Origin of the sequence: Eubacterium sp. SB2, assembly GCF_001244405.1 — a bacterium.
Classification (GTDB): Bacteria; Bacillota; Clostridia; order Lachnospirales; family Lachnospiraceae; genus Faecalicatena; species Faecalicatena contortus_B.
Map to the genome: position 1 here is coordinate 1,764,066 of NZ_LN865153.1, position 57,671 is coordinate 1,821,736.

Here is a 57,671-nt window from a genome sequence, read left to right on the forward strand (position 1 = left end):
CCCAGGTGGTTCCGATGGAAGATCTGAACCTTCATTTTACAGGTGATTTTCATGCAATCACCTCTGCAAACAATCTGCTGGCGGCAATGCTGGACAATCATATCCAGCAGGGAAACGCGCTGGGAATCGATCCCCGGCAGGTGGTCTGGAAACGCTGCCTGGATATGAACGACAGGGTGCTGCGCAATACGGTCGTGGGGCTGGGCAGTAAAATGGACGGAATGGTGAGGGAAGACCATTTTGTTATAACCGTAGCCTCAGAGATCATGGCCATACTGTGTCTGGCAGATGATCTGGCGGATTTGAGAAGGAGACTCGGCCGAATTATCGTGGCCTACAATTTTGATGGAGATCCGGTTACGGCAGACGATCTGCAGGCCACAGGAGCGATGACCGCTCTTTTAAAGGATGCGGTCAAACCGAATATTATTCAGACGCTGGAACATACACCTGCGCTGATACACGGCGGGCCCTTCGCGAACATTGCCCATGGCTGCAACAGTGTCCGTGCCACCAAGATGGCGCTTAAGATCAGCGATATTACGATTACCGAGGCAGGATTCGGTGCGGATCTGGGCGCAGAAAAGTTCCTGGATATCAAATGCCGCAAGGCAGGACTAAAACCGGATGCCGTAGTTTTAGTTGCAACAGTGCGCGCTTTGAAGTATAATGGGGGAGTTGCAAAAAGCGATTTGGGCGAAGAGAACCTGGAAGCGCTTGCAAAAGGGATTGTCAATCTGGAAAAACATATAGAGAATATCCAGAAATATGACATACCTGTTATTGTAACATTGAATTCTTTTGTGACAGATACAGCGGCGGAAAATGAATACATCCGCACATTCTGTGAGGAGCGCGGCTGTGAATTTGCACTTTCAGAAGTGTGGGAAAAGGGCGGAGCCGGCGGTATCATGCTGGCGGAAAAGGTACTTGAGACCCTGGAGAATAAGGAAAGCCATTACCATCCGCTATATCCGGACGAACTGTCACTGAAGGAAAAAATAGAGACCATAGCAAAAGAAATATACGGAGCGCGCGGTGTAGTCTACGAACCTGCGGCCGAGAAGCAGCTGGCTAAGATCGAGGCGATGGGCTTCGGAACCTTCCCCGTCTGTATGGCCAAGAATCAATATTCGTTGTCTGACGACGCGAAAAAACTCGGACGGCCGGAGAACTTCGATATCCACATCCGGGAGGTATATGTCAGTGCCGGCGCAGGATTTGTAGTCGCGCTGACGGGCGCAGTTATGACGATGCCGGGGCTTCCTAAAGTCCCCGCTGCTAATCATATAGATGTTACTGAAGATGGTAAGATTACCGGGCTCTTCTAAAGGAGGATGGAATGGCACAGATAATTGACGGAAAGCTGATTTCAGCTCAGATAAAGGACGAATTAAAGGAAGAAGTACAGAAAATAAAGGAAATGGGGGGCAATATCTGCCTGGCGGTTGTACAGGTGGGGGATGATCCGGCCTCCTCTGTGTATGTCAATAATAAGAAAAAGGCCTGCGCGTATATCGGGATAGAATCCCGGGCGTTTGAACTGCCTGAGACTACGACGGAGGCGGAACTTGTATCTCTCGTGGAGACATTGAATGCGGACAGCGGTGTCAATGGAATTCTGGTGCAGCTGCCTCTGCCTTCCCACATTAATGAAGATCTGGTTATCCGGACAATCTCACCGGATAAGGATGTAGACGGCTTCCATCCGCAAAGCGTGGGACGCCTCTGGATCGGGGAAAAAGGATTTTTATCCTGTACGCCAGCCGGCATTATCCAGCTTCTGAAGCGCTCCGGTATCGGGATAGAAGGAAAAGAATGCGTTGTGATCGGAAGAAGCAATATTGTAGGCAAGCCCATGGCGGCTCTGCTTCTTCGGGAAAACGGGACGGTAACCGTAGCGCATTCCCGCACGAAAAATCTGAAAGAAGTTGCCCGGCGTGCCGATATACTGATCGTTGCAATCGGGAAAAAGCAGTTTATTAATTCAGAATATATAAAAGAGGGTGCAGTCGTCATTGATGTGGGGATGCACCGGGATGAGAATAACAAACTTTGCGGAGATGTGGATTTTACGGATGTGGCTGATAAAGTGTCTGCTATTACGCCCGTGCCGGGCGGGGTAGGTCCTATGACAATTGCCATGCTGATGAACAACTGTGTGGAAACTGCGCGCAGCTAGGAGGAAATAAGATGAGATGTACACATTGTGGTGCCATGATTCCGGACGACATGCTTTACTGCCCGGAATGCCATATGGAAGTTCAGATTGTACCAGATTATAATCCTCTGGAAGATGTCCTCGCTCAGGAAGTGAAGGGTTCTATCGAAGACGCCACAAGACAGATTAGGACAGACGATATCCGAAGATACCGCCGTGACGGAACAAGGGAGTACAGTAATTCGACAAGAGTACTGAACCAGGGAGAACTGGACGAGATACGCGCCCGGAGAAATGCGGCAGCGAGACAGGGGCGTCAGCCCGGCAGAGCGGCATCGGGTCCTTCGCGTCAGCCTGGAGCCGATTCCAGATATCAGACGGGCCGCACTTCCACAGGTTCCGTGCGCCAGGGCAGCCGGTCCTCTACCGGTCCCATGCGCCAGACAGGCAGAAACACTGGTTCTATGCGGCAGACGGGAAGAATGGCAACCGGATCCATGCGCCAGAGCACAGGCTCCCTGCGGCAGGAAAGAAATGAAGCGGAAGAAAGACGGCGCCAGCAGATAGCCCGCAAAAAAAGACTTGCGAAAAAAAGGCGTCAGAGAGCGCTCATCATCGTGCTTGTCCTGCTGATTCTGGCGGGAGTGCTTGGATTTGTCTTTTATCAGAACTCCTATACCGGCCAGATCCGCAAAGGCAATCAGGCGCTAGTGACCAATGATTATACGCAGGCGGAAAATTATTTTAATAAGGCGATCTCAAAAAACGATAAGAGAGCAGAGGCCTATACCGGCCTTTCTAAGGTATACAGCCAGCAGGACGACCTGGAAGGGGCGGAAGCGGTCTTTATGACTGCCATAAGCTCACAGCCTTCCAACGTGGAACTGTATCAGGCAGCCATAGACTTTTACGTGGAGACTAAGCAGCTGCTGAAAATATCGGAATTGCTGGATGGCTGCGAGGATGATAACGTTCTTCTTGGCGTAAAGTCCTACGTATCCGAAGAGCCGGAATTCAGCCTGGAAGAGGGCACCTATCCGGAGGTACAGGAAGTGTCCTTAAGCTCCGCAGGTGAAGCTATCTATTATACTACAGATGGTTCCGAACCGGATACCTCCAGCACGAAATATCAGGATCCGATTCTCCTGGAAGAGGGGACGACGACGATAAAGGCAATCTCCGTCAATAAGAAAAAGATTCCGAGCCTTACAGCTTCGAGAGTATACAACGTGGACATTCCGGTAGAAGATGCACCCGCCGTGACCCCGTCCACAGGCCAGTATGATACGGCAACACAGATAACAATCAATGTGCCGGAAGGGTATACTGCATATTATACCATGGACGGAACGGATCCCAGCGCCGCTTCCGCCAAATATGAAGGCCCTATTGATATGCCGGAAGGGCAGACGATGTTCTGCGCGGTCCTTGTCAGCAAAAGCGGCAAAACCACACAGATCACAAAGAGAAATTATGTATTGGAACTGCCTGAATAAGCAAAGAATAACACCGCTGCAATTGTGTATATTTTTGACATAATTGCAGCGTTATTTTTGTACATTTTTTAACATGATTTTTCCTACATTTGGGTTGCGTTAAAACTTTAACAGTGTTATAATTAGCATGTTAAAAAAATAACGTACTTATAAAGGAGATGCAATAAAATGAGCAGATTCACATTACCAAGAGACATTTATCACGGAAAAGGCTGTCTGGAAGAACTGAAAAACCTGAAAGGGAAAAAGGCAATCCTCGTCGTGGGAGGCGGTTCCATGAAACGCCAGGGCTTCCTTGACAGAGCAGTCGGATACCTGAAAGATGCAGGCATGGAAGTAGAGCTTTTTGAAGGGGTTGAGCCGGATCCATCCGTTGAGACGGTTATGAAGGGCGCCGAGGCGATGCGCGCGTTTGAGCCGGACTGGATTGTTGCGATGGGCGGTGGTTCCCCGATAGATGCAGCAAAGGCAATGTGGGCTTTCTATGAATACCCTGAGGTGACTTTCGAAGACTTATGCATTCCGTTCAACTTCCCTGAATTAAGACAGAAAGCAAAGTTTGCAGCAATTCCGTCTACATCAGGAACTGCAACGGAAGTAACGGCTTTCTCCGTTATCACAAATTATCAGACAGGCGTTAAATATCCGCTGGCTGACTTCAATATCACACCGGATGTTGCAATCGTGGATTCCGAACTGGTAGAGGGACTTCCTGCAAAACAGGTTGCATATACAGGGATGGATGCACTTACCCATGCAATCGAAGCATATGTTTCTACTCTAAACTGTGCATTTACAGATCCACTGGCAATTCAGGCAATTGAGATGGTATTTGATTACCTGCCGGCTTCCTACAGAGGCAACATGGAAGCAAGGGAGCAGATGCATACGGCACAGTGCCTGGCAGGAATGGCATTTTCAAATGCATTGCTTGGTATCGTACACTCAATGGCTCATAAAACAGGCGCTGCTTTTTCAACAGGGCATATTACACACGGATGCGCAAATGCAATGTACCTTCCATATGTAATTAAGTACAATGCAAAAGATCCTGTTGCCGCAAAACGTTATGCCGAAATCGCACGCAGAACAGGACTTCAGGGAACTTCCGAAAAGGCTCTGATCAACAGTCTTTGTGAAAAGATTGACGACTTCAATGTTCAGCTGAGCATTCCAAAGACCCTGAAAGAATTCGGTATTAATGAAGAGGAATTCAAAGAAAAAATTGCACATATTTCCGAACTGGCCGTAGGTGATGCCTGCACAGGTTCTAATCCGAGAAGCATTACTCCTGCAGAGATGGAAAGATTATTTAACTGCATTTACTATGGAACAGAAGTTGATTTTTAATTGAATGGTTCCCTGGTACATATGGATGGAGGCAGGCACGAGTGTGTGTCTGCCCCATTTTTATGATAAGGAAAACGGTTACTGTGCATAACCGCAGGGTATGAACAGCAGCCAAAAACAGAACATGCTCTGTTTTTTGAAAGAATACTTGCCAATCCTTTATTTATAGCGTATTATAAGGAAAGGGTGATTTTTTACAAGGAGGAATAAGATGTACAAGATATTAAAAGCAGAAAAACTGGCTGATAAGATTTATCTTATGGATGTACATGCACCGCGTGTTGCCAGCCACTGCCAGCCAGGACAGTTTGTGATTGTTAAGATGGATGATAAAGGTGAGAGAATTCCGCTTACAATCTGCGACTATGACAGAGAGGCAGGAACGATTACCATTGTTTTCCAGGAAGTGGGTGCGTCCACAACGAAGATGGCGTACTTAAAAGAGGGAGACAGTTTCCGGGACTTTGTCGGACCGCTCGGATGCCCGTCTGAGTTTATTCATGAAGATATCGAAGCACTGAAGAATAAAAAGATTTTATTTGTAGCCGGAGGTGTCGGCGCGGCGCCGGTTTACCCACAGGTAAAGTGGCTGCATGAGCGCGGCATTGAAGCCGATGTTATTGTAGGTTCCAAGACGAAGGACATGCTGATTCTTGAAAAAGAGCTTGCGTCTGTAGCAGGCAATCTCTATGTTACAACGGACGACGGTTCTTACGGACGTTCCGGCATGGTTACGGCCGTTATCGAAGACCTGGTGCAGAACGAGGGAAAACAGTACGATGTATGCGTGGCAATCGGACCGATGATCATGATGAAGTTCGTATGTCTGCTTACTAAGAAACTGGATTTGCCGACAATTGTCAGCATGAACCCGATTATGGTAGACGGAACCGGAATGTGCGGCGCATGCCGCCTTCAGGTAGGCGATGAGATCAAGTTTGCCTGCGTTGACGGCCCGGAATTCGACGGACATCTTGTAGACTTCGACCAGGCAATGAAGAGAAGCCAGATGTATAAGACAGAAGAAGGCCGTGCGATGCTGAAAGTTCAAGAGGGAGATACTCATCATGGTGGATGCGGAAACTGCGGAGGTGACAACTAATGGCTGATGTATTAAAGAAAGTGCCTGTCAGAGAGCAGGACCCGAAAGTACGTGCAACGAATTTTGAAGAAGTCTGCCTTGGATATAACCGGGAAGAGGCTATGGAGGAGGCAAACAGATGCCTTGGCTGTAAAGTGGCCAAATGTATCGACGGCTGCCCGGTAGCAATCGATATTCCTGGTTTTATTAAAGAAGTAAAAGAAGGCAATATAGAAGAAGCCTATAAAGTAATCGGAAAAGCTTCCGCACTTCCGGCTATCTGCGGACGTGTATGTCCTCAGGAATCACAATGCGAAGGAAAATGTATCCGCGGAATCAAGGGAGAGCCTGTTTCGATCGGTAAACTTGAGAGATTTGTAGCCGATTATGCGCTGGAACATGACATCAAACCGGAGTGTCCTGAGACGAAAAACGGACATAAAGTGGCAGTCATCGGTTCTGGACCTTCCGGGCTTACCTGTGCCGGAGACCTGGCAAAGATGGGATATGACGTAACTGTTTTTGAAGCGCTGCATGAACTCGGCGGCGTACTTGTATACGGAATTCCTGAATTCCGTCTTCCAAAACAAAAGGTTGTTGCGAAAGAGATCGAGAAAGTAAAAGAGTTAGGCGTCAAATTTGAGCCTAATGTTGTAATCGGTAAATCCACAACCATAGACCAGCTTGTGGAAGAAGAAGGCTTTGAGGCCGTATTTATCGGTTCAGGCGCGGGACTTCCAATGTTCATGGGAATTCCGGGAGAGAATGCGAACGGGGTCTTCTCAGCCAATGAATATCTGACAAGAAGCAACCTGATGAAGGCATTTGATGACAATTACGATACTCCGATTGTTGCAGGCAAAAAGGTGGCAGTAGTCGGCGGCGGTAATGTTGCCATGGATGCGGCAAGAACTGCATTAAGGCTTGGCGCCGAGGTACATATCGTTTACAGACGAAGCGAAGCAGAGCTTCCGGCCAGAGTAGAAGAGGTTCATCATGCGAAAGAAGAGGGGGTTATTTTCGACCTTCTTACCAATCCAAAGGAAATCCTTGTGGACGATAACGGATACGTAAAAGGAATGAAGGTTATCAAGATGGAGCTGGGCGAACCGGATGCATCCGGAAGAAGACGCCCTGTAGAGATTCCAGGTTCCGAGTATGAGATCGAACTGGATACGGTCGTTATGTCACTCGGTACCTCTCCGAATCCGTTGATTTCTTCTACAACAAAAGGCCTTGAAGTGAACAGAAGAAAATGTATCGTTGCGGAAGAAGAAAACGGACAGACATCCAAAGAGGGGGTTTATGCAGGCGGAGATGCCGTAACGGGCGCTGCCACAGTAATCCTCGCAATGGGCGCCGGAAAAGCAGGTGCAAAAGGCATCGATGAATATCTGAACAAATAAAGAAGCTGATTTTACACAGGAGGAACTTCTATGACCAGAAAAGAAACCGCACTGGGATATCATAAAAAAGGGTATAATTGCTGTCAGGCCGTAACCTGCACATTCTGCCGGGATTTCGGCATATCGGAAGAGGAGATGTTTCGGATTTCAGAAGGATTCGGATTTGGCATGGGTATGATGGAAGTGTGCGGAGCCGTGTCCGGCATGACCATAGTACTGGGGCTGCAGAACAGTGTAGGAAGCCTTGAAAAAGGGAAATCTACAAAAGCGGACACCTATAAGAAAGTAAAGGAGTGCGCAGCAAAATTCCGTGAGAAGAACCAGTCTATCATTTGCCGTGAATTAAAAGGGATCGGTTCCGACAGACCTATTTGCAGCTGTGATCAATGCATTGAAGATGCGGTGGAATTGACAGAAGCGTATCTGGCTGCTAATCCTGTGAAAGAATAAATAGAAGCCGCACTGGAAGATGCTGAAAAGAGACTGCCTAAAGCAGTCTCTTTTTTTACATAAAAGCAGCCTAACCGGCTATCCGCAGTATTCGTCGTACAGTGACTCATAAATCTGAATATGAAGTTCCTCATCCATGATGATCCTCTCCAGGCATCTTACAATATTCTCATCCTGGATCTTAGCACACTGAGAGCGGTATTTCTGAACGGCCTGGCGTTCATGGTTGACTGCGTTTATAAGCAGAGACTTGATATCCATGGGGTAATTATTAAAGCCGGGTGACCAGTAAAACATCTGATTGCCCCTGTAAGTCCAGAGTCTGGGATTCTCCCCCATCATTCTCGCCAATTGTCCGAATATCTCGAGGTGATGCATCTCCACGATACTGATTTTGTGAAAGACATAGGATAGCCGTTCATCCTCCAGCAACAGCAGGTTGTTGTAGAGATAAAGGCTGACAGCGGTCATCTCTGAATTCTGTCCGCCTACATTATCCAGCATCATTCTTCCATAGAGACGGTTAACACCATCCACACAGACCGGTGGATAGGGGGCGTCGGCTGCAAAAAGTTCTTTTTTCTGACAGGCATCCGGTTTAACGGCATCGTTATTTCTCCCATTATCACAGTTATTCATATCATATTTACTCCTTTACTTGAAGGTACTGACAGAACAATCTATGTATGAAGGTAAGAAAATATGTTTTTTCCAGGAAGCTCGAGCATCATGGGAGTTTCCGATTAAAAAAGATTGCCGGCATATCTTTCCTGATATATAATAAGAACATATTTGTTCATGCTTCTGAACAGATACACAGATTTTTAGTAAGTGGTTATTATATAAACTGAAATTTCCCTGAAAACCACTTATGACGAAAGGGTAAAGAAAATGGAAAACCAGGAACAGCAACACAAAAGGCGTCCCAGATATAAGGGGACGCATCCCAGGAATTATAAAGAAAAATACAAAGAACTCCACCCGGAAAAGTATGCATCTACTGTTGAGAGGGTCATACAGAAAGGAAGTACGCCCGCCGGAATGCATATTTCGATCTGTGTAAATGAAATCCTTGATTTCCTGCAGATTCAGCCCGGCCAGAAGGGACTGGATGCCACATTGGGGTATGGCGGACATACACTGGAAATGCTGAAATGCCTGGAACATGAGGGGCATATTTATGCCCTGGATGTGGATCCTATCGAATCAGTGAAAACAAAAGAACGCCTTGCAGGTATGGGATACGGGCCAGAGATTCTGACTGTGAAGCTTTTAAATTTTGCGGACATAGACCAGATGGCTGCAGAGGCCGGACAGTTTGATTTTGTGCTGGCTGATCTCGGGGTATCTTCTATGCAGATTGACAATCCGGACAGAGGTTTCTCATACAAAACAAACGGGCCTCTGGATTTAAGAATGAATCCCGAAAAGGGAATCACAGCGGCGCAGAGGTTGCGTACCATAGAGCAGGAAGAACTTGAGGGCATGTTGCTTGAGAATTCGGATGAACCCTATGCAGGAGAGATCTCCAGAGCGGTTACAGCTGAGCTTAGATCGGGAAATAAAATCGAAACGACAGGACAGCTGCGCAGCGTAATTGATAAAGCACTGAATTTCCTCCCTGCCGCTGAGAAAAAGGAGGCCGTTAAAAAATCCTGTCAGAGAACCTTCCAGGCACTGCGCATTGATATTAATAACGAGTTTGAAGTGCTCTACCAGTTTTTAGAAAAACTTCCCAATATCCTTGCACCAGGCGGAAGAGCGGCCATATTGACGTTTCATTCAGGCGAAGACAGGCTGGTAAAGAAATCATTTAAGCAGCTGTTTCAAGAAGGAATATACAGCAGCTATTCCAAGGATGTAATCCGGCCTTCGGCAGAAGAATGCGCCAGAAACAGCAGGGCCCGGTCTACAAAAATGAGATGGGCAGTAAAAGCTTGACAGAGTATCAGCAGTCTGAGAGCAGATTAGCTGCATGTCGATACAAAAAACTGAAGGAATAAAAGATATGAAAATCACTGTATTAACAGTAGGTAAAATTAAAGAAAAATATCTGAAAGATGCAATCGCGGAATACAGTAAGCGACTGAGTAAATACTGCAAATTGAATATCATAGAGGTTGCCGATGAAAAAACACCGGACCAGGCAAGCGCGGCGGTCGAAGAAAGCATCCGTGAGAAGGAAGGGGAACGGCTTCTAAAGCATATCAAAGAGGATGCCTTTGTCATGACTCTTGAGATCCAGGGAAAGCAGATCACTTCAGAAGAGCTGGCTGGTAAGATTGAAAAACTGGGCGTTACTGGTACCAGCCATATCATGTTCGTGATTGGAGGTTCCATCGGTTTAAGTTCTTCTGTATTGGCGCGATCTGATTTTGCCCTGAGCTTTTCTAAAATGACCTTTCCGCATCAGCTAATGCGGGTGATACTGCTGGAACAGGTTTATCGCAGCTACCGTATTATTCAGGGGGAGCCATATCATAAATAAAAAGCGGATTTTTATGATATATAAAATTCCTCTGGATTTTTTACAAATACTTTTGGAATGGCACAGAGATGGCGGAGGAAGATTATCTCAGTTCTCTAAATGAAATATATGATAAAACGAAAGCAACAGAGGGATATGAAAGTGATGCCTTTTATAGCGCCGAAGAATTACTTGCGGTGTTAGAAAGTAATTAGTATGCATAGTAGTGTTACAAAAGATTCCTTAACCATATGGAGGGCAAGCCGCGGGATAAGGGGGGGTAGGATTTTAAGAAAAATTTAAGAGTATTATTAGGTTAATATTATCTTCCTCTGATATGATTTCAATAGATACAGATAAGCGTACGAAAGAGAGGTCAAATATGAAATTTATCAGACGGCTGCTGGCATTGATTCTCCTGTGTCTTCTGTGTGTGGGTGGGTATTTTGGATATAAGGGTTATGTAAAATACGAAGATGCTTTAGAGAATATGAGCATAGACCAGAAAGCAGAAGAAATCAAAGCATCACCATCGTACACACCGCTGAAAGAACTGCCGGATATCTATTTGAACGCGGTTGTGGCCGTAGAAGATAAACGTTTTTATAAACATCCGGGGATTGACGCCATTGCGATTGGCCGGGCCATCAAGAATAACATCCATGCCCGTCAACTGATTGAAGGCGGCAGCACGATCACACAGCAGCTTGCCAAAAATATGTATTTCACCCAGGAGAGAAGCCTGATCAGGAAAGTGGCGGAGGGCTTCATGGCAATTGCATTGGAACGAAAATTCAGTAAAGACGAGATATTGGAACTTTATGTAAACAGCATTTATTTTGGAGACGGTTATTACTGCGTTGCGGATGCAAGCATGGGATATTTTGGTAAAGCGCCGCAGGATATGAATGATTATGAGTGCACCTTGCTGGCTGGGATTCCAAATGCCCCTTCCGCCTATGCACCTACGGTAAACCCGGAACTTGCCCGACTGCGCCAGAAAAAGGTGCTGGATTCCATGGTTGAAGAAAAATATCTGACCCGCGAAGAGGCGGACGCAATCGTGTCTGCTGCAGCAGGCAGCTAAGAGCAGCAGACAATATAAAATCCTTTTTGGTGGTAAGGAGACCAGAGTGTATGAAAAAGAAAAAAGCATTAAAAGCAGTTAGTATCATTCTGCTGGCATTCATTATTGTAGCAGCTGCAATCCTGGGGTACTATACGATCCGTGAATACCGGCCTGATGCCGTGGAGACTGTAGAACCGGGAGACGGAACCGCTGAGTTGTCGACTGGAGAGAGGTTTACAGTTCTGACCTATAATACCGGGTATGCCGGGCTGAGTAAAGATGAGGATTTCTTTATGGACGGGGGCAGCAAGGTGCAGCCGGATAGCAAAGAACTTGTGGAAAACAACCTGAGCGGAATCGCATCCATTTTGAAAGAGCAGGATGCGGATATTTATTTTCTCCAGGAAGTGGACCGGGATTCCAAGCGCTCCTATCATATTGATGAACAGGATTACTACGAGCAGGAACTGGGACTGCCCGGAATGTTTGCATGCAATTTTAAGGTTGATTACGTTCCCTACCCGCTGCCTCCAATCGGAAAAGTTACGAGCGGGCTTGTCACTATGACTGGCCTGCATGTAAGCGATTCCTCGCGCATCGCACTTCCGGAGTCGTTTTCATGGCCTGTCAAGACCTGCAATCTGAAACGCTGTATGCTGGAATCCAGGATTCCGCTCAAAAATACGGATAAAGAGCTCGTGCTGATTAACTTCCACTTAGAAGCCTATGACAGCGGGGAAGGAAAGAGAGCACAGAGCAAAATTCTCGCTGAAAAGTTAAAGTCGGAATATGAAAAAGGAAATTATGTCATTGCCGGAGGTGATTTTAACCAGACCTTCGAGGGCATGGATACATATCCTATCCATAATAAAGATAGCTGGGTACCCGGGATTGTGGGGAAGGAAGAGATACCTGATGGATTTTCCTACGCAGTGTCCGATAATGCGCCGACCTGCAGGCTTCTGAATGGGCCATACAGCGGGAATTATGAAGAATCACAGGTGTATGTGCTGGATGGGTTTATCGTATCGAATAATATAAATGTGGAACAGGTGGAAAATATAGATACACAATTCGAATACACGGATCATCAGCCGGTTAGAGGGTGTTTTGAAATGAAATAAATGCGGCGGGTATGGGGACGCGCCGAAGATGGACAGACGGTACGGTGTGCAGGAAGTGGGCGGCGGTTTGCTATTGCACCCGTTTATTAACGAATTCTAAGAAGAAGTCAGGCGGAAAACAGGGGGAAATCCGTGATTCGGAATCACGGATTTCCCCCTGTTTTCCGCCTGACTTCTTCAAGAATTCGTAAATGCACTCTAGCAAATGCAAACCGCCGCCCACTCCCTGCACACCGTACCGTCTGTCCATCTTCGGCGCTGGCGCATCAGGGCGGCAGGATTTTTCCCTTTGTGGGGAACAGTGGAGGGAGAGGCAGATTGGGAATGGCTTCGCGGATTTTGGTGAGGCAATTAACTGATAGGAATGTTAGGATTGTGTTTTGGTGGATGGTTTTTATGAGATACCGACGGGAATTTTATCTTTAGGAATTCATTTGTTCTCTTGGTAATTAAAATTTATGGGAATGGGGTATACTGATGTATAAATTGGGATTTGGGGTGTGAATATATGGATGAATTGGAACGGGAACGGAAGAGTGAGGAGATTTTGGCTTATTATGGGGGTATGGATAATCGAGGGGAGCAGGAGTTGATTGTGGCTTTGCTGCGGGAGCTGCAGGATGTTTATGGGTGTATTACGGCTGGGGTTATTGAGCGGGCGGCTGCGGTGACTGGGGTGAAGCCTTCCTTTATAAGGGCTTTGGTTCGGATGTATCCTACTTTGAAGGAGGCGGCTTTTCTGCATGATATTGTTGTCTGTATGGGGAAGGCCTGTGCGGATCAGGGGGGACGGGATATTCTTTCGTTTCTGCAGAAAGTTTTGAAGGTGCGGCGGAATGGGATTTCCAGGGATGGGAAAGTGCGGGTTCGCACGCAGAGCTGTCTGAAACACTGCGGAACGGCTCCTAATCTGCTGATTGATGGGGAATTGTATACGGGGGTGGATGAGGAGATGCTGACGGGAATATTGAAAAATAAATTTCATCTGGGATTATAGGGTTTTTGTAGAGATTTATCCGGTATAATAAAATGTTATTATCTTGTAATGGAGAGGATTAAAGATTATGAGTAAAAAAATTTTAGTTGCGGACGATGAACCGGGGATTGTGCAGCTGTTAAAAGATTATTTTGAGATTCAGGGGTATGAGGTCGCCAGTGCCTTCAATGGTGTGGAGGCGCTGGAGCAGTCCTCACGCAGACCGGATTTGATTCTGCTGGATGTGAATATGCCCGGGCTTGACGGGTTTGAGGTCTGCAGGATGATCCGTGACCATGTATCCTGCCCCATCTTGTTTCTGACGGCTAAGGTGGAAGAACAGGATCGGATCAGAGGGCTTATGCTGGGCGGGGATGATTACATATTAAAGCCTTTCAGTATTGACGAACTGGGGGCCAGGGTCGAGGCACATCTGCGCAGAGAAGAACGCAGGACAAAAGTACAGGCGGTTAAGATGCAGGGAGGCCTTGCCATACATTATACAGAACGCTGTGTATATTATGACGGGAAGGCGCTCAATCTGACGAAGACAGAGTTTAATATTGTGGAACTGTTGTCCATGCACGTTGGCCAGGTATTCACAAGAGAACAGGTTTACGACAGAGTCCGCGGCTATGACGGGGAAGGGGACAGCAGTATTGTAACGGAACATATACGCCGTATCCGCTCGAAGCTGTCAGCAGTCACCGATAATCAGTATATTGAAACTGTATGGGGAGTTGGTTATAAATGGATTGGTTAGAAGAAAAGATAGAACATACGAGAATGCGAATAAGAAACACACGGTTCTGCACTGCTATAACTGCTTATATACTGGTGGCGGCCGCAGCCGCTATGTTTCTTTCTTATGTCACAATTATCTTCTGTTTTCAGTGGGAGAGCAGGATCCTGCAAAGCTATAACAACGGCGAGGATATATGGATATACAGTGTGAATCTGTCGGGCTGGCCACTCTGGACGCAGACTCTTTCCAGTTTATCGTCCCGTGACAGCGGGCTGGTGAATCTGCTGGATTTTGTTCGTACCTGGTGTCCGTTTCTATATACCCTTGTGGGCTCCATACTGGCCTGCAGGATATTTTATAGAAGGAGGCTTTCGGCCCCCCTTCGGATTCTACAGGAGGGTACGGAGGCCGTCAGGAATAATAATCTGGATTTTGACCTGACTTATGACAGCCGGGACGAGATGGGGGAACTCTGCCGCTCCTTTGATGAAATGAAGCAGGAACTCATACATAATAAGCAGATGATGTGGGAACTTGTGGAAAACCAGAAGCAGCTCAATGCGGCTTTCGCCCACGACCTGCGGACGCCCTTAACCGTTCTGAAAGGATATTCCGACTTTCTTGCCCGCTATATTCCGCAGGGCAAAGTAAACGAAGAAAAGATGCTGGACACGCTGCATCTGATGTCTTCACACCTGAACCGCCTGGAACAGTACAGCCGGACGATGAAAGGTATCCGCAGCATTGATGAGCTTCCGGTACACAGAGAAAAAAGTGATTTATCCAGAATAGAAAATGAGATCCGCGAAGTCATTTTTTCGTTGAACCAGATAGGAGATATACAGATTACTTTAGCGGTAACCGCTGAGAAAAGTGAGGATGCCATGCTTTTTGCAGACACCGGTCTGATCCTGGAGGTACTGGAGAATCTGCTTTCAAATGCAATCCGCTATGCGGAAAGCAGAATTCGGGTTCGGCTGGATTTTGAGCATAAGACGGAGCTTCTTGTGCTTACCGTACATGACGACGGCCCAGGTTTCACCCAGGGCGATCTGCAGAATGCATTGAATCCCTATTATAAAGAACACAGGGCTTCCGATGCCGCAGGCGGGGAGGAAGATCCACATTTTGGCATTGGGCTCCATATCTGCAGCCATATCTGTGCGAAACATGAAGGAACGCTGAGCATTGCAAACAGTATCGATCAAGGCGCCGTTGTGACGGCTTCATTTTCCTGTAAGAATGAATGAAGAGATTCTTAAGTTTTTGTAGAGAAAGTGTAGACATTTTCGGGCTAATATATATGCATACCCAAAGGGCACCCCGTAATCCATGCCCTGTGGGCGGGTCTGCAGCTTAGCTGCAGTACAATGTATACCCAAAGGGCACCCCGTAATCCGTGCCCCCCGGGAGCAGAGAATGACAATAAGAGAGGATGAGAAAAATGTCTGCAGAAATTAAAATTGAACATTTAAATCAATATTACGGACGAAAATGTGCCTTAAAAGATGTGAACCTTACAATTCACAAGGGGATGTTCGGCCTGCTTGGCAGAAACGGCGCAGGCAAGACCACACTGATGAAAGTGCTTGCAACGCTCCTGCCTAAGACAGAGGGAAGCGTCTCTGTCTGCGGCATTCCGGTGGAGGATGCGGCAAGAGTGCGCAGGATCACAGGATATCTGCCCCAGGAATTTTCCATGTACCCGAATATGACCGTTTACGAGGCAATGGATTATCTGGGCGTACTGTCCGGGCTTGGAAGCCGGAAACGCAGAGAATTGATACCAAAGCTTCTGTCCCAGGTGAATCTCCTGGAGGATCAAAAGAAAAAGGTAAAGGCATTGTCCGGCGGAATGAAGCGCCGGCTGGGGATCGCACAGGCTATTCTCCACAATCCGAAGGTGCTGATAGTAGATGAGCCTACTGCAGGCCTGGATCCCGAGGAGAGAGTCCGGTTCCGCAATCTGCTGAGCGAAATTGCCCAGGAGAGAATCGTTATTCTGTCCACACACATTGTCGGAGATATCGAAGCTACGTGCGAACAGATTGCGGTATTAAATGAGGGTGAGATCCTGTATCAGGGGACGGTCTCTGATCTGATTGATATGGCGGACGGAAGAGTCTACACGGCCCAGATCAGCAAATCCGAGCTTCCTCGGCTGAAGGAACGCTATGTTGTCACCAGCATGCTGACGCTTGGGAATAACGTAATGGTCCGTTTTATTGCCGAAAAGAAACCATTTGCACATGCTGAGTGCTGTGAGGCGGGAGTGGAAGATGCCTACATGTATCTTATGCACGGAGAGCGGGGTGATCTCTGATGTTCCTGAGTTTACTAGCAAAAGAATGCCGGCAGACAATGAAAAGTATGATCTACTGGCTGATCGTGGTGATTCTTGTGGTCTTTTATTTTTCCCAGCTGGGAGGAATGACGATAGATGAAAAGCCTGAGCCGGGACAGGAAAATTACGGATGGACATATGGAGGAAATGAGACGGATATCATGGAATCTGTACTTGGACGGCTTGTTTCGGAATACCTGGCAGGAACATATACCACCTATCCAATCGGATTTTATAAGTCTGTCACTCCAAGCGAAGAGGAGCAGAAGCGGATTGGCGAGATTGTGGAGGAGACTACAGGGCTTTCGGGGGAAGGCGACATTGCGGATGCAATACAGGAGGCAGAAGGCGGCGCCCAGGTGATATACGGCAGCAGCCCAACACAGGTAAAAAAAGGCCTGACGTATGAACGGTTTAAAGCGTTCATGCAGGAAGTCGACGATATTCTGGGCGGAGGCTCTTACTATGCGCCGGACAGCCTGGAGACAAGCGTCTCCCAGCCTAAGTCATATGAGGAGGCTCTGGAAGACTATAATAGTCTGATAGAAAACGACCATCTCACGGGTGGTTATGCGAGACTGTTCTGTGACTATATGGGAATTCTGCTCGGTATTCTGCCGGTCTTTCTGGCAGTGACCCGCGGGCTGCGTGACAGACGCTCAAAGATGCAGGAACTGATTGCCAGCAGGAAGGCATCCTCTGCCTGTATCATCACAAGCCGGTATGCTGCCATGCTGATTATGATCATGGTTCCGGTTCTCCTGTTATCCTGTATCCCGCTGGTTCAGTGCTTACAGTCTGCATCCGGTACAGGGATTCAGACGGATGTTCTGGCATTAGTTAAATACAGCTTCGGCTGGCTTCTTCCAACGGTAATGGCTTCCGCAGGAGTCGGGCTGGTACTGACCGAACTGACGGATACTGCACTCGGGGTCCTGGTTCAGATAGCCTGGTGGTTCCTGACAATCTTCGGATCCATGAACAGTATGCACGGGGGTGCATATGGATGGAGCCTCGTACCAAGGCACAATACGGTCTATAATTATTCGGGCTTTCATGAAAACTTTGGTCAGCTAGCGGCAAACAGGGGGCTTTACGCGGCATTTTCGCTTCTCCTGTTAGCAATATCCATTTTTATTTACACACAAAAAAGAAAAGGGAGGCTGGATATCCGTGGCAAAATATTTGGAAATCTTAAAAGAAAACACAAGGCATAATATTCCCGTTCATGCCATGATTGCCATCCTTCTGCTCTGTTTTTCTCCGCTTGTACTGGGCGTGGAGAATCTGCCCTATGAGGATGCTGCAAAAGTACTGGAACGCTACGTGGCGCTGCTGGGCATCATTATGCTGACGCCGGTGTTTCTGCCGGAGCAGAATCCGGACCTCCGCGACCTGATCCGTTCAAAATATACGAAAATTACAGCGATATACGGCATCCGTGTGCTGGAAGCAGTCGTTCTGCTCGCAATCCTGCTGGGCGTTTACATGGCGGTGCTTTCATACAACAGCTGTCAGCTCCATATACTCCCATACTACGGAGGCACCCTGGCCGAAATGCTGTTTGTAGGGGGGCTGGGGATCTTTGGCTTCGCTCTGTTCGACAATCTGATTGCAGGTTATATGATTCCTGTCTTTTACTATATCGTCGCATTTGGAAGCGGTGCAAAATATTTGAAAGTATTTTACCCGTTTTCCATGTCCCAAGGCAGCTATGCGGAAAAATTCTGGCTGTTAGCGGGCGGTCTGATACTCATTGCAGCGGGGATATTGATAAGGGGACGAAAGTGATTCATTCAAGTACGCCTTGGCGTACTTGCGGCGAGACACGCGTCATGCTCCGCATGACATCATACATTTGCGCGTCGCTGCCATCCGCCGCCGGCTGCCGCGGGATAAAACATAACTGTTAACCGAATAGGACAAAAATGCCGCACATATACTACAAATAAAGGGCGTATGTGTGGCATTTCTATATGGGAAGAGAAATAGAAAATGAAAAAATAAAGGAAAAGCTGGCCTCTGCAGCCAGCATGCCAAAAGACGTAGTCCTCGGGGCGGCTGTTGTGACCATCATAGGGGCAGGGGAAGTCTGCATTGAGAATTACCGGGGCATTATAGAGTACACGGATGTCCTGATCCGTGTACAGACCAAGGGATATCAGATCAGGCTGCAGGGAAAGAATCTGCAGATCGAATATTATACGAATGATGAGATGAAAATAACAGGCAGGATTTTATCACTAGAATATTGTAAGTGAGGTAAGGAAACAGTGATTCAGTCAATCATTCGCTATATTCACGGGTATGTAAAAATCCGGGTGGAAGGCTATTCCCCGGAACGTTTCCTGAACCTGTGCCGCCATCACCAGATCTATATTTGGGGGCTGAATCCCTGCGGGAATGCATACGAGATGTATATGAGCCTGAAGGGATTCCGCAGACTCAGGCCGATTGTCAGGAAGACTCATACAAAAGTTTTACTTGTCCAGAGAAACGGTCTTCCTTTCTTTCTGCACAGATACAGAAAGCGAAAGCTTTTTTTTATCAGCTTTATTCTTTGTCTTGGCCTCTTATATTTCTATTCGAGTTTTATATGGGATATCCATTTTGAGGGCAATGAAAAATGGACAAACGAGACGTTGCTGGAATTTCTTGAGACGAAAGATGTGTCCCCGCATATGGCAAAAAAGAAAGTAGACTGCGCGCAGATTGTAAAAGATATCCGAAAAGAGTATGACGATATTGTCTGGGTATCCGCCTCCATAGATGGAAGCCGGCTGCGCATTCAGATTAAGGAGAATGAGGACACTTTCCGGGAAGAATCAGAAAGTGCCGATGGTGCGGGAGCAGAAGGCCAGGGGGATGCATCTCCGGATGCGGGAAAGGAAACGGAGACGCCCAGCGATCTGATAGCTACAAAGGATGGCGTCATTACCAGCATTATTACTAGATCCGGTATTCCACAGGTTCATGTGGGCGACACCGTGGCGAAAGGGGATGTACTTGTAACCGGCAGGATAGAGGTGCTTAATGACGCGGGGGAAGTGACCGGTTACCAGTATCAGAAGTCCGACGCCGATATATTTGCAGATACGCAGTTGAATTACGAGGACTCGATCAGCACAACGTATAAAAAGAAATATTATGAAAAGTCACAGCGGCGGCTGTATTATATCAAGGCAGGTTCCTGGTACATCTCCGCGGGAACCGTGAAAAATGATTACAAAGAGTGGGAGATGTATACCAATGAGCATCAACTCAAACTGGGCGAGAACTTTTATCTTCCGCTATCCTATGGCAGCAAAATCGTAAGATCCTATACGTCCAAAGAGAAACCATACACAAAAGAAGAGCTTCAAAAACAGTTGAGCAGCAACTTTAAGCAGTTTTCCAAGGAATTGGAGGAAAATGACGTCCAGATCCGGGAAAACAGAGTCAAAATACATATAAGCAAAAATACGGCTACGGCAAAAGGAATTTTGTATCTCAATGAAAGAATCACACAGGAGGCGGATACGGAAATTATGGAGATTGAAAATGAGGGGCAGGAGGAGGCCGGCGGGCCGCAAGAATAATCATTGTACGTAACAGCTCAGTCCTGCCTGAACTGTTCGCATTGTTCCCTGTTATTTATTCTTGTGTTAAAAATACTGCTTCTCCTTCTATTTCTGTATCCATAGTCCAGTTATTAGAGATAATCAGCACGGCGATTCCCTTTGAAGAGAGAAGCCGCAGCATGTCCAGCGTAATCTGGTTTAAGGAAGTATCTATAATGGAAAAAGGGTTCATGCAGACCAGTAATTCGGGAACATATAAAAGCCAGCGGCAGTAGATGACTTTCTGTACAATTTCCATTGGCACCTGATCGATATTCATCTGGAGATATCCTGGAGGAATTATATCCTTAAGCGTGTATTCAACCCCCTTTTGATTGCCTGGATTGGTCCAGAAATTATGGATTTTGCTGTCAAGCGGTACACAGAGGTTATAGAGCACGGTCATGTTGTGGAAAAGTACGGTCCGGCGCGGATTAGATTCAATGATTCCGCAACTTTTCAGATACTGATTCAGAGAGACTGACTGTAAAGGCTGTCCCCTGAAAAGTATACTGCCGCTGCCGGCTGATGCTCTCCGTCTCAAGATCGATAAAAGATAATCTGTTTCGCGGTTACTGGAACAGATGATTTTCAAGATCTGCCCCTTTTTCAGCGTAAACGACAGCGGGGCAGGCAATATATCCTGCACATTATCGAAGGCCAGAACGGATTCTTTGATATCCTTGTCCTGATGATGGCTTTTCTGATGACGAAGAACAGAATATGAGCCAAGTGACCTCTGAATCTCTTCCTGGCAGATCTGAGAGCGCGGCAGGATTCGGAGGGTCTGTCCGTTCTTTATCAGATGAAGCGTACACGTGAGCCGAAAGAGACGGATATCAAAAGTCTCTCCGATAAGGAACGTGATACCGTGCTTTTCTAATACCTTGAGAATAGATAAAAGCTGTTCGAATTCACCGGCATCTAAAAGAGAGGCGGCATTCGATAAAAAAATTAGTTTCTTTCCCTGCAGAAATGCTTTGACCAGCTCAACTGCAATTCGTTCAAAATTGGTCAGCGACTTCACTTTTTGATTAACATCTAAAGACAGGTGAAAGAATTCGAACAGGTTTTCTGCCATTTTCTTATACTTTTTAGCCGTAATCCATAAAAATGAAAGCTGTTCATAAAATAAATTTTCATATACGGAAAGGCTGTTCATCAGACGGCTGGACTCATAGATAATCGCCGTTTCCTTTTTATATGAACGGATATAATCCTGATATGTAACAGCAGTCTCTTCGAAATAAATGATTCCTTCTACTTCAGAAATTTTACCATCAATAAAATCTAAGAAAGCTGTTCTCTCATAAAAACTATTAAAAAGAATTCCAGTATGCTCCCCTTCAAAAACCTGCAGATAGAGGTTCGAAAGGACTGCACTTTGATTTTGGCGAATCGACAGATTGAAGATACGAAATAATTCCTTTTTCATAGAGTCAGGTTCCTTTTCTGTATTTTGGGCAGGATGATACGGACATCGGTTCCGATTCCCTGAGTACTGTAGACATGGAGGCCGTATTCATTGCCGAACAGAAGTTTTATCCTGCGTGCTACATTCTGAAGCGCAATGCTTTGGCGTTCCTGTTTCCCTGTGGGGGCTGGCGGTTTGGCAGGATTCTCGAGAGATGCATTGATCCGATGCAGAATATCGTGCGTCATGCCAATGCCTGTGTCTGAAATATTGATAAACAGGAACCGTTCTGTGGTTTCAATCGAAATCGTAATTTTCCCATTCCCGCTCTTTTTTTCAAGTCCGTGGAAGATTGAATTTTCAATGATTGGCTGGAGCGTCAGTTTAGGAATGAGCAGGGTAAGAACCTCGTTTTTGTCATCCGGCCAGATAACGTTCATATTAATTTTATCCCCAAACCGGTATTTCTGTATGATAAAGTAATTTTCTGTATGGTCCAATTCATTCTCCATCGTAGTCAGATTGCCGGTATCGGTAATTGTATAACGGAAAAAGGTAGCCAGTGCCTCAATGACCGATGAAACGGTCTTCAATCCCTCGTAAAGTGTATCCCCCCGCAGGGCTTCCAGTGTATTATACAAAAAATGCGGATTAATCTGGTTCTGCAGCGCAAGATATTCCGCCTGTTTTTGAGACTTTGCAAAATCTATTTTTTGATGTTTAAAATCATACATCATATGCAGCAGATCTTCGGACAGAAAGGGAGAAGCTGATGCCAGAAAGGCATCAAAATCCTGCATGGAATTATAATCCCTGCAAGCTTCTTTTAGGATTTTCTGCGGCCTGCGGAGAAAATACCAAATATAAACGAACAATGCTATATGGACTGCTGCCAGTAAAAAGAACAGTGCTGTATAAGAGATCTTCCCGGGGATCACTGTCAGACAGACGGCAATGTCGGATAACACAACCAGAATGACAGAGAATGTACAAAGTATATGATAATAAGTTTTTTTCATGTTCTCACCCGTATGTCAGGAAAAAAGTTTTCGGTAAGCTGCAGGAGTCATTCCGGTAGTCTTGCGGAAGCACCTTATAAAATATTTCAAGTCATGGAAGCCGGTACGTTCGGCTATCTCAATGATTTCCAGATCTGTCTCTGTGAGCAGGTCTTTGGCTTTCTGAATGCGGACATCTGTCAGGTATTCAATAAAGCTGATCCCGGTCTCCTTCTTAAAGATATTCGAAAAATAAGAGGCGTTAAGACCGACTACCTGCCCAATCTGTTCCAGTGTCAGGCTTTGCTCATAATTCTCGTTGATATATTGTTTCGCTGTAAGTACAGCTTTGGACTGCGCTTTCTTCTTATGGGATTTCCAGTCCTGAAGCAAAGCACATTGTTCTTCGGCGAGATAAGAAAAAACATCATAAACAGAAGTAAAGGAAAGAAAACAAGTATTCCATTTATCAGTCAGCTCGTCCGAAGATACATTGATTTTATGCTGATTCAGGCAGAATAAAAAGAGTGTAACAATTTCATTGTATACCCGTCGGATGAACGCGCCCGTAACAGAGTCCAGATGGACAAGCTGATGCGCAAGACCAGAAAGAAATTCCCGCAGCTTTTCGTACTGGAATGTCTCTGCATAACTAAGATACTGGCTTCTGAAAGAGGGGGTGATAAAGTCCGATACTTGATTTTTACATATCGGTATCCGGGAATAGGAATAAATGGCATCGCTCCCTGAGAGGACTTTTTCACACAGTGCAGATTCTATCTCTCCAAAGCAATCGGTGATTTCTGCAAAAGTGTTCTTAATACCGCTTTGAAGCAGTATCACATGAAGTTCAGGAAAGATTTCTTTTAATGACAGCAGGGCGCCCCGGATGCTTTTGGAAGTCTGGTAAATGTGTGAAAGCTGTTCTTCATTGTCATTGACAAGGCAATATATGTATTTGCCGGAAACGGTCATGGAACAGTCATGATATTGCCCTGTTTCAGAATCAATGATCCCGGCTGCTTTATTCACCAGAAAATCACTGACAATTGTCCGTCCATTCTCATCAGGGGTGTCAAGATAAATGCAAAGCAGAGTAAAAGCAGATTCCTTAAAATCGGTGTAATAAGTCCGGTTGATATCTTCAATCGAATGGAAGGCCTGTATGATCTGCGGGTTTAAAATCAGATCGTTGATGAAATTGGATTTGATGCGTTCCTGAGTCGAATTTAACTCTTTTCGGATTGCTTCATCCTGCTGCTTATGCGATTCCATTGACTGGTGCTTTTCTACGATTGAGACTAGTGTTGCCTTTAGGTCTTTTTCTTTGATTGGCTTTAAAATATAATCAGAAACACCGTATTGAATGGCACGCTGTGCGTAGTCAAACTGCCCATAACCGCTGATAATAATAAAATGAATTCCGGGATTGAATTCTTTTGCAGCCCGTATCAGGGTAAGTCCATCACATCCTGGCATTCGGATATCGGTAATGATAATGTCCGGAGAAGTTTCTTTTACCATATCCAGGGCCAGCAGTCCGTCATGGCATATACCTGCGATATGCAGACCGAGTGACTCCCAGTCAATCAGGCACTGGATCAGTCTGCAGACCTTCTCTTCATCATCTATAATCAAAACTTTTAACATATAATCCTCCCCCTTAAATATGATGTACCAGATTGGAATCAGTATAATGGATTGTACCGGAGATTTCAATAGATGTAGTGAAAAAATACAATGAATAAAAGAAAAAGATATCAAAACCATACAAAACACACAAAAAACTAAAGAAAATCCTCTTTTTACCAAAGATAATGAGTTGAAGCAGAATATAATAACAAATATAATAATTGCAGGAAGACCGATATATCGTGAAACCATAGATGTACATGAAATAGTAGGAGGGAATATATGGTAGAGAACCTTTCGTATCAAATCAGTACGAAGCCAGTGAGATCAAAGCGTATTGATGAATTATACAGGTATATTACTTCTTTTGAAAGCGGTATCTGCATAGAGAGAGGAAAATATCTGACGGAATTTTATGAAACAGAACCGGATCTGCCGAATGTACTAAAACGGGCGCGCGCGATTGAGCATGTATTAAAGAATATGAGTATCTACATGATGCCAGGGAGCCTGTTTGCAGGCAACCAATCCTCAAAACCGCGTTGGGCGCCCATTTTTCCAGAGTTTGAAGTGGAGTGGATGGAGGAGGAATTTATCAAAGGGAATCCATATTTCCCAGATACAAGACCGGCAGACAGATACGTTCTGCGCAAGGAGGACATGGATGACATTCGCCATATATGTGATTGGTGGAAGGGCAAAACGCATGTGGACAGGCTTCGGAGCAGGCTGCCGAAAGAGGCGCTCCTGACCCACTATGAGATAAAAGCCGCGGATATAGGGGCATATTTTCAGGGCGGTGACGGTCACTTTGCTACAGCACACGAATGGCTGATTAACCACGGCCTGGAAGAAATTATGAATCTTGCAGAGCAGGGGCTTGATCATCTGGACTGGAAAAATGATCCCGAAGCGGTAAAGAAAAAGGATTTTTATGAAGCTGCTATTGTAACGGCCAAGTCGGTCATTCATTATGCGGCAAGATATGCAGAGCTTGCCGCCGGGATGGCAGTAAAAGAAGCTGACCCGGCCAGAAAAAAGGAATTGGAAGAAATCGCAGAAATGTGCACCCATGTTCCCGCAAAACCGGCCAGGACCTTCAAAGAGGCGCTTCAGTTTATCATCATCACCCATATCTGTCTGCATATAGAAGATAATGGTGTGGGAATTTCCTTTGGGCGGTTTGACCAATTTATGTATCCATTTTATAAAAAAGATATTGCCGAAGGACTTTTAGACCGGGAACATGCGGTTGAGATGGTAGAAAACTTTTTCCTGCAGATTTATACAAGCAACAAAGTAAGAAGCTGGCAGGATACAGATTATTTCCGGGGAGTACCGATGTTCCAGAATCTTACGATCGGCGGACAGGACCCGGTGAGAAAATGCGATGCAACGAATGAACTCAGTTACATCTGTTTAGATGCCATCTACCATACAAGAATACCGCAGCCTTCGCTGACCGTGCGTTTCCATAAAAACACACCATTTGAATTCAAAATGAAGACAGCGGAAGTGGTGAGGCTTGGAACAGGACTTCCGTCTATCTTTAATGATGAGACATATATCCCGGCACTCCTGAATCGGGGGTATGAGCTGAACGATGCTTATAATTACTGCATCATCGGATGTGTGGAACCGGGACCGGCAGGGCTCTTGGGAGGCAGAACCGGCGGAGCATGGCTGAACTGTACAAAAGCCCTGGAGATGTCACTGTATAATGGAACGGATCCGAGAACCGGTATCTGCCTCCACCCGAATAAAAACGGGAAAAACCTGGCGTCCTTTGAAAACTTCGAGGAAGTGAAGGAGGCATATAAGGATCAGCTTCGGTATTATATCAAGATGGAGGCGATTCTGGAAAATACGATTGACCAGCTCTGGGAAGAGCATATGAATGAGCCGATGACCTCTGTATTTGGCTGTCCTACGACGACGCTGGAGCGTGGGAAGACTTTTAAACAGGGCGGTGCAAAGTATGATTTCACAGGGCAGCAGACCATTGGGACTGCCAATATTGCCAACAGTCTTTACGCGGTTAAGAAACTGGTATTTGACGATAAGAAACTGACAGGGGCGCAGCTTAAGCATGCTTTGGAAACAAATTTCCAGGATATGGAGAGCAGGCCGACGGGCCCGCAGATACAAGCTCTGTGCAAAGGCGTTGAAAAATATGGGAATGACATTGATGAAGTAGATGAACTGGCGAGGGAGATGCTTGCGTTTACAGCAAATGAATTATGTTCCTATAAAAACACAAGATATGGCCGTGGTCCAATCGGAGGCACGCTTCACTGCTCTACGAGCACCGTGTCAAGCAACACTCCGTTCGGCAAGGTATGCGGCGCGACACCGGACGGACGGGAAGCTTACACTGCGGTGGCAGATGGTCAGTCCCCGATGAAAGGAACTGATACGAGTGGTCCAACTGCAGCAATCCGTTCTGTGTCAAAGATTAACAATATACTGCTTTCCTGCGGTTCATTGTATAATTTGAAATTTAACCCGTCTGACCTGTATTAACATTCCAAAAGGCCGGATAGAGGCCTTGCTGAATTTAAATGCAGGTTGGAAAATGCGAGGAGGTGCGTTATGGAAAGGGTAGTGAAAAATGACGGACTTAAAAGATTTGTAAGTCTGATAGATGAATATTTTGCTTCCGGCGGTGCACAGATGCAGTTTAATATCGTGAGCAGGGATACCTTGCTTGCTGCCCAGAAAAATCCGCAGGAATATGCAGACCTGCTTGTACGTGTGGCAGGATACAGCGCGTATTTTACACAGCTGTCAAGGGATGTCCAGCAGGATATTATCGAAAGAACGGAAGAAAAACTATAGGTAAGTTTGTTCAGAAGAATGGGAGGAAAAAGAGATGAAAAAAAGGATAATGAGTATATTTCTGTGTATATGCGTGATGGGGACTTTAGCAGCCTGTCAGCCGGCAAGCCAGAAAAAGAGTACAGAGACAAAAAGTGCACAAGCAAGTAATGCAACGGGAGAAAGCTTCTCACCGACAAATGAAATGCTGAACACGCTGCCGGAAGAGCCGATTGGAGAAGAAAATGAATTCGAAGGATTGCAGATTGCGCTTTCTCAAAGAAACATTGCAGGCTCGGAATGGTATGAACAGCTTGTAAGGGTGGCACAGTTGGAGGCGGAGCACTTAGGCGTGAAACTGACCGTATACGATGGGGAAGATGATATTACAAAACAGATGGGTGATATTGAAACTGCGGTAAATATGAAAATGGACGCAATTATTGTAAACCCGAAGGATTCATCAGGGCTTCTTCCCGCAATCGAGAAAGTACATAATGCAGGAATACCACTGACAGTCGTAAACAGTGCAATGAGTGAAGAGGCGGCGCCTTTCACATTTGTCTCTGCTGATGTAGAGAACAGCGGCTATCAGGGCGGCTTTGAACTAGCAAAGGCATTTGACGAAAAATATGGATGGAAGGATTCTGTAAAAGCACTTGTACTCTCCGCGGCAGCACAGGAAAAAGAGTCCGATTTGAGAAGATGGGGGCAGATCAACGGCTACAATGACTATATGCTCGAAAAGTACGGAAAATCAAATCTGGATATTGTTGCATACCAGTACTATAACTGGCAGCCAGAGCCCGCAATGACAGTGACGACTGATGTTCTGCAGGCAAATCCGGATCTGGACATTATCTTCAGTGCATGTGACGGCGGATGCCAGGGAGTTGTTTCTGCAATTGAATCAGCCGGCAAGACCGGGAAGATTATGATTACATCGATTGATGGAAGAAAATCTGTCCTGAAATGGATTAAAGACGGTGACAAAGGTGTTGCGGCAACAGTATCCAACGACCCGAGAATTATGGGAAAATGGGCGGTATACCTTGCTGCACAGCAGGCATCCGGTGTCACTACGCCGGCGACGTTTAACGTACCGAATACATGTTATACGAAGAGTAATGTGGACGATGTTTACGATCCGGACTCCACATATTAAAAGGAAAAGGCCGCCAAAGGGCGGTCTTTTACCTTATCAAAGGATTTGCCTTTAAGAAAAGGGAAAGAGGTGGTTAGGTATGGGATTTGCAGTTGAAATGAGACATATAACAAAGGCATTCTCCGGAGTGAAAGCAATAGATGATGTTTCCCTTCAAATCGAGGAAGGGGAAATCCATGCACTGATCGGCGAGAACGGTGCAGGGAAATCTACGCTGATGAATGTATTAAGCGGGAGCTTTTCACATCATACATATGAGGGAGAGGTGCTTGTGGGAGGGAATCAGGTGAAGCTTTTAAGCCCGGATGATGCGAACAAGGCGGGAATTGTCATGGTGCATCAGGAATTGGCACTGATTCCTGAGATCAGTGTTGCTGAGAACGTATTTCTGGGGCATATGCCGGGAAATCATACGGGGATTGACTGGAAAACAGTCTTTAAAAAAGCGGAAGAGGCATTAAAGCGGCTGTCACTGGACATTGATGTGAAATCAAAGGTAAAGTATTTAAGCGTTGGCCAGCAGCAGCTAGTTGAAATTGCCAAGGCAATTATGATGGGCGGAAGGGTACTGATTTTGGATGAACCGACGGCCCCGCTTACAGACCGTGAGACAGAGACCCTGTTCAGAATCCTGAAGGAACTGAAAAATGAGGGAATTACGATCATCTATATCAGCCACAGGCTGGAGGAGATTTTTAAACTTACGGATTCTGTATCGGTCATGAGAGACGGAAAAATGATCGTGACGAAAAAGACAAGCGAACTGACAACGGATCAGCTTGTGTCTTATATGATTGGCCGGGAATTAAAGAATATGTATCCTGATATAGAGACAGAAAAGGGTGATATTATTCTGGAGATTCTGGACTACAGCGTACCCCATTCGGAATATGACGGGAAAAATATCGTAAACCATGTCAGCATGGAATTCAGAAGAGGGGAAATTGTAGGAATCTCGGGGCTTCTGGGGGCCGGACGGACGGAGCTTATGATGGCGGTGACAGGCGGCTACAGAATTCCAGGAAAAGGGAAGATTAAACTGAATGGCAGGGAGATACTCTTTAAGTGTCCAAAAGAGGCGATCCGCTCTGGCATAGGATTCGTAACAGAGGACCGGAAAGGGAACGGTTTGATTGTAGACAAGTCCCTGTGTTTTAATTTAACTCTTGCAGCGCTGGACAAGGTCCGCACAAGACGTATGCTGAACCCAAAGAAAGAGAGTTCCCTTACAGAGAAGTTTATCAAGGATCTGGGGATCAAGTCGGCAGGCATGCATAATCCGGTAAAAAGCTTAAGCGGAGGCAATCAGCAAAAGGTCGTATTGGCAAAATGGCTGGCGACAGACCCCAAGATCTTAATATTGGACGAGCCGACCCGTGGGGTTGATGTGGGTGCAAAATATGAGATCTACACAATTATGAAGGAACTGGCAAAAGCCGGAGTGGCTATTATTATGATCTCTTCCGACCTGCCTGAAGTAATTGGTATGAGTGACCGCGTCTATATCATGAGCGAGGGGAACCTGACAGGGGAACTGAATAAAGAAATGCTGACAGAAGAAAACATTATGAAATATGCAACCAATACTGTAAATGAGCAGAGATAGGTGAGGAGGAATCAAAATATGGAAAAGATTGTTGCCGGAAAAACAGGTCATTTCAAAGCAGGGAAATTTATTAAGAATAATTTTGTTATTATTGCCTTTATTCTTATATTTATATTCAGTTGTTTTGCGACCCCTGTATTTTTAACAGTAGGGAATATTACATCAGTCCTGATCACGAACTCTATTTCTGCAATCTGTGCGCTGGGAATGCTCATGATTATCATCACAGGCGGGATTGACCTTTCAGTTGGCTCGTATGTCTGTATTTGTGTCTGTCTGACAGCAGGTTTTATTCAGAATGGGATGGGGCCCATGGCAATTGCGGCAGTAGGAGGATTAGGGATTTTATTCGGCTGTGTGACCGGAGTTCTGGTCGCTTATGCAAAGGTAGCTCCGTTTATCGTGACGCTTGCTATGACATCCATTCTGAAAGGCCTTGCCTACATGTATCAGGTAGGAGAGAATCGGAGAATTGACGGGACATTCTGGCCGGATTTTATCCAGGGGTCTGTCTTATTCATTCCTACACCGATTTTTATCATGGTATTGGTATTTTTAATTGTACTTTTTGTACTAAATAAAACGAAATATGGAAGAGGGCTCTACGCCATCGGCGGTAATCAGGAGACCGCCAGGCTGGCAGGTATCAATGTAAAAGGATATCTTGTGGCAGTATATGCGATCGGTGGATTTCTGTTTGGATTGGCCGGAATGATTCTTGCGGGACGCCTGAGCATGGGTACAGCAACCGTAGGTGATGGATATGAGCTGGATGCCATCGCATCCGTTGTGATTGGAGGAGCATCCTTATCAGGAGGCACCGGAGGTGCGGTAAAGACTCTGATCGGCGCATTTCTGATGGGAATTCTGATGAATGTCATGAACCTTTTGGGAATTGCATCCTATCCGCAGATGGTCTTCAAGGGAATTATCATTGTAGCGGCTGTCCTTGCTAATCGGAATGACTAGATGCAGGGGGACAGGATCATGACAGGCTCAGTTTACGGAAGTACAGCAAAAAGAGGCGGCCTTGTAGCCAATATTGAGAGGTATGCCCTTAACGACGGACTTGGAGTGCGGACCACGGTCTTTCTGAAAGGCTGCCCCCTGAGGTGCAGATGGTGCTGCAACCCAGAAACACAAAGTAATAAGAAAGAATTCATGTTTTTTGCGGACAATTGTATTGCATGCGGCGCCTGCATGGAAAGTTGTCCTTATGGAGCGTTAAAGACATCACCTGCCGGGGACAGGAATATCTGCAGTGACTGCGCGGACCGGGAATCTCCATTTCCCTGTGTAGAGCAGTGCTTCACGGGATGCAGGAAAATCAGCGGAGAAGAGATGACTGCTGGAGAAGTGACAGCGCTGGTGAAACGGGACATGAACTTCTATCTGAAAAGCGGCGGCGGCGTTACGATTTCCGGAGGGGAACCACTTGCCCAGCCGGAATTCCTGGAAGAACTGCTGAAGTCTCTTAAGGAAAGCTGGATCAACACAGCAATCGAGACCTGCGGGTCGGGGAAGGCAGAGACGATCGAAAGGATTGCCCCTTATGCAGACATGGTATTTTTCGATATAAAGTGCATGGATGACATGAAACATAAACAATGGACCGGCTCCGGAAACAAGCTGATACTGGATAGATTTCTTCTGATGGCGGAGATGGCGCGGAAGTATTCCTTTGACCTGATCGCCAGAACTCCAATTATTTCCGGCTTTAATGACTCGGAGGAGGAAATACGTGCAATCGGAGAGTTCATAAAAAGCGCCGGAGCTTCTGCCGTGGCCGGGTATGAGCTGCTCCCGTACCATAAGCTTGGGAGAGGCAAGTATAAGGCGCTGGGAAGGAGGTATGGTTTAGAAAACCTGACACCTCCCTCCGGGCCGCTGATGGAAAGGCTGAATGCAGCAGCGGGGAGCACAGGTGTGGAGATGTGTAAGTTCTAAAAATGCAGGTGCTTATCCGGTATATTTATTATCCGATGTGGATTTTCGGTGAAACAGAAATGAAAACGTGGGTCCTAATACTTGAAAAAACAGGTTGATTCCACTATAATACTTCTTGTGCTATATCCAAATCACGAAAGCGAGGTATTATCGTTTGCAGAAGGAACAACTGTCGTTTGACACCATAAATCAACAGCAGGCCGTTTTTGGGCCGGAGGATAAATATATTAAGCTAATTGAAAACAGCTTTCATGTGAGCATTGTAGGCCGCGATTCCATGCTGGAAGTCGCAGGGGAATCAGAGATTGATGTCAACTGTGTGAAAGAAGTTTTAGAATGCATGAAGCAGCTCCACACCGGCGGCGCTGCGCTGACGGAAGATACCGTACACCGTCTGATCGAGGAATCCAGGGATGGAGGACTCGATGAAACTTATAAAGCCATGCAGGATGTCGTTACCCTGACTTATAAGCATGGCCCCGTGAAGTGTAAGACTCTTGGGCAGAAGAATTATGTAAAAGCGTTAAAGGAAAATATCGTCACTTTCTGTATCGGCCCTGCCGGAACCGGAAAAACATACCTCGCCGTCGCTCAGGCAGCGGAAGAATTAAAACGGGGGGAAATCGATAAGATCATTATGAGCAGGCCGGCGATAGAAGCGGGGGAAGAGCGTCTGGGATTTCTGCCCGGAGACCTGGCGCAGAAGGTAGACCCCTATCTGAGACCGTTGTACGATGCCCTGGACGATATATTCGGACGCGAAAAATCAGAGAAACATCAGGAGCGCGGTGAGATCGAGATTGCTCCCCTGGCATATATGAGAGGCCGTACCTTAAGCCGGGCACGCGTGATAATCGACGAAAGTCAGAATGCGTCATTTTCCACGCTGAAGATGGCGCTGACGCGCCTTGGCGAAGGCTCAAAGATGGTACTGACCGGTGATGTGACTCAGATCGACCTTCCGAGGAATACAGATTCCGGTCTGGAAAGATGCGCACGGATTCTGGGCGGTATCGATGATATCGCCGTTACGAAGTTATCAAACCGTGACGTAGTCCGCAATAAGATTGTGAAAGATATTGTAAAGGCATTTGAAAAGGAAGAAGAACGTACACAGGCAAGACGTGACAAGAAACGGATCGGATCCGGTCCGAAGACGAGATAGTTTGAAATGGAATGAAAAAGATACATCCGGGGAAAAGATATCCCGGCTGTATCTTTTTCATTTAGTACAGGTGCAAAAGCCTCAAAGTAGCCCCTCTACGCCTACGTTTTTGCGTCTGCACTCTCGAAAAAACATTCTCACCGAACCAGCAAGGTATTTGGATTGTCCTATACTAGGAAGCTTTGTAAAAAAAGCAACTTTACAAGGGAGTGAAATGAGGTGTATAATAGGCTGGAGTTTGTATGTAAAGAATTGGAAATAAAACAATTATAATTCGAACCGGCAAACAGTTAGTAAAGGAGTAACTCATGAGTTTATACATGGAAGAAGAAGGCGGACTGAAGCTGCCTTTCAATACAGAAGATACAGCAAATCTTGTGATTGAGGCGGCGCTGGAATACGAAGGCTGTCCGTATGAGGCTGAGATTAATCTGCTGCTGACCACAGACGAGGATATCCGGGACATGAATCAGATGTTCCGCCAGATAGACAAAGCGACGGACGTGCTGTCTTTTCCTATGCTGGAATATGAGACGCCCGGGGATTTTTCAGAGATGGAAGCGCATTCCCAGGACTGCTTTAACCCAGAATCCGGGGAACTGATGCTGGGGGATATCGTCATATCAAAAGATAAAGTCCTTGAACAGGCAGAGGCTTACGGACATTCTCCTCGCAGAGAATACGCTTTTCTGATTGCCCACAGCATGCTGCACTTATTTGGATATGACCATATGGAGGAGGAAGAACGTCTTCTTATGGAGCAGAAGCAGAGGGACATTCTTGAAAATATTCAGATATTGCGGTAGGGTGTGTTTTGCATTGGAGCAAGGATTATCAATCACACTCTTTGCTAAGTAAACGGAACAGTTGCACGGAGGGAACTTATGGCTGAGTCACATAAGCAAAAAAAGAGAAAAGATGATTTTCTAATGCAGGGTGCGATCCTGGCGATTGCCGGAGTCATCACGAAAATCATTGGTGTTGTATATAGAATTCCCCTGACAAATATTCTGGGGGATGAAGGGATGGGATTTTACGGGTATGCGTTCGAAGTCTATGCACTGGCGCTGCTTCTATCTTCCCTGAGCCTGCCGACCGTAGTCTCAAAGCTTGTCTCCGCGAGGATGGCTATGAGGCAGAGAAGGAACGCATTCCGCGTATTTGTATGCTCCCTGGTGTTTTCCCTTGTGATTGGGGCTGTATTCGCCCTCATCATTTTCTTTGGCGCGGATCTGATTTCCACTCACATCATGGAATCGCCGCTCAGCGCTTATGCCCTGAAGGTTCTGGCGCCCGGGCTTTTTATTGTATCCGTCTTAGGTGTTCTGAGGGGATATTTCCAGGGGCTTGGCACCATGGTACCCACGGCCGTGTCACAGGTAATTGAGCAGATTGTCAATGCGGTTATCAGCCTGGCTGGCGCAAGCATCCTCTTTGGTATCGGGATAAAAGCGGCGGAGAAGCAGAATAACGATCTGATGGGGCCTGCATACGGGGCCGCAGGAGGAACACTGGGAACAATTGCAGGAGCCCTGTCTGCCCTGTTCTTCCTGTTATTTGCCATTTTTGTATACCGCGGTGTCATACGCAGACAGCTCCGCACAGACAGAACCCGCCGTCAGGAGAGCTACGGCCGGATTCTGAAGATTCTTCTGATTACGCTCGTTCCTATTATATTCAGTACTGCGATTTACAACATTAACCAGTTACTGGATATGACAATATTTAATAAAATTATGGCTGCGCAGGGGTATTCGGAAGAAAAATACATGGCTCTGCTGGGAATTTATTCGGGAAAATATAATACACTGCTCAGTGTACCGCTCGCCATGGCCAACGGTCTGGCAGCATCTATTATCCCCAGTCTGACCGGAGCGGTTGCCAGAAATGACCGACCGCAGATTCATAATAAGATTAACCAGTCTGTCCGGTTCACCATGCTCATAGCAATCCCCTGTTTTGTGGGATTTGTGGTACTGGCATCACCGATTATGGTTCTGCTTTTCGGAGATTCCAGTCGTACACCGGCATTGCTCCTCGCGGTCGGATCCATTACACTTGTATTTTACTGTTTATCCACGGTTACAAATTCCGTGCTGCAGGGCCTGGACAAAATATCTGTGCCTGCTAAGAATGCGGGAATATCACTGGTTGTACATATCATTTCCCTGCTGATTATGCTGATTGTATTTAAATGGAATATTTACGCGCTTGTGGGCAGCAACATTGTATTTGCACTTTGCATGTGTATCCTGAATATCAGGGCCATTCACAAGGCGAACGGACACCGTCAGGAGATGGAAAAGACTTTTGTGAAGCCGCTTCTCGCAGCCGTCATCATGGGTGTTGTTACGTATGCCGTGCACCTGGTGCTTGATCTTCTGATCGGAGGCCGTATTCCGACGATCCTTTCGATTTTGGCTGCCGTTGCCGTATACGCCGTGAGTATCTTAAAATTGGGTGCTCTTTCACCGGAAGATATCCGTGATCTGCCCCAGGGACGGAAAATACTGAGGATATGCAGAAAACTGCATCTGCTTCCCCACGGCGGACGGTAGAAACAACAGCCGATAAACTGATAATTTTTTCGAAAAATTGTATAGAATAATAAAAAAAGCCAATACTGTATGAAAAAAGGAGTCGGTCCTTATGAAAATGAAATACTGTATTGGCTTTTTTGCAGGCGTTTTTCTGCTTGTTTCCATGCTGGGGATTGGCTACCAGCTCAGCTACCAGTATATGCTGGACAGGCAGGAAGCCAAGGCTGAAATTCCGGAACAGAAAACGGAAAGCATTACAACAAAAGGGAGTGCCACAAAGAATGAAGGCTATTATATTTGTGAGCTCCATGGATATATTGTAGTTTATCTCAATGACAAGACAACAATTTATGAAGTTACAAGTATTCCGCTTTCAAACCTGCCGGAAGATATGCAGGAGGAAGTCAAGGAAGGAAAACTGATCGAGACGGAACAGGCACTCTACGGATTTTTAGAAAATTATTCGAGCTGATAAGTAGACGAAATCTGTCAAATAGTGTAATATATACTTTGTTCTGCAGCTTTGCTAAAGAAAATGATCTGCAAATAGGAGAAACAAATGGACGAACAAAAGATTAAACGAATCAATGAATTATACAGAAAATCCAAAGCCGAAGGCCTTACCGAATCTGAAAAGAAGGAACAGAAAATCCTGCGCCAGGAATATGTGGATTCTTTCAGGCAGAATCTGCGCAGCCAGCTTGATCGAATTGATATTGAGGAAAAAGATGGGACTGTTGTGAATCTGGGTGAAAAGTTTGGAAACAAAAAAGGAAATTAGGGCAAGGCTAAAAAAAGACAGGGCCTCTCTTCCCGCAGAGATGAGACAGGCCTTCAGCGACAGGATTTTTAAGGCTGTTATCGGACATCCCCTGTATCAGAATGCAGAGGAGATCTATTGTTATGTCGCTTTCCGGGAAGAAGTGTCTACGTTGTCGCTGGTGGAATACTCCTGGAAAATGGGAAAAAAGGTTGCAGTTCCCAAGATCCATGTGGATAACTCCGGGCTTAGAATGGAGTTTTATTATATTGACAGTATGGATGAACTGTCAGAAGGGTATTATGGGATATCCGAGCCGCCGGCAGAGAAAATGGCCTCCGGCAGCCAGGTACTGGTTATTATGCCCGGCGTGGCTTTTGACAGGCGGGGCAGCCGCATTGGTTACGGAAAAGGCTTTTATGACTCTTATCTTGGAAAGCATCCCGAATACCGCCGCATAGCGCTTGCCTATGAGATGCAGTGCCTGGATCGGATTCCTTCTGAGGTACACGATATCCGGCCTGAATGTATCATAACAGAAAAGGAGATTTATACATGCTGACAGGACTTCCGGGCGATCCGGTCATTTTGCTGAGCGTCGTGAATACGAAGCTCAGGGATTATTATCAATCATTGGACGAACTTTGCGATGATTTGGCGATATCCGCAGAAGAATTGGCCGGGAAGCTGAAAATGATAGATTACGAATATGATGCCGCAAGGAACCAGTTTGTCTGACTGCTGTCCGGGGCATAAGTAAAGGGATATTACATATGAAAACAATTGATTTTTCAAAAATTGACTTATTAAAAGAACCGCCTGTCCGAGAGCCGGAAAGGCAGTATTATTTTATAGCAAAAGCAAGAGAATACGTCAGGGAGCAGGCCGAAAAAGCAGGCCATCCTCTGACTTTTTGCGTTGTCACCTTTGGCTGCCAGATGAATGCCAGGGACTCCGAGAAACTGGCTGGTATACTGGAACAGATCGGATACCGGGAGGAAACCGACGAGGAAAAAGCGGATTTTGTAATTTATAATACCTGTACCGTCAGGGAGAACGCCAATCAGAGGGTGTACGGAAGGCTCGGCCAGTTAAACCGTGTCAAAAAAAAGAATCCGCATATGCTGATCGGCCTTTGCGGTTGTATGATGCAGGAACCGGAAGTCGTAGAAAAGCTTAAGAAGAGTTATCGGTTTGTAGATTTGATTTTCGGCACCCACAATATCTATAAATTTGCTGAACTGATTGCTACCCGTCTGGAATCCGGGCGTATGGTCATCGATATATGGAAAGATACAGATAAGATCGTAGAGGATCTGCCTGCAGAAAGAAAGTATTCGTTTAAATCCGGTGTTAATATCATGTTCGGCTGCAATAATTTCTGCAGCTACTGCATTGTCCCCTATGTGAGGGGGCGGGAGAGAAGCCGTAATCCACGCGATATCATCCGTGAGATCGAGGAACTGGTGGCTGACGGAGTGGTTGAAGTGATGCTTCTGGGACAGAATGTAAACTCCTACGGAAAGAACCTGGACCAGCCCATGAGTTTTGCACAGCTGCTCCGGGAGATTGAAAAAATAGACGGACTGAAAAGGATTCGTTTTATGACATCCCATCCCAAGGATCTGTCCGACGAACTGATCGAAGTGATGGGCAGCTCCGAAAAGATCTGCCGTCATCTCCATCTGCCGGTACAGTCCGGAAGCAGCCGCATTCTGGAAAAGATGAACCGCCGCTATACAAAAGAGCATTATCTGGAGCTGGTTGAAAAAATAAGGTCTTCTGTGCCGGACATCTCTCTGACTACGGATATTATCGTTGGTTTTCCGGGGGAGACGGAAGAGGATTTTCAGGAGACTCTGGATGTGGTCAGGAAAGTACGATATGACAGCGCCTTTACCTTTATCTATTCCAAGAGAACCGGCACGCCTGCGGCGGTAATGGAAGACCAGGTTCCAGAGGGCGTGGTGAAGGACCGATTCGACCGCCTCTTAAAAGAGGTGCAGAGTATATCGGGCGAAGTGTGTAGTGTATACACGAATACAATCCAGGATGTACTTGTCGAGACGGTCAATGACCACGATGCGGCGCTGGTAACCGGCCGAATGGGCAATAACCTGCTGGTTCATTTTCCAGGCGGTGAGGACCTGATCGGAAAGATTGTAAGTGTGGAATTAAAAGAATGCAGAGGTTTTTATTATATTGGCGATATGATTAAGAAATAAATTGTTGCTATGCACGCCCGATGAGACGTGCATAGTAACAATAAATTCCACCTATAATTCAATAAAAAACGTCCAGACTATATATAACAGATACGAATGGATATATAGGAGGACGTTTTTTCGGTGAAAAAAGTGAGCGAATACCTGGTACTCTGGACACTGGGCGGAACAATTTATTATACATTTGAAGTCATATTCAGAGGCTTTTCACATTGGTCCATGTTTTTGCTGGGCGGGCTTTGCCTTGTCTTCTTTGGACAGCAGGGACTCTGGGTAAAATGGGAGGATCCGCTTTGGCTGCAGCTGGTCCGCTGCGTGCTGTTTGTGACGGCGGGAGAGTTTATCACCGGGATCATAGTGAATAAATGGCTGCATTGGAACGTCTGGGATTATTCGGATCAGCCTTTTCAACTGTTCGGACAGATATGTGCGCCCTTTACCATCTTATTTTCCGGGCTGAGCGTGTTCGGGATCTTTCTGGCGGCATACCTGCTTTACTGGCTCTATGGAGAGACAAAACCACATTTTCACGTACTGTAATATTTTGCGTAACAGCTCAGACAGGTCTGCGCATTTACTGCGCAGACCGTACGAAAACATGGTGGTTGCAGGCATACAGCCCTTCGCCGCAGGCGAATTTAAATGGGCTGGATGCGTAACAGTTCAGGCCTGTCTGAACTGTTACTATTTTACAAACATGTGTCGGCTCTTTGAGAAAAATTCTCTTTCACAACTTTTTTAAAAATGGTATACTAGTATAAGCCAATCTAAATACCTTACTGTTTCGCTGGCCTGATTTTCCGATAGCACAGACGCAAAAGCCTCAGCGTAGCACCACTACGCCTGCGTTTTTGCGTCTGCACTCTCGAAAAATCATTCTCACCGAACCAGCAAGGCATTTAAATTGTCTTATACTAGAATGGAAATTCAGAAGCGAAAGGAAGTAGAAACGTGGCAGAATTAACACCAATGATGCAGCAGTATATGGAGACAAAGAATCAGTATCCGGACTGCATTTTATTCTATAGATTAGGCGATTTTTACGAGATGTTTTTTGAGGATGCCATTACGGCATCCAGGGAACTGGAGATCACGCTGACAGGCAAAAGCTGCGGGCTGGAGGAGCGGGCACCCATGTGCGGTGTCCCTTATCATGCCGTAGACAATTACCTGAACAAACTGGTCGCAAAGGGCTACAAGGTAGCCATCTGTGAGCAGATGGAGGACCCCAAGCTGACAAAGGGACTTGTCAAACGGGATGTAGTGCGGATTGTCACCCCCGGAACCAATCTGGCCCCGCAGGCACTGGATGAGACAAAGAACAATTATCTGATGTGTATCGTTTACATAGCCGACCGTTATGGCCTGGCCATCTCCGATATTACGACCGGAGACTATTTTGTAACAGAACTTCCCGACAGCGTAAAGCTGATGGATGAGATTTACAAGTTTATGCCCTCCGAAATCATCTGCAATGAATCTTTTTACATGAGCGGCATGGATTTGGATGACCTGAGAAACCGGCTTGGAATCGCTATATATTCTCTGGACGCCTGGTATTTTGATGATGCAGTCTGCAGGAAGAAGCTGCTGGAGCATTTTCATGTATCCTCCTTTGCAGGGCTTGGGCTGGAGGATTATGACTGCGGGATCATCAGCGCCGGAGCCCTCCTTCAGTATCTGCTGGAAACCCAGAAAAACAATCTGTCCCATTTGACCCATATTACTCCCTATACCACGGGAAAATATATGATGCTGGACAGTTCTACCAGAAGGAATCTGGAACTATGCGAGACGCTGAGGGAAAAGCAAAAAAGAGGTTCCCTGCTCTGGGTGCTGGATAAGACCCGGACTGCCATGGGGGCCCGGACACTCAGGAAGTATGTGGAACAGCCTTTGATAGAAAAAGAGGAGGTTCTTCGGCGCCTGGATGCGGTAGAGGAATTAAAGAACAATGCAATCTCTCGCGAAGAGATCCGCGAATACCTGTCGCCGGTCTATGACCTGGAACGCCTGATTACCCGAATCACCTACGGTTCTGCCAATCCAAGAGACCTGACCGCGCTGTGCAGTTCGCTGGAGATGCTGCCGCCGATCAAATACATACTCGAAGAGATGCAGTCCCCGCTTCTGGGAGGAGTGCGCGATGATCTGGATACACTGGAAGATTTGTGTTCGCTGATCAAGGATGCGATCATAGATGATCCTCCGCTTGCGATGAAAGAGGGCGGTATTATACGGGACGGCTACAGCGAGGAGGTCGATACGCTCAGGCACGCCAAGTCAGACGGGAAAGACTGGCTGGCTAAGCTGGAAGAAGAAGAGCGTGAAAAAACCGGTATTAAGAATCTGAAGATTAAGTACAACAAGGTCTTCGGATATTATCTGGAAGTGACCAATTCCTATAAAGATCTTGTGCCGGATTATTATACAAGAAAGCAGACGCTTGCCAATGCGGAGCGTTATATTACACCGGAACTCAAAGAGCTGGAAGACACAATACTGGGGGCAGAGGACAAGCTGTATGCACTGGAATACGAGCTATACAGCGCTGTCCGCGACACCATAGCCGGGGAGGTCGAGCGCATCCAGAAAACAGCCAAGGCGGTGGCGGCGCTGGACGTGTTTGCATCCCTTGCCCTGATTGCGGAACGCAATAATTATGTGCGCCCTAAAATTAACGAAAAGGGCGTAATCGACATCAAGGACGGACGGCACCCGGTCGTGGAAAAGATGATTCCCAATGATATGTTCATCTCAAACGATACCTATTTGGATGATAAAAAGCAGAGAATCTCCATCATCACCGGACCGAATATGGCCGGTAAGTCCACTTACATGCGGCAGGCCGCACTGATCGTTTTGATGGCGCAGCTGGGCTCCTTTGTTCCGGCATCCAGCGCCAATATCGGGCTGGTCGACAGGATCTTTACCCGAGTTGGGGCGTCGGATGATCTCGCTTCCGGACAGAGTACGTTTATGGTCGAGATGACAGAGGTTGCCAATATCCTGCGCAATGCAACCGGCAAAAGCCTGCTTATCCTGGACGAAATCGGAAGGGGAACCAGCACATTTGACGGACTCTCCATCGCATGGGCCGTTGTGGAGTATATCTCCGACACGCATCTGCTGGGAGCAAAAACACTGTTTGCGACACACTACCATGAGCTGACCGAGCTGGAAGGCAAGATAGAAAACGTAAACAATTACTGTATTGCGGTAAAAGAAAAGGGAGACGACATCGTTTTCCTGCGCAAGATCGTGAAAGGCGGGGCGGACAAGAGTTATGGGATCCAGGTAGCCAAACTTGCCGGAGTGCCGGACATTGTCATAGAAAGGGCAAAAGAGATTGTAGAAGAACTCAGTGATGAGGATATCACCACAAGAGTCAGCGAAATTGCCGTCAAAGAACACGAGAGCAAAAAGAAATCCAAGGTCAAAAAATACGATGAAGTTGACATCGCCCAGATGTCTCTGTTTGATACGGTAAAAGACGGAGATGTCCTGGAAGAATTGAAAAATATTGATGTTGGGAACCTGACCCCGATTGATGCATTAAACACGATATACAGATTGCAAAACAAACTGAAAAACCGCTGGTAAAAGCAAAGGGGTCTGACCCTCTTGCAAAGGGGACAACCCCCTTTGCAGAAGGGTCAGACCCCTGGAGCGTGTTTGATAATTCATTGTACACGTCTGACCGCCCCATTTCACGACCTATTTTAGCCAAATTTTATCAACGTAGAACCACTACGCCTCAAAAATTTGGTTAAAACATCTCGCAAAGTGGGACAATCAGCCGTATACATGGTTTATCAAACACACTCTATGGCGGAAAAGGAGAGAAGCTATGCCACATATTCAGGTATTGGATCAGATTACAATTGATAAAATTGCTGCCGGAGAGGTGATTGAGCGTCCGGCCTCTATTGTAAAGGAGCTGGTGGAAAACGCCATTGATGCCCGGGCTACTGCCGTTGTTGTGGAGATACAGGAGGGCGGTATTTCATTTATCCGGATCATGGATAATGGGGACGGAATACTCCGTGAGGACGTGCCAAATGCTTTCCTCAGGCATTCTACAAGCAAGATTCGGGCGGTTGAAGACCTTTCGCACATCGAATCGCTGGGATTCCGCGGAGAGGCTCTTTCCAGTATTGCTGCAGTTACGCAGGTGGAATTGATTACGAAGAGGAGAGAAGATACTTTAGGAACCCGCTATCTAATTGAGGGCGGCAAAGAACAATTGATAGAGGATACAGGCGCTCCGGATGGGACGACCTTCCTGATACGCCAGCTTTTCTATAATGTTCCGGCCAGAAGAAAGTTCTTGAAGACCCCTATGACAGAGGCCGGTCATATACAAGACCTGTTGATGCGCCTGGCGCTTTCCCATCCGGAAGTGTCATTCCAGTTCATCAACAACGGGCAGGAAAAGTTAAGGACAGCGGGTAATGGCCGGTTGAAAGATGTGATCTACAGCATCTATGGACGCGAGGTGGCCGCCAATTTGATTGAGATGGATTACGGGAAAGGCGGGATCCATATTACCGGCTATCTCGGGAAGCCTACCATCAGCCGCGGCAACCGGAATTTCGAAAACTTTTTTGTAAATGGCAGGTATGTAAAGAGCGCCATGATCTCCAAGGCCATAGAGGATGCATACCGTGATTTTGTTATGCAGCATAAATTTCCTTTTGTTGTATTACACTTCCATATTAATGGCGAAGATATAGATGTAAACGTTCATCCCACAAAGATGGAACTTCGGTTCCAAAGACAGCAGGAAGTATACAACACGGTCTATGAAGCCGTGCACAGAACTCTGCTGGAACCGGAACTGATTCCTGTCGTGGATGTCCCGGAACCTCCAAAGGCTGCAGAAGAGGCTCCATCCGGGAGTCCTTTCTTACTAAGACCCAAGGCAGGCGCCGTGTCGGATAAAGGCTCGCCAATGACCGCAGGAAAGCAGGAAAGCGCGGAGATGGCGCCCGAGGAGAAAAATGAAGACTACTTCCTCAAAAAGATGAGGGAAAGAGTCTTGTCTTACCATAACCGCACGTCCTCCGCGGAAGTATCCGATATCCGCCAGATCCACCGGCCGGATGAACAGACATCCCGAATCAGGGAAGCCGCGGAAAAACGCAGGGCAGACGAACAGACAACCCACGATGCAAAGCCCCTGCCGGCAGTAACCATCCGGGAAGCCGGGGATATCCCATCCCCTGCTTCGTCAGATGCAGCACCGACACATCTTTCAGAAGAGCGGGCAGTTTATGGAGAAAATCCGGAACCTTCTGAGAAGCCAAAAGCCACCGAGAAGCCGGAAGCCCCTGAAAAGCCGGAACAGCTGAATCTTTTCGACGAAAAGCTGCTGAAGCGCGAGGTAAAGGCGGAATATAAGCTCATTGGCCAGGTGTTCGATACGTACTGGCTAGTCCAGTTCCATGACAGCCTCTATATCATAGACCAGCATGCCGCCCATGAGAGAGTTCTTTATGAGCGGACACTCAAAGGCATGAAAAACCGGGAGTTTACCTCCCAGTATCTGAGTCCGCCTGTCATCCTCTCCCTTTCCATGCAGGAGACAGAGCTTCTGAATGAGCATATGGACCGGTTTAAAAGAATCGGGTTTGAAATCGAACCCTTTGGTGGCGATGAGTATGCAGTCCGCGCAATACCGGACAATCTGTTTGGTATTGCAAAGAAGGAGCTGCTCCTGGAGATGCTGGACGGACTGGCCGATGGGATTACGACTTCCATGACGCCGGAACTGATTGACGAGAAGGTGGCGTCCATGTCCTGCAAGGCCGCAGTAAAAGGAAATAACCGCCTGTCCGCCATGGAGGTGGATACACTGATCCAGGAGCTGCTGGAGCTGGACAATCCATATCACTGTCCTCACGGACGGCCGACCATTATCGCCATGACGAAACGGGAACTGGAAAAGAAATTTAAGAGGATCATATAAATGAAAAAGCCATTGATTATATTGACGGGGCCGACCGCCGCAGGCAAAACGAAAGCTTCCATCGGCCTTGCAAAAGCAGTGGGTGGAGAGATTATTTCCGCCGACTCCATGCAGGTATACCGGTACATGGACATCGGCTCCGCAAAAATCCGGCCCGCCGAAATGGAGGGAATTCCCCACCATCTTGTAGACGTCCTGGATCCGGAAGAGGACTTTCATGTGGTGCGTTTCCAGCAGATGGCAAAGGAGGCCATGAAAGGAATCTATAAAAGAGGACACATTCCCATAGTCGTGGGCGGCACGGGTTTTTACATCCAGGCCCTGCTCTATGATATCGACTTTACGGAGAATGAGGGGGATACCGCCTGCAGGGAGCATCTGGAGCAGCTTGCCAGGGAAAAGGGAGCTGCATACCTCCACGCAATGCTGCGGGAAAAAGACCCCAAATCAGCCGAAGATATCCACGAGAACAACGTAAAACGCGTGATCCGCGCCCTGGAATTTTATCAGCAGACCGGGATTCGTATCTCGGATCACAATGCAGAAGAACGAAAAAAAGAATCTCCGTACAATTACGCCTATTTTGTGCTTCATGATGACCGGTCACGCCTGTATGAACGGATTGACCGCCGGGTTGACCGGATGCTGGAAGAAGGCCTCGTGGAAGAGGTAAAATCATTAAAGGACCGCGGTCTTGGACGTGATAAAATCTCCATGCAGGGGCTGGGATACAAGGAAATCATGGCGTATCTGGATCAGGAGATGACGCTGGATGAAGCGGTTTATACGATCAAAAGAGACACCCGCCACTTTGCAAAGAGGCAGATTACCTGGTTCAAAAGAGAACAGGATGTCATCTGGCTGAATAAACAGGAATTTGCTTATGATGAGAAACGCCTTCTTGCACGGATGCTGGATGAGCTGGAAAAACGCAGTATAATAGAGAAAGAAGATAGATGAGGATCGCAGTATGAGCTTAGAAATGAATCAGATATATGAAGAATTAGGTATCCAAAAAGAAGTATACGAATTCGGGCGCAAGGCGGAAGAGGAGCTTGCCCCCCGGTTCCGTGAGTTTGAAAAGACTGCGGAATTCAATCAGCTGAAGGTACTGCATGCGATGCAGGTAAACCGTGTTAACGAAGGCTGTTTTCAGTTTGCAAGCGGATACGGTTACAACGACCAGGGCAGGGATACACTGGAAGCGGTGTACGCAAGCGCCTTCCATACGGAAGCCGCGCTGGTCCGTCCGCAGATTACCTGCGGGACCCACGCCCTCGCCCTTGCCCTTGCGGCCAACCTGCGTCCCGGGGACGAGCTGCTTTCTCCCGTAGGCAAACCTTATGACACCCTGGAAGAAGTAATCGGAATCCGCGAATCAAAAGGTTCCCTGGCAGAATACGGCATCAACTACCGCCAGGTGGAACTGCTGGAAAACGGATATTTTGACTATCCGGCAATCAAAGCGGCGCTGAACGAAAAGACAAAGCTGGTTACCATACAGCGCTCCAAAGGCTATCAGACACGTCCCAGCTATTCCGTTCATAAAATCGGAGAACTGATCGCCTTTATCAAAGGGATCAAACCGGATGTTATCTGTATGGTAGACAACTGTTACGGAGAATTTGTCGAAACAATCGAACCGAGCGATGTGGGCGCGGATATGATCGTAGGTTCCCTGATCAAAAATCCGGGCGGCGGTCTGGCTCCCATAGGCGGGTACATTGCCGGAAAGGAGGCGCTGATCGAAAACTGCGCGTACCGCCTGACATCCCCTGGACTTGGCAGGGAGGTCGGCGCATCTCTTGGCGTCATGCAGTCCTTTTACCAGGGATTCTTTCTGGCCCCTACCGTAGTGTGCAGTGCAGTAAAAGGCGCCGTATTCGCCGCATATCTGTATGAAAAGCTGGGATTTGGCGTGATACCTGACAGCAGGGAAAGCAGGCATGATATCATCCAGGCAGTGGAACTGGGAACTCCCGAAGGCGTAATTGCATTCTGCAAGGGCATCCAGGCCGCAGCTCCTGTCGACAGTTACGTAACACCGGAACCCTGGGCCATGCCGGGATATGACAGCGATGTAATCATGGCGGCCGGCGCGTTTGTCCAGGGCTCCTCTATCGAATTGAGTGCGGACGGTCCGATCAAACCGCCCTACGCGGTTTATTTCCAGGGCGGGCTGACATGGCCACATGCCAAACTTGGAATCCTGAAATCATTGCAGAGCATGGTGGACGCAGGAATTATCTCAGCCGAATCCCTGCTGCAATATTAGAGCGTGTCTGAAAATTCATTGCTGCAGGCAGCATTCCACCACAAGGCACAAAGAAGAAAAGGAGGCACATCCATGAATAAAGTTGCAGTAATCGGGGGCGGGGCATCCGGCCTGATGGCAGCCATTACCGCCGCGCGAAACGGCGCCGGGGTCTGTATTCTTGAACATAAGGACCGGGTGGGCAGAAAAATTCTGGCGACAGGAAACGGCAGGTGCAATTTTACGAATCTGCACCAGGAACCGATCTGCTACCACTCTGAAAATGTTCTCTTTCCCTGGAAGATCATTGAAAAATTCAATGCGCAGCAGACAATCGCATTTTTTCTGGAACTGGGCATCTATTCTAAAAACAGGAACGGATATCTCTACCCGCAGTCTGACCAGGCATCCGCGGTCCTGGAAGTGCTGCGCATGGAGGCGCGCCGCCTGGGGATAGAGATCCATACGGAGACAGAATGCAGAGAAATCATTCCGAATAAAAAAGGATTTCTGCTGCAGACAGATCACGGCAGTTTCCGTGTACAGAAGGTCATCCTGGCCGCCGGTTCCAAGGCTGCTCCATCCACGGGTTCCGATGGTTCCGGCTATGGCCTGGCAAAACAGCTGGGACACCGTCTGGTTCCGGTTCTTCCCTCCCTTGTGCAGTTGAAATGCAGAGAGAACTTCTATAAAAGCATCGCCGGTGTTCGTGTCGGAGGAAGCGTGTCTGTCTATACGGACGGTGAATGCCAGGCAAAGGATACTGGGGAGATCCAGCTTACCGGTTATGGCATATCAGGAATCCCGGTTTTTCAGGTCAGCCGCTGCGCCGCGATCGGTCTCTATGAAAAAAAGTCGGTAACCGCAGTATTGAATTTTATGCCTGATTTTACAGAAGAACAATTTCTGGCCTTTTTGAAAAAACGGATTGCCGCCCGTCCGCAAAAAACAGCAGAAGAATTCTTTGTCGGCCTGTTCCATAAAAAGCTCTCCGCACTGTGGCTGAAACTGGCACATCTTGACCCGTCCGCGGCGGTTGGAGACTGGACCGTGGAAGAGGTCCTTGCCCTTGCACGCCTGATACAGCATTTTTCTACGGAAATAACGGAGACCAACTCCTTTGAGCAGGCCCAGGTCTGCCGAGGAGGCGTCAATACGGAGGAAGTCACAGACAATCTGGAATCCCGTTTTGTCCCCGGCCTGTATTTTGCAGGGGAAATTCTGGATGTGGACGGTCTGTGCGGAGGCTACAATCTGCAGTGGGCATGGTCCAGCGGCTATGTAGCCGGAAAGGAGGCTGCCGGTGCTTAGAGTCAGCCAGATCAATCTACACCCGGGGCATACTCCGGAGGAATTAGAGAAAAAGCTTTTAAAAACCCTATCCGTTAAAAAGTCCGATCTGCTTGGATGGCGCATAGCAAAGCAGTCCATCGACGCCCGGAAAAAACCGGATGTGTTCTTTTCCTATACGGTGGATGCCGAGGTCAGGCATGAGAACCAGGTTCTGAAAAGAGCCGGAAAGCAGGTGCGGCAGATCCGTGTCAGCGCCTATCAGCCGCCCGCCCCGGGCAGCATTCCGCTAAGCCGCAGGCCGGTCATCGCAGGCAGCGGCCCGGCCGGAATGTTCTGCGCCTATCTGCTGGCTAAAAGTGGATACCGGCCGCTGCTTCTGGAACGGGGGGGCTGCGTGGAGGAGCGGATCAAAGATGTGGAAGATTTCTGGAACGGCGGCCGCCTGAATTTGTCCTCCAACGTCCAGTTCGGGGAAGGAGGAGCAGGCACTTTTTCAGACGGCAAGCTGAATACACTGGTCAAAGATTCCAAAGGAAGAAACCGCTTTGTCCTGGAGACATTTGCTGCACATGGTGCTCCTGAGCGTATCCTTTTTGAACAGAAGCCCCATATAGGCACCGACGTTCTGATCGATGTGGTCAAGAATATGCGTCAGAGCATACTGGAACTGGGCGGAGAAGTCCGGTTCCACAGCCAGGTGACCGATATCCTGCTGGATTTGGCCGCCCCCTCCGAAGAGCCCCGCATCAAACAGGTCGTTGTAAACAACAGGGAGGCGCTGGACACGGAGCTTCTGGTTCTTGCCGTGGGCCACAGTGCGCGGGATACTTTCCGGATGCTGTATGACAGACAAATCCCTATTCAGGCAAAGTCCTTTGCCGTAGGGGTGAGAATTGAACATCCCCAGTCGATGATCAGCCAGTGCCAGTATGGAAAGACAGACTGCCCGGAACTACCCGCCGCATCCTATAAACTGACGGCACAGCTTTCCAACGGAAGAGGAGCCTATACCTTCTGCATGTGTCCGGGGGGATACGTCGTCAATGCCTCCTCCGAGGAGGGCCGCCTGGCAGTCAATGGGATGAGCTACCACGCGAGAGACGGAGCCAATGCGAACAGCGCGGTCATTGTCACTGTAACACCAGAAGATTACGGGACGGATCACCCGCTTGCAGGCGTGGAATTCCAGCGAATGCTGGAGGAACGCGCATGGAAGGAAGGAAACGGGAAAGTTCCGGTTCAGCGCTTCGGTGACTTCTGCAGCGGCCGCCTCACAACAGAGCCCGGAACAATCCTGCCTCAGATCAAAGGTCCCTGGACCTTCTCCAACGTCAGGAATATTTTCCCGAACGTTCTGGCAGATTCCCTGGAAGAAGGCATCTATGCCATGGATCATAAAATCCATGGATTTGCAAGAGAAGATGCTATGCTTTCCGGTGTGGAAAGCCGAACCTCTTCTCCTGTCAGAATTATCAGAAACGAGGACTTCGAAAGCCCTGCTGCCTCCGGACTATATCCATGCGGAGAGGGCGCCGGGTATGCAGGGGGAATCACCTCTGCAGCGATGGATGGGATCAAGACAGCCGAAGCACTTATTCAGAAATATACACCAAAGTATACTTGAGTAAGTTTAAGCTCTTATCCGACTTCACAAAAAATTAAGAATAGCAGACCTATACATGATTTTTAATTTATGCTAAAATAAATCATTGTATTGAGCCATCCGCAGTCTGAAATAATTATATGAACCAAAACAATACAATGAAAGAGATGTTGGAAGAAGCGCGCCCTTATGAGAAATGCGCCAAATATGGAGCGAGTAATTTGACGGACATTGAATTACTGGCTGTTTTACTGCGTACAGGGACACGGGGAGAGAATTCCCTGCAGCTTGCGGAGAAGCTTCTGCATCCCGATTTTGCCCAGGAGGGCATCCTGAGCATTCATCAGTGGACAAAGGAACAGCTTCTTTTAGTCCGTGGAGTCGGCAAGGTTAAGGCAGTACAGATCCTATGCCTGTCCGAGCTTTCCAAAAGGCTCTCCAAGGCAGCTGCGGAGATTGGGCTGAACTTTACAAGCCCGGCCTCAGTCGCCCGTTATTATATGGAAGACATGCGTCACAAAAGGCAGGAGACCATGAAGCTTCTGCTTCTGAACACAAAAACCCGCTTAATCGGGGAGACTGATATATCAAAGGGGACGGTCAATTCGGCCGTAATCTCGCCCCGCGAGCTGTTTGTAGAAGCGCTGCAGAAAAATGCGGTTTCTATCGTACTGCTGCACAACCATCCCAGCGGAGACCCGACACCGAGCAAGGATGACATCCTTGTTACAAGAAGGATAAAGGATGCCGGTATATTGATTGGGATCGAGCTGCTGGATCATCTGGTGATCGGCAATAATTGTTATATCAGTATGCGGGAAAAGGGACTTATATAAGGATAGGGGAAGGTTATACAATGGCCAGAAATGTATATGGACTCGATTTGGGAACATATGAGATAAAAGTATATGATAAGAAAAAAGAGGAGATCTGGAAAGCCAAGAATGTTATCGCCATGCAGGACAAAAAGTATATTTTTTCCGTAGGCGACGAAGCATATAAGATGTATGAAAAAGCGCCGGATAATATCAAGGTGGTATTCCCCATGCACAACGGGGTGATTGCACATTTTGATGACATGCAGTATCTGCTCCAGAATCTGCTGAAAATGGACCGGCAGTTTTCCCGCGGCGCCGAATACGTAATCGCGGTTCCTACGGACGTGACTGAGGTAGAGAAGAGGGCTTTCTACGACCTCGTATTCCATTCAACTGCAAAAGCCAAATCCGTCCGGATTGTAGAGCGGGGGATTGCCGATGCTCTGGGCATGGATATAGACATCTGGAATGAAAAGGGCATCTTTATCGTCAATATCGGAGGGGAGACAACGGAATTATCTGTGATTGCCTCCGGCGGTATGGTTTTGAACCGTTTGATCCAGATCGGCGGCATCCATTTTGACAATGCCATCACTCATCTCGTCCGGCATAACCGTGACTTTCTGATCGGCCGCCTGACAGCCGAAACGTTGAGACGGGAATTCGGGGTATTTGACCAGGCGGCAGATGCTTCGCTGACTGTTGCCGGAAGAAATCTTATTACGGGTGTTCCGGAGCAGAAAAGCATTCCTATCGGACTCGTCAGGGCGGCCATGAAAGAGCCGCTGTCTGACTGCGTCCGCGCCATCAAATCCATGATAGACAGAACACCCCCGGATGTACGAAGGGGGATTGACCAGAACGGAATCTGCCTGACCGGCGGCCTGGCCAATCTGAAAGGGCTGTCTACATATCTGGAGGAAAGCACCGGCCTTGGAGTGCGGACGGTACAAAATCCTGAGCTCTGTGCAGTAAGCGGGCTCAAGAAGATTATACTGAACAAAGATTACAGTAAGTTAACATATTCCATGTTAGATGAAGATTATAGGTGGCTGAGATAATATGAAAAAGAAAAATCAAACCTCGTCGACAAATAAATACTGGCTGGCAGGGCTTTCTCTGTTCTGCATCCTGCTGGTGGTGCTTTCCGTATTTTCCGACAAAGCGGAGGGGCCGTTCAAAGGGATTGCCAGCGTAACAGTCATTCCCATGCAGAAAGGCATCAATCAGATCGGCACCTGGCTGGGCGACATATGCGACAATTTCGACACGCTGCAGCAGGTGAGGAAGGAAAACGAAAAACTGCAGGCAAAGGTAGATGAACTGATCACCGAGAATAACAACCTGCAGGAGGAAAAGTATGAACTGGAACGGCTGCAGTCGCTGTATAAACTGGATCAGAACTATACCGAATATGAGAAAACAGGCGCCCATGTCATCGCAAAAGATTCCGGCAACTGGTTCAGTACCTTTACCATTGACAAAGGAAGCAATGACGGGATTAAGGTAGATATGAACGTTCTGGCTGGAAGCGGCCTGGTCGGAATTGTCATCAAAACAGGCCCCACATGGTCCACGGTCCGTTCCATCATCGATGACTCCAGCAACGTAAGCGGCATGTCACTTTCCACATTCGACAAGTGTATGGTAAGAGGGGATCTTTCTCTGATCAATGACGGGAAAATCCGTTTTGAACAGATGGAAAACAATGAAAATAAAGTGCAGGTGGGAGACCAGATCGTCACCTCTCATATCAGTCCCAAATATCTTCAGGGAATCCTGATTGGTTATATCAGTGAGATCACCGTAGATTCCAATAACCTGACCCGCTCCGGATATATTACACCCGTCGTGGACTTTAAGAACCTCCAGGAGGTGCTCGTAATTACAACAACAAAGGCGGATCTCACAGGTAAGGACGCAGAAGAATAATGAAAAGCAAATGGAAGTATGCAATATCCGGCAGGAAAGGGGAATACGGCAGATGAAAAAGATGAAGGCAAAAAGAGCAGGCGTAACGGCGGTTATACTGATTGTATGCTATCTGCTGCAGTGCACGCTGTTCCCGCACCTGGCTCTCGCTTCTATCAAACCAAACCTTATGATTATTCTAACAGCTTCTTTTGGTTTCATGAGAGGTTCAAAGGACGGGATGCTGGTCGGCTTCTTTTCCGGCCTGCTTATGGATATCCAGTTTGGCGGAATCATCGGATTTTATGCCCTGATCTATCTGCTGCTGGGATTTGTCAACGGCCTGTTTCAGCAGGTATATTACGACGAAGACGTCAAACTGCCGCTGTTACTGATTGCAGCAAGCGAGTTCCTATACGGACTTGTCATTTACCTGTTGATGTTCATGCTGCGCAGTGAATTTAATTTTATATACTATTTCAGTCATAATATCATTCCGGAGCTCATATATACTATTGTGATTGCTCTCGGATTATACCCATTGATTTTATATTTTAACCATAAACTGGAAGCAGATGAAAAAAGGAGTGCAAGTAAATTTGTTTGAGCGTATAAAAGATGCAATTTATCGGATCGTAAAGTCACGGCTGTTTGTTTTAATCCTTGCATTCTGTATCTTATTTGCGGTACTGATCAACCGCGTATTTTATCTTCAGATTGTAAAAGGACAGTATTATCTGGACAACTATAAGCTGCAGATCCGAAAGACCCGGGAGGTGCCGGGCACACGAGGCAATATCTATGACAGAAACGGCAACCCCCTGGCCTATAACGAGCTGGCGTATTCCGTGACAATAGAAGATAATATCACCGCCGACACCCGGAAAGAAAAGAACCGGATCCTGAATGAGATCCTGGATAAGATCATAAACATCGTGGAGTCCAATGGGGATTCCGTAATCAGCGACTTTGGAGTGGTTCTGGATTCTGCGGGAAATTATGAGTTTACACAGACAAACGAGACGCTTAAGCTGCGTTTTATCGCGGACGTCTATGGGCTCAAAACAATTGACGAGCTGAAGGACAAGCAGCGCAATGCATCCGCAGAGGATATCATCAATTATCTGTGTACGGATGAAACTTATGGTTACGGCCTGGATGTCAAATCACTGGACAAGACGTATATCCTGAAAATGGTGAATCTCCGATACGCAATCGGCCTGAACAGCTTTCAGAAATATATTCCGACTACACTGGCCACCGATGTAAGTGATGAGACCGTGGCCTCTATTATGGAGAATCTGGACCAGTTGGAAGGGGTGGATATCGCGGAAGATTCCATGCGCCGTTACACGAACAGCAAGTATTTTGCTTCCATCATCGGCTATACCGGTAAGATATCACAGGAAGAATATAACTCCCTGGATAAGGATCAGAAAAAGAAATATTCCCAGACCGATATTATCGGCAAATCAGGGCTTGAGCAGACCATGGATGAGGTGCTCCAGGGCACAAAGGGACAGACGCAGTATTACGTGGACAGTGTCGGCAAGGTAACTGAGACGGTCAGCAGTAAAGACCCGGAAGCCGGCAATGACGTCTATCTAACAATTGACAAAGACCTGCAGGAGCAGACGTATCAGCTGATTGAAGAAAAACTGGCCGGAATTGTGCTGTCCAAGCTCAGTGACCAGATGAATTATGACCCGAGTCAGACGAGCGATTCGTCCCATATTATCATTCCTGTGGATGATGCCTACAATGCATTTATCGCAAATGAGATTATCGATGAGACACATTTTGGGGCAGACGATGCCAAAACAGTAGAAAAACAGGTATATGGAATCTTTTCTGACAGAAAAACTGCGGCGATCCAGGAGATCATCGGAGAGCTGAATAACAGCGGCGCCGCTGCCTATAAGGATCTTTCGGCTGAGATGAAAGCCTATATGGATTATGTCTCTATTGACGTCCTGCAGGAGGCCGCAGGGGTTTTGATGCAGGATTCCATTGATACCGGTGATGAGATATATAAACAGTGGACAACGGATGAGACGATCAGCCTGAACCAGTATCTGAATTATGCAATTTCCAAGAACTGGATTGATACATCAAAGCTGTCTGATTATGTCTCAGCAGAGAAATATTCCGATTCCGCAGAAATTTATCAGGGAATTTTAACATTTTTACAAGATTATTTGGTTTCAGATGTTAATTTCGACAAACTTCTCTACAAATATCTTATAAAATCAGGTAGTATCACTGGCGGTCAGGTCTGCGCCATGGTATATGAGCAGGGTGTCCTGCCCATGGATGAGGGAACATATAACGGTCTGATTGACGGCAGCGTAAATTCTTACGCATGGCTGCGCCAAAAGATCCAGAGTCTGGAGATTACGCCCGGGCAGCTTGCACTGGAACCTTGTACAGGCTCTGCCGTTGTCAGCGACCCGAATACTGGAGAAGTGCTGGCGTGCGTATCCTATCCCGGATACGATAATAACCGGCTGGCCAACACCATGGACTCCAAGTATTATAATCAGCTTGTAACCGGGCTTTCCCGCCCGTTTTACAATAATGCAACACAGGAACGCACTGCGCCGGGTTCCACCTACAAGATGCTTTCTTCTGTGGCAGGGCTAACGGAAGGCGTCATAGATGGCGGTTCGTATATTAACTGCTCCGGCGAATTTGACAAGGTCACGCCAAGCCCGAGGTGCTGGGTCTATCCCGGGGCCCATGGTATGCTTGATGTTGTCGGAGCCCTTGAGGTTTCCTGCAATGACTTTTACTATGAAGTCGGATATGACCTGGGACTTGATAAAGATGGTAATTACGACAGCGATAAAGGCGTCAAAGCGCTCGCAAAGTATGCGGAAGAATTCGGGCTAGGTGAAAAATCGGGCATCGAAATACCGGAATCAGAACCGCAGATATCGGATGAATACTCCGTGCTGTCCGCAATCGGACAGGGCACTAACAACTATACGGTCAGTCAGCTGAACAGATATGTGTCAACTGTAGCAAATAAGGGGACTGTATATAAGCTGACCCTGTTGGATAAGACAACGGATGTCAACGGTAAGATCATCAAGCAGTATGAACCTGTCGTCACGAACGAGATTAAAGATGTAAGCAGTACCACATGGGATCTGGTTCATCAGGGAATGATCGCAATGATCGGTTATACATCCAGTTTTTCGGGATTGGAGATTTCCATGGCGGGTAAGACAGGTACTGCGCAGCAGAGCGAGATCCATCCGGATCATGGTTTGTTTGTTGGATTTGCACCTGCGGAATCTCCGGAGATTGCAATTTCAGTGCGTATCGCAAACGGTTACAGCTCATCCTACGCTGCCGAGATCGGCAGGGATATTGTCAGGGCGAACTTTAAGCTTGCCGACAAAGAAGAATTGATCACTGGTTCTGCCGCACAGCTTGGTTCAGCTATTGCAGGCGACTAAGTACTACATTGCGCAGGTTCCGGTGCTTATAGTACCAGAAAAGGATGTGAAGAAGATACATGGACAAGCTGGTAACAATTAAGAGCAACAGATATGGGATTGAGGTTCATCTGAATCCGGAAGTGCCATTTGACGTTTTACTGGAAAGCGTGGCCTCTAAATTCAAAGACTCGGCGAAGTTCTTTGAGGGGGCCAAGATGGCGGTTACATTTCTGGACAGGAAGCTCTCAGACCAGGAAGAACAGGCGGTCCTTCATACGATCGCCGAGATAACGGGGATTGACATTGTCTGCATTATAGACAGGGACGAGACCAATGAATTGACATACAAAAGCATTGTAGAGAATACGCTCACCAATATGCAGAAACGGGAAGGGCAGTTCTACAGAGGTACTTTAAGCAAAAGACAGGTGCTGGAATCCGATTCGAGCATCATCATTCTTGGTGATGTTGAGCTGGGTGCTAAAGTAATTGCCAAAGGAAACGTTGTCATTGTTGGTTCTCTGTCTGGTTCAGTCCATGCAGGAGCTGCGGGCAGCAGAGATGCGTTCATCGTAGCTCTGGCCATGCAGCCGAAACAACTTCGAATTGGCGATATTGAAGCAAAGCGTCAGGTCATCTATCAGGAAAGCCTCAGCATCCGGGGGCCCAAGATAGCGGTGGTTGACGGACGCAGGATTTACGTGGATCCACTTGTGGACGAATAGAAGTTGTAGGAGGAAGAAAACATGGGAGAAGTAATTGTCATCACATCAGGAAAAGGCGGGGTCGGAAAGACGACAACGACAGCAAATATTGGAATTGGTTTATCGCAGCTTGGTAAAAAAGTCATCGTGATCGACACGGATCTGGGCCTGAGAAACCTGGATGTCGTTATGGGACTGGAGAACCGGATTGTATATAATCTGGTGGATGTCATCGAAGGCAGCTGCAGGCTGAAACAGGCTTTAATTAGGGATAAACGTTTTCCGGAGCTGTACCTTCTGCCGTCTGCCCAGACCAAGGACAAGACAGCCGTATCTCCTGAGCAGATGCGCAAATTAATCGCTGACATAAAAGACGAATTTGATTACATACTTCTGGACTGCCCGGCAGGGATTGAGCAGGGATTTGAGAATGCTGTGGCAGGGGCCGGCAGGGCGATTGTGGTCACAACTCCGGAAGTATCTGCCATACGGGACGCGGACCGGATCATCGGCCTGCTGGAAGCACATGGCATCAAGAAAAACGACCTGATTATCAACCGTCTCCGTGTGGATATGGTAAAGCGCGGAGATATGATGTCCGTGGATGATGTAACCGAGATACTGGCCATCAATCTGCTGGGTGTGATTCCGGACGACGAACATGTTGTCATCGCAACCAATCAGGGCGAGCCAATCGTAGGAGCCGACTGTATGTCCGGACATGCCTATCATAATGTATGCAGGCGCATCCTGGGGGAAGAACTTCCAATTGAAGATTTCAACAAACCGGAAGGTATTTTTGCAAGATTTTCCAGCCTATTTAAAAAGAATTAGGAGGGAATATTATGAGTGTACCATCTGTTCACGTTGCAAAAGAAAGATTGAAAACCCTGCTTATGGCAGACAGAATGCAGTGTACACCCGAAACAGCGGAAAAATTTTCTTCAGATATGTATCATACAGTTTCCAAGTATCTGGAAGTAAAACCGGAAGATTTTCACATGAAGATAACCCATTCAGATATACATATTAAGATTACAGGAGAGAACTATTGAAATTTAATTTTCTGAATATTAAGCAAAGGTATAACTTAAAAGATTATAAATTCAGCCTTGTAGCACTTGTGACCACAAT

At 47.1% G+C, this 57,671-nt stretch carries 51 protein-coding genes and 1 pseudogene (2 of these 52 cut by a window edge); 48 read left to right on the forward strand and 4 right to left on the reverse strand.

Annotated elements, in window-relative coordinates:
* From BN1938_RS20245 to BN1938_RS20275, 7 genes are all read left to right on the forward strand, one after another.
* On the forward strand, positions 1–1,331 hold the 3' portion of the coding sequence (locus tag BN1938_RS20245) for a formate--tetrahydrofolate ligase (RefSeq protein WP_050642244.1). 340 nt of this gene lie to the left of the window's left edge; the window shows 1,331 of its 1,671 coding nt (coding positions 341–1,671); its start codon lies off the left edge, out of view; the stop codon is at positions 1,329–1,331.
* 11 nt (positions 1,332–1,342) lie between these two features.
* Positions 1,343–2,182 (forward strand): bifunctional methylenetetrahydrofolate dehydrogenase/methenyltetrahydrofolate cyclohydrolase FolD, encoded by an 840-nt coding sequence (folD, locus tag BN1938_RS20250; RefSeq protein ID WP_050642245.1) that lies wholly within the window; start codon positions 1,343–1,345, stop codon positions 2,180–2,182.
* An 11-nt stretch (positions 2,183–2,193) separates the two neighbouring features.
* Complete coding sequence (locus tag BN1938_RS20255; protein WP_050642246.1) at positions 2,194–3,657, forward strand: chitobiase/beta-hexosaminidase C-terminal domain-containing protein; 1,464 nt, start codon at positions 2,194–2,196, stop codon at positions 3,655–3,657.
* Positions 3,658–3,825: 168 nt separating this feature from the next.
* Positions 3,826–5,007 (forward strand): iron-containing alcohol dehydrogenase, encoded by a 1,182-nt coding sequence (locus tag BN1938_RS20260; RefSeq protein ID WP_050642247.1) that lies wholly within the window; start codon positions 3,826–3,828, stop codon positions 5,005–5,007.
* Between the two features lie 211 nt (positions 5,008–5,218).
* The gene (locus BN1938_RS20265) at positions 5,219–6,109 is read left to right on the forward strand and encodes a sulfide/dihydroorotate dehydrogenase-like FAD/NAD-binding protein (protein ID WP_050642248.1); all 891 of its coding nucleotides are present in this window, start codon (positions 5,219–5,221) and stop codon (positions 6,107–6,109) included.
* Complete coding sequence (gene gltA / locus BN1938_RS20270) at positions 6,109–7,494, forward strand: NADPH-dependent glutamate synthase (RefSeq protein ID WP_050642249.1); 1,386 nt, start codon at positions 6,109–6,111, stop codon at positions 7,492–7,494. Before BN1938_RS20265 ends, gltA begins: the two co-directional genes overlap by 1 nt.
* Before the next feature lie 30 nt (positions 7,495–7,524).
* A complete protein-coding gene (locus tag BN1938_RS20275) occupies positions 7,525–7,944 on the forward strand; it encodes a C-GCAxxG-C-C family protein (protein ID WP_050642250.1) in 420 nt (139 codons plus the stop codon).
* A 78-nt stretch (positions 7,945–8,022) separates the two neighbouring features.
* On the opposite strand, the gene BN1938_RS20280 is transcribed toward BN1938_RS20275, so the two are convergent.
* A complete protein-coding gene (locus BN1938_RS20280; protein ID WP_255350422.1) occupies positions 8,023–8,583 on the reverse strand; it encodes a ferritin-like domain-containing protein in 561 nt (186 codons plus the stop codon).
* 252 nt (positions 8,584–8,835) lie between these two features.
* Here BN1938_RS20280 and rsmH point away from each other — a divergent pair, with 252 nt between their 5' ends.
* The 12 genes from rsmH to BN1938_RS20340 all read left to right on the forward strand — a co-directional run bounded on the left by rsmH (position 8,836) and on the right by BN1938_RS20340 (position 20,247).
* Positions 8,836–9,885 carry a 16S rRNA (cytosine(1402)-N(4))-methyltransferase RsmH gene (gene rsmH, locus BN1938_RS20285; RefSeq protein ID WP_050642251.1) on the forward strand — a complete coding sequence of 350 codons (1,050 nt, stop codon included), beginning with the start codon at positions 8,836–8,838 and terminating at the stop codon, positions 9,883–9,885.
* Positions 9,886–9,952: 67 nt separating this feature from the next.
* Positions 9,953–10,432 carry a 23S rRNA (pseudouridine(1915)-N(3))-methyltransferase RlmH gene (rlmH, locus tag BN1938_RS20290; protein ID WP_050642779.1) on the forward strand — a complete coding sequence of 160 codons (480 nt, stop codon included), beginning with the start codon at positions 9,953–9,955 and terminating at the stop codon, positions 10,430–10,432.
* Between the two features lie 361 nt (positions 10,433–10,793).
* Positions 10,794–11,498, forward strand: a complete 705-nt coding sequence (locus BN1938_RS20295; protein WP_050642252.1) for a transglycosylase domain-containing protein — start codon at positions 10,794–10,796, stop codon at positions 11,496–11,498.
* Positions 11,499–11,548: 50 nt separating this feature from the next.
* A complete protein-coding gene (locus tag BN1938_RS20300; RefSeq protein ID WP_050642253.1) occupies positions 11,549–12,604 on the forward strand; it encodes an endonuclease/exonuclease/phosphatase family protein in 1,056 nt (351 codons plus the stop codon).
* Between the two features lie 508 nt (positions 12,605–13,112).
* Positions 13,113–13,601 carry an NADH-quinone oxidoreductase subunit NuoE family protein gene (locus BN1938_RS20305; RefSeq protein ID WP_050642254.1) on the forward strand — a complete coding sequence of 163 codons (489 nt, stop codon included), beginning with the start codon at positions 13,113–13,115 and terminating at the stop codon, positions 13,599–13,601.
* A 67-nt stretch (positions 13,602–13,668) separates the two neighbouring features.
* Complete coding sequence (locus BN1938_RS20310; protein WP_050642255.1) at positions 13,669–14,343, forward strand: response regulator transcription factor; 675 nt, start codon at positions 13,669–13,671, stop codon at positions 14,341–14,343.
* Positions 14,331–15,575, forward strand: a complete 1,245-nt coding sequence (locus tag BN1938_RS20315; RefSeq protein ID WP_050642256.1) for a HAMP domain-containing sensor histidine kinase — start codon at positions 14,331–14,333, stop codon at positions 15,573–15,575. Before BN1938_RS20310 ends, BN1938_RS20315 begins: the two co-directional genes overlap by 13 nt.
* 194 nt (positions 15,576–15,769) lie before the next feature.
* The gene (locus tag BN1938_RS20320) at positions 15,770–16,648 is read left to right on the forward strand and encodes an ABC transporter ATP-binding protein (RefSeq protein ID WP_050642257.1); all 879 of its coding nucleotides are present in this window, start codon (positions 15,770–15,772) and stop codon (positions 16,646–16,648) included.
* A 38-nt stretch (positions 16,649–16,686) separates the two neighbouring features.
* Positions 16,687–17,886 (forward strand): hypothetical protein, encoded by a 1,200-nt coding sequence (locus tag BN1938_RS20325; protein WP_330581597.1) that lies wholly within the window; start codon positions 16,687–16,689, stop codon positions 17,884–17,886.
* Positions 17,843–18,460, forward strand: a complete 618-nt coding sequence (locus BN1938_RS20330; protein ID WP_050642259.1) for a hypothetical protein — start codon at positions 17,843–17,845, stop codon at positions 18,458–18,460. The genes BN1938_RS20325 and BN1938_RS20330 overlap by 44 nt, the downstream gene beginning before the upstream one ends.
* Before the next feature lie 185 nt (positions 18,461–18,645).
* A complete protein-coding gene (locus BN1938_RS20335; protein WP_044927356.1) occupies positions 18,646–18,930 on the forward strand; it encodes a YabP/YqfC family sporulation protein in 285 nt (94 codons plus the stop codon).
* A 12-nt stretch (positions 18,931–18,942) separates the two neighbouring features.
* The gene (locus BN1938_RS20340; RefSeq protein WP_187376331.1) at positions 18,943–20,247 is read left to right on the forward strand and encodes a sporulation protein YqfD; all 1,305 of its coding nucleotides are present in this window, start codon (positions 18,943–18,945) and stop codon (positions 20,245–20,247) included.
* Between the two features lie 55 nt (positions 20,248–20,302).
* On the opposite strand, the gene BN1938_RS20345 is transcribed toward BN1938_RS20340, so the two are convergent.
* Genes BN1938_RS20345 through BN1938_RS20355 form a run of 3 tightly spaced genes read right to left on the reverse strand, consistent with a single transcriptional unit; the run spans position 20,303 to position 24,330 of the window.
* Positions 20,303–21,703 (reverse strand): ATP-binding cassette domain-containing protein, encoded by a 1,401-nt coding sequence (locus BN1938_RS20345; protein WP_050642260.1) that lies wholly within the window; start codon positions 21,701–21,703, stop codon positions 20,303–20,305.
* Complete coding sequence (locus BN1938_RS20350) at positions 21,700–22,701, reverse strand: sensor histidine kinase (protein WP_050642261.1); 1,002 nt, start codon at positions 22,699–22,701, stop codon at positions 21,700–21,702. The genes BN1938_RS20345 and BN1938_RS20350 overlap by 4 nt, the downstream gene beginning before the upstream one ends.
* 15 nt (positions 22,702–22,716) lie before the next feature.
* Complete coding sequence (locus tag BN1938_RS20355) at positions 22,717–24,330, reverse strand: response regulator transcription factor (protein ID WP_050642262.1); 1,614 nt, start codon at positions 24,328–24,330, stop codon at positions 22,717–22,719.
* A 264-nt stretch (positions 24,331–24,594) separates the two neighbouring features.
* Between BN1938_RS20355 and BN1938_RS20360 the strand changes: the two are divergent.
* The 29 genes and pseudogenes from BN1938_RS20360 to BN1938_RS20505 all read left to right on the forward strand — a co-directional run.
* Positions 24,595–27,150: pseudogene (locus tag BN1938_RS20360) on the forward strand (pyruvate formate lyase family protein).
* Positions 27,151–27,184: 34 nt separating this feature from the next.
* Positions 27,185–28,294: a substrate-binding domain-containing protein gene (locus BN1938_RS20370; RefSeq protein WP_050642265.1), complete on the forward strand. Its 1,110-nt coding sequence runs from the start codon at positions 27,185–27,187 to the stop codon at positions 28,292–28,294.
* 79 nt (positions 28,295–28,373) lie between these two features.
* Entirely contained in the window at positions 28,374–29,900 is a 1,527-nt protein-coding gene (locus BN1938_RS20375; RefSeq protein ID WP_050642266.1) for a sugar ABC transporter ATP-binding protein, read from the forward strand.
* 18 nt (positions 29,901–29,918) lie between these two features.
* Positions 29,919–30,869: an ABC transporter permease gene (locus tag BN1938_RS20380; RefSeq protein ID WP_050642267.1), complete on the forward strand. Its 951-nt coding sequence runs from the start codon at positions 29,919–29,921 to the stop codon at positions 30,867–30,869.
* An 18-nt stretch (positions 30,870–30,887) separates the two neighbouring features.
* A complete protein-coding gene (locus BN1938_RS20385) occupies positions 30,888–31,847 on the forward strand; it encodes a glycyl-radical enzyme activating protein (RefSeq protein ID WP_050642268.1) in 960 nt (319 codons plus the stop codon).
* Between the two features lie 154 nt (positions 31,848–32,001).
* Entirely contained in the window at positions 32,002–33,012 is a 1,011-nt protein-coding gene (locus BN1938_RS20390) for a PhoH family protein (RefSeq protein WP_050642269.1), read from the forward strand.
* A 308-nt stretch (positions 33,013–33,320) separates the two neighbouring features.
* Positions 33,321–33,818 carry an rRNA maturation RNase YbeY gene (ybeY, locus tag BN1938_RS20395; protein WP_050642270.1) on the forward strand — a complete coding sequence of 166 codons (498 nt, stop codon included), beginning with the start codon at positions 33,321–33,323 and terminating at the stop codon, positions 33,816–33,818.
* A gap of 78 nt (positions 33,819–33,896) precedes the next feature.
* Positions 33,897–35,570 (forward strand): putative polysaccharide biosynthesis protein, encoded by a 1,674-nt coding sequence (locus BN1938_RS20400; protein ID WP_050642271.1) that lies wholly within the window; start codon positions 33,897–33,899, stop codon positions 35,568–35,570.
* A 91-nt stretch (positions 35,571–35,661) separates the two neighbouring features.
* Positions 35,662–36,024, forward strand: coding sequence for a hypothetical protein (locus tag BN1938_RS20405; RefSeq protein WP_050642272.1), 363 nt, complete (start codon positions 35,662–35,664; stop codon positions 36,022–36,024).
* An 87-nt stretch (positions 36,025–36,111) separates the two neighbouring features.
* Positions 36,112–36,333: a DUF896 domain-containing protein gene (locus BN1938_RS20410; protein ID WP_009004195.1), complete on the forward strand. Its 222-nt coding sequence runs from the start codon at positions 36,112–36,114 to the stop codon at positions 36,331–36,333.
* Positions 36,311–36,874: a 5-formyltetrahydrofolate cyclo-ligase gene (locus tag BN1938_RS20415; protein ID WP_050642273.1), complete on the forward strand. Its 564-nt coding sequence runs from the start codon at positions 36,311–36,313 to the stop codon at positions 36,872–36,874. The genes BN1938_RS20410 and BN1938_RS20415 overlap by 23 nt, the downstream gene beginning before the upstream one ends.
* Complete coding sequence (locus tag BN1938_RS20420; protein ID WP_050642274.1) at positions 36,868–37,050, forward strand: DUF4250 domain-containing protein; 183 nt, start codon at positions 36,868–36,870, stop codon at positions 37,048–37,050. The genes BN1938_RS20415 and BN1938_RS20420 overlap by 7 nt, the downstream gene beginning before the upstream one ends.
* A 35-nt stretch (positions 37,051–37,085) precedes the next feature.
* Positions 37,086–38,537 carry a tRNA (N6-isopentenyl adenosine(37)-C2)-methylthiotransferase MiaB gene (gene miaB, locus BN1938_RS20425; RefSeq protein WP_050642275.1) on the forward strand — a complete coding sequence of 484 codons (1,452 nt, stop codon included), beginning with the start codon at positions 37,086–37,088 and terminating at the stop codon, positions 38,535–38,537.
* 123 nt (positions 38,538–38,660) lie between these two features.
* Positions 38,661–39,077, forward strand: a complete 417-nt coding sequence (locus tag BN1938_RS20430; RefSeq protein WP_050642276.1) for a putative ABC transporter permease — start codon at positions 38,661–38,663, stop codon at positions 39,075–39,077.
* A 429-nt stretch (positions 39,078–39,506) separates the two neighbouring features.
* A complete protein-coding gene (gene mutS, locus BN1938_RS20435) occupies positions 39,507–42,140 on the forward strand; it encodes a DNA mismatch repair protein MutS (protein WP_050642781.1) in 2,634 nt (877 codons plus the stop codon).
* 247 nt (positions 42,141–42,387) lie between these two features.
* A complete protein-coding gene (gene mutL / locus BN1938_RS20440) occupies positions 42,388–44,508 on the forward strand; it encodes a DNA mismatch repair endonuclease MutL (RefSeq protein ID WP_050642277.1) in 2,121 nt (706 codons plus the stop codon).
* A complete protein-coding gene (miaA, locus tag BN1938_RS20445; RefSeq protein ID WP_050642278.1) occupies positions 44,509–45,468 on the forward strand; it encodes a tRNA (adenosine(37)-N6)-dimethylallyltransferase MiaA in 960 nt (319 codons plus the stop codon). It begins immediately after the preceding gene.
* 10 nt (positions 45,469–45,478) lie between these two features.
* The gene (locus BN1938_RS20450) at positions 45,479–46,783 is read left to right on the forward strand and encodes a methionine gamma-lyase family protein (RefSeq protein WP_050642279.1); all 1,305 of its coding nucleotides are present in this window, start codon (positions 45,479–45,481) and stop codon (positions 46,781–46,783) included.
* 72 nt (positions 46,784–46,855) lie between these two features.
* Entirely contained in the window at positions 46,856–48,073 is a 1,218-nt protein-coding gene (locus BN1938_RS20455) for a BaiN/RdsA family NAD(P)/FAD-dependent oxidoreductase (RefSeq protein WP_050642280.1), read from the forward strand.
* Complete coding sequence (locus BN1938_RS20460) at positions 48,066–49,679, forward strand: NAD(P)/FAD-dependent oxidoreductase (RefSeq protein ID WP_050642281.1); 1,614 nt, start codon at positions 48,066–48,068, stop codon at positions 49,677–49,679. The genes BN1938_RS20455 and BN1938_RS20460 overlap by 8 nt, the downstream gene beginning before the upstream one ends.
* Before the next feature lie 119 nt (positions 49,680–49,798).
* Positions 49,799–50,494, forward strand: a complete 696-nt coding sequence (radC, locus tag BN1938_RS20465) for a RadC family protein (RefSeq protein WP_050642282.1) — start codon at positions 49,799–49,801, stop codon at positions 50,492–50,494.
* 20 nt (positions 50,495–50,514) lie between these two features.
* Entirely contained in the window at positions 50,515–51,537 is a 1,023-nt protein-coding gene (locus BN1938_RS20470; RefSeq protein ID WP_050642283.1) for a rod shape-determining protein, read from the forward strand.
* Position 51,538: 1 nt separating this feature from the next.
* Positions 51,539–52,408, forward strand: a complete 870-nt coding sequence (gene mreC / locus BN1938_RS20475) for a rod shape-determining protein MreC (protein WP_050642284.1) — start codon at positions 51,539–51,541, stop codon at positions 52,406–52,408.
* A 52-nt stretch (positions 52,409–52,460) separates the two neighbouring features.
* The gene (gene mreD, locus BN1938_RS20480; RefSeq protein ID WP_050642782.1) at positions 52,461–52,994 is read left to right on the forward strand and encodes a rod shape-determining protein MreD; all 534 of its coding nucleotides are present in this window, start codon (positions 52,461–52,463) and stop codon (positions 52,992–52,994) included.
* A complete protein-coding gene (locus BN1938_RS20485) occupies positions 52,987–55,851 on the forward strand; it encodes a penicillin-binding transpeptidase domain-containing protein (RefSeq protein ID WP_050642285.1) in 2,865 nt (954 codons plus the stop codon). Before mreD ends, BN1938_RS20485 begins: the two co-directional genes overlap by 8 nt.
* A gap of 59 nt (positions 55,852–55,910) precedes the next feature.
* Positions 55,911–56,558, forward strand: a complete 648-nt coding sequence (minC, locus tag BN1938_RS20490) for a septum site-determining protein MinC (protein WP_050642286.1) — start codon at positions 55,911–55,913, stop codon at positions 56,556–56,558.
* 21 nt (positions 56,559–56,579) lie between these two features.
* On the forward strand, positions 56,580–57,371 hold the full coding sequence (minD, locus tag BN1938_RS20495) for a septum site-determining protein MinD (RefSeq protein WP_050642287.1): 792 nt from the start codon (positions 56,580–56,582) through the stop codon (positions 57,369–57,371).
* An 11-nt stretch (positions 57,372–57,382) separates the two neighbouring features.
* Positions 57,383–57,592: a cell division topological specificity factor MinE gene (locus BN1938_RS20500; protein ID WP_025657450.1), complete on the forward strand. Its 210-nt coding sequence runs from the start codon at positions 57,383–57,385 to the stop codon at positions 57,590–57,592.
* A protein-coding gene (locus tag BN1938_RS20505; protein WP_044927360.1) for an FtsW/RodA/SpoVE family cell cycle protein crosses the window boundary here: on the forward strand, positions 57,589–57,671 show its beginning. It continues 1,048 nt past the right edge of the window; 83 of the gene's 1,131 nt are visible here — the first part of the coding sequence; its start codon is at positions 57,589–57,591; its stop codon lies off the right edge, out of view. The genes BN1938_RS20500 and BN1938_RS20505 overlap by 4 nt, the downstream gene beginning before the upstream one ends.

What these genes read in the sequence shown, in the direction of transcription:
- folD (WP_050642245.1), top strand. Translation starts at nt 1,343, where the DNA reads ATGGCACAGATAATTGACGGAAAGCTGATTTCAGCTCAGATAAAGGAC.
- BN1938_RS20255 (WP_050642246.1), top strand. Translation starts at nt 2,194, where the DNA reads ATGAGATGTACACATTGTGGTGCCATGATTCCGGACGACATGCTTTAC.
- BN1938_RS20260 (WP_050642247.1), top strand. Translation starts at nt 3,826, where the DNA reads ATGAGCAGATTCACATTACCAAGAGACATTTATCACGGAAAAGGCTGT.
- BN1938_RS20265 (WP_050642248.1), top strand. Translation starts at nt 5,219, where the DNA reads ATGTACAAGATATTAAAAGCAGAAAAACTGGCTGATAAGATTTATCTT.
- gltA (WP_050642249.1), top strand. Translation starts at nt 6,109, where the DNA reads ATGGCTGATGTATTAAAGAAAGTGCCTGTCAGAGAGCAGGACCCGAAA.
- BN1938_RS20275 (WP_050642250.1), top strand. Translation starts at nt 7,525, where the DNA reads ATGACCAGAAAAGAAACCGCACTGGGATATCATAAAAAAGGGTATAAT.
- BN1938_RS20280 (WP_255350422.1), bottom strand. Translation starts at nt 8,583, where the DNA reads ATGAATAACTGTGATAATGGGAGAAATAACGATGCCGTTAAACCGGAT.
- rsmH (WP_050642251.1), top strand. Translation starts at nt 8,836, where the DNA reads ATGGAAAACCAGGAACAGCAACACAAAAGGCGTCCCAGATATAAGGGG.
- rlmH (WP_050642779.1), top strand. Translation starts at nt 9,953, where the DNA reads ATGAAAATCACTGTATTAACAGTAGGTAAAATTAAAGAAAAATATCTG.
- BN1938_RS20295 (WP_050642252.1), top strand. Translation starts at nt 10,794, where the DNA reads ATGAAATTTATCAGACGGCTGCTGGCATTGATTCTCCTGTGTCTTCTG.
- BN1938_RS20300 (WP_050642253.1), top strand. Translation starts at nt 11,549, where the DNA reads ATGAAAAAGAAAAAAGCATTAAAAGCAGTTAGTATCATTCTGCTGGCA.
- BN1938_RS20305 (WP_050642254.1), top strand. Translation starts at nt 13,113, where the DNA reads ATGGATGAATTGGAACGGGAACGGAAGAGTGAGGAGATTTTGGCTTAT.
- BN1938_RS20310 (WP_050642255.1), top strand. Translation starts at nt 13,669, where the DNA reads ATGAGTAAAAAAATTTTAGTTGCGGACGATGAACCGGGGATTGTGCAG.
- BN1938_RS20315 (WP_050642256.1), top strand. Translation starts at nt 14,331, where the DNA reads ATGGATTGGTTAGAAGAAAAGATAGAACATACGAGAATGCGAATAAGA.
- BN1938_RS20320 (WP_050642257.1), top strand. Translation starts at nt 15,770, where the DNA reads ATGTCTGCAGAAATTAAAATTGAACATTTAAATCAATATTACGGACGA.
- BN1938_RS20325 (WP_330581597.1), top strand. Translation starts at nt 16,687, where the DNA reads ATGAAAAGTATGATCTACTGGCTGATCGTGGTGATTCTTGTGGTCTTT.
- BN1938_RS20335 (WP_044927356.1), top strand. Translation starts at nt 18,646, where the DNA reads ATGGGAAGAGAAATAGAAAATGAAAAAATAAAGGAAAAGCTGGCCTCT.
- BN1938_RS20345 (WP_050642260.1), bottom strand. Translation starts at nt 21,703, where the DNA reads ATGAAAAAGGAATTATTTCGTATCTTCAATCTGTCGATTCGCCAAAAT.
- BN1938_RS20350 (WP_050642261.1), bottom strand. Translation starts at nt 22,701, where the DNA reads ATGAAAAAAACTTATTATCATATACTTTGTACATTCTCTGTCATTCTG.
- BN1938_RS20355 (WP_050642262.1), bottom strand. Translation starts at nt 24,330, where the DNA reads ATGTTAAAAGTTTTGATTATAGATGATGAAGAGAAGGTCTGCAGACTG.
- BN1938_RS20370 (WP_050642265.1), top strand. Translation starts at nt 27,185, where the DNA reads ATGAAAAAAAGGATAATGAGTATATTTCTGTGTATATGCGTGATGGGG.
- BN1938_RS20375 (WP_050642266.1), top strand. Translation starts at nt 28,374, where the DNA reads ATGGGATTTGCAGTTGAAATGAGACATATAACAAAGGCATTCTCCGGA.
- BN1938_RS20380 (WP_050642267.1), top strand. Translation starts at nt 29,919, where the DNA reads ATGGAAAAGATTGTTGCCGGAAAAACAGGTCATTTCAAAGCAGGGAAA.
- BN1938_RS20385 (WP_050642268.1), top strand. Translation starts at nt 30,888, where the DNA reads ATGACAGGCTCAGTTTACGGAAGTACAGCAAAAAGAGGCGGCCTTGTA.
- ybeY (WP_050642270.1), top strand. Translation starts at nt 33,321, where the DNA reads ATGAGTTTATACATGGAAGAAGAAGGCGGACTGAAGCTGCCTTTCAAT.
- BN1938_RS20400 (WP_050642271.1), top strand. Translation starts at nt 33,897, where the DNA reads ATGGCTGAGTCACATAAGCAAAAAAAGAGAAAAGATGATTTTCTAATG.
- BN1938_RS20405 (WP_050642272.1), top strand. Translation starts at nt 35,662, where the DNA reads ATGAAAATGAAATACTGTATTGGCTTTTTTGCAGGCGTTTTTCTGCTT.
- BN1938_RS20410 (WP_009004195.1), top strand. Translation starts at nt 36,112, where the DNA reads ATGGACGAACAAAAGATTAAACGAATCAATGAATTATACAGAAAATCC.
- BN1938_RS20420 (WP_050642274.1), top strand. Translation starts at nt 36,868, where the DNA reads ATGCTGACAGGACTTCCGGGCGATCCGGTCATTTTGCTGAGCGTCGTG.
- miaB (WP_050642275.1), top strand. Translation starts at nt 37,086, where the DNA reads ATGAAAACAATTGATTTTTCAAAAATTGACTTATTAAAAGAACCGCCT.
- mutS (WP_050642781.1), top strand. Translation starts at nt 39,507, where the DNA reads ATGATGCAGCAGTATATGGAGACAAAGAATCAGTATCCGGACTGCATT.
- mutL (WP_050642277.1), top strand. Translation starts at nt 42,388, where the DNA reads ATGCCACATATTCAGGTATTGGATCAGATTACAATTGATAAAATTGCT.
- miaA (WP_050642278.1), top strand. Translation starts at nt 44,509, where the DNA reads ATGAAAAAGCCATTGATTATATTGACGGGGCCGACCGCCGCAGGCAAA.
- BN1938_RS20450 (WP_050642279.1), top strand. Translation starts at nt 45,479, where the DNA reads ATGAGCTTAGAAATGAATCAGATATATGAAGAATTAGGTATCCAAAAA.
- BN1938_RS20455 (WP_050642280.1), top strand. Translation starts at nt 46,856, where the DNA reads ATGAATAAAGTTGCAGTAATCGGGGGCGGGGCATCCGGCCTGATGGCA.
- radC (WP_050642282.1), top strand. Translation starts at nt 49,799, where the DNA reads ATGAACCAAAACAATACAATGAAAGAGATGTTGGAAGAAGCGCGCCCT.
- BN1938_RS20470 (WP_050642283.1), top strand. Translation starts at nt 50,515, where the DNA reads ATGGCCAGAAATGTATATGGACTCGATTTGGGAACATATGAGATAAAA.
- mreC (WP_050642284.1), top strand. Translation starts at nt 51,539, where the DNA reads ATGAAAAAGAAAAATCAAACCTCGTCGACAAATAAATACTGGCTGGCA.
- mreD (WP_050642782.1), top strand. Translation starts at nt 52,461, where the DNA reads ATGAAAAAGATGAAGGCAAAAAGAGCAGGCGTAACGGCGGTTATACTG.
- minC (WP_050642286.1), top strand. Translation starts at nt 55,911, where the DNA reads ATGGACAAGCTGGTAACAATTAAGAGCAACAGATATGGGATTGAGGTT.
- minD (WP_050642287.1), top strand. Translation starts at nt 56,580, where the DNA reads ATGGGAGAAGTAATTGTCATCACATCAGGAAAAGGCGGGGTCGGAAAG.
- BN1938_RS20500 (WP_025657450.1), top strand. Translation starts at nt 57,383, where the DNA reads ATGAGTGTACCATCTGTTCACGTTGCAAAAGAAAGATTGAAAACCCTG.